The organism is Brevibacillus laterosporus, from assembly GCA_007833815.1.
Classification (GTDB): Bacteria; Bacillota; Bacilli; order Brevibacillales; family Brevibacillaceae; genus Brevibacillus_B; species Brevibacillus_B laterosporus_D.
Genome location: CP033464.1, coordinates 4,563,159 through 4,620,829, shown reverse-complemented (window position 1 = coordinate 4,620,829; position 57,671 = coordinate 4,563,159). Strand labels below are relative to the sequence as shown.

60 protein-coding genes, 2 tRNA genes and 2 pseudogenes (1 of these 64 only partly in view) are annotated in these 57,671 nt (G+C 38.0%); 42 read left to right on the top strand and 22 right to left on the bottom strand.

The genetic code is table 11. The annotated features are described in order from the left end of the window. The first annotated feature begins 5 nt into the window (after positions 1-5). Both EEL30_22750 and EEL30_22745 read left to right on the top strand, forming a co-directional pair. Positions 6-95: a putative holin-like toxin gene (locus EEL30_22750; GenBank protein ID QDX94855.1), complete on the top strand. Its 90-nt coding sequence runs from the start codon at positions 6-8 to the stop codon at positions 93-95. A gap of 368 nt (positions 96-463) precedes the next feature. Then, the gene (locus EEL30_22745; protein ID QDX94854.1) at positions 464-637 is read left to right on the top strand and encodes a putative holin-like toxin; all 174 of its coding nucleotides are present in this window, start codon (positions 464-466) and stop codon (positions 635-637) included. 1,443 nt (positions 638-2,080) lie between these two features. Here EEL30_22745 and EEL30_22740 read toward each other — a convergent pair. After that, entirely contained in the window at positions 2,081-2,290 is a 210-nt protein-coding gene (locus EEL30_22740) for a hypothetical protein (GenBank protein ID QDX94853.1), read from the bottom strand. Then, positions 2,247-2,573 (bottom strand): hypothetical protein, encoded by a 327-nt coding sequence (locus tag EEL30_22735; GenBank protein QDX94852.1) that lies wholly within the window; start codon positions 2,571-2,573, stop codon positions 2,247-2,249. The genes EEL30_22740 and EEL30_22735 overlap by 44 nt, the downstream gene beginning before the upstream one ends. Positions 2,574-3,195: 622 nt before the next feature. Here EEL30_22735 and EEL30_22730 point away from each other — a divergent pair. The 5 genes from EEL30_22730 (at position 3,196) to EEL30_22710 (ending at position 5,130) form a co-directional block, all read left to right on the top strand. Beyond that, positions 3,196-3,480: a hypothetical protein gene (locus EEL30_22730; GenBank protein QDX94851.1), complete on the top strand. Its 285-nt coding sequence runs from the start codon at positions 3,196-3,198 to the stop codon at positions 3,478-3,480. Next, entirely contained in the window at positions 3,446-3,679 is a 234-nt protein-coding gene (locus EEL30_22725) for a hypothetical protein (protein ID QDX94850.1), read from the top strand. The genes EEL30_22730 and EEL30_22725 overlap by 35 nt, the downstream gene beginning before the upstream one ends. Position 3,680: 1 nt before the next feature. Then, positions 3,681-4,367: a DNA-binding response regulator gene (locus EEL30_22720; GenBank protein ID QDX94849.1), complete on the top strand. Its 687-nt coding sequence runs from the start codon at positions 3,681-3,683 to the stop codon at positions 4,365-4,367. Between the two features lie 266 nt (positions 4,368-4,633). Continuing rightward, the gene (locus EEL30_22715; GenBank protein QDX94848.1) at positions 4,634-4,831 is read left to right on the top strand and encodes a helix-turn-helix domain-containing protein; all 198 of its coding nucleotides are present in this window, start codon (positions 4,634-4,636) and stop codon (positions 4,829-4,831) included. Positions 4,832-4,908: 77 nt separating this feature from the next. Further along, a complete protein-coding gene (locus EEL30_22710; protein ID QDX95863.1) occupies positions 4,909-5,130 on the top strand; it encodes a hypothetical protein in 222 nt (73 codons plus the stop codon). Between the two features lie 266 nt (positions 5,131-5,396). On the opposite strand, the gene EEL30_22705 is transcribed toward EEL30_22710, so the two are convergent. After that, the gene (locus tag EEL30_22705; protein ID QDX94847.1) at positions 5,397-6,521 is read right to left on the bottom strand and encodes a hypothetical protein; all 1,125 of its coding nucleotides are present in this window, start codon (positions 6,519-6,521) and stop codon (positions 5,397-5,399) included. A 758-nt stretch (positions 6,522-7,279) separates the two neighbouring features. Further along, on the bottom strand, positions 7,280-7,714 hold the full coding sequence (locus tag EEL30_22700; protein QDX94846.1) for a hypothetical protein: 435 nt from the start codon (positions 7,712-7,714) through the stop codon (positions 7,280-7,282). A gap of 170 nt (positions 7,715-7,884) precedes the next feature. On the opposite strand from EEL30_22700, the gene mgtE reads away from it, so the two are divergent. From mgtE to EEL30_22675, 5 genes and pseudogenes are all read left to right on the top strand, one after another. Further along, complete coding sequence (gene mgtE / locus EEL30_22695) at positions 7,885-9,216, top strand: magnesium transporter (protein ID QDX95862.1); 1,332 nt, start codon at positions 7,885-7,887, stop codon at positions 9,214-9,216. 536 nt (positions 9,217-9,752) lie between these two features. Then, complete coding sequence (locus EEL30_22690; GenBank protein ID QDX95861.1) at positions 9,753-10,130, top strand: hypothetical protein; 378 nt, start codon at positions 9,753-9,755, stop codon at positions 10,128-10,130. A gap of 324 nt (positions 10,131-10,454) precedes the next feature. Then, complete coding sequence (locus tag EEL30_22685) at positions 10,455-10,730, top strand: hypothetical protein (GenBank protein QDX94845.1); 276 nt, start codon at positions 10,455-10,457, stop codon at positions 10,728-10,730. 253 nt (positions 10,731-10,983) lie between these two features. Next, positions 10,984-11,510: pseudogene (locus EEL30_22680) on the top strand (M23 family metallopeptidase). A 493-nt stretch (positions 11,511-12,003) separates the two neighbouring features. Beyond that, positions 12,004-13,242 (top strand): hypothetical protein, encoded by a 1,239-nt coding sequence (locus EEL30_22675; GenBank protein ID QDX94844.1) that lies wholly within the window; start codon positions 12,004-12,006, stop codon positions 13,240-13,242. Between the two features lie 293 nt (positions 13,243-13,535). Here the strand turns inward: EEL30_22675 and EEL30_22670 are convergent, their stop codons facing one another. Further along, a complete protein-coding gene (locus EEL30_22670) occupies positions 13,536-16,295 on the bottom strand; it encodes an NTTRR-F1 domain (GenBank protein QDX94843.1) in 2,760 nt (919 codons plus the stop codon). A gap of 529 nt (positions 16,296-16,824) precedes the next feature. After that, the gene (locus tag EEL30_22665; GenBank protein QDX94842.1) at positions 16,825-17,277 is read right to left on the bottom strand and encodes a (2Fe-2S)-binding protein; all 453 of its coding nucleotides are present in this window, start codon (positions 17,275-17,277) and stop codon (positions 16,825-16,827) included. 39 nt (positions 17,278-17,316) lie between these two features. Between EEL30_22665 and EEL30_22660 the strand changes: the two genes are divergently transcribed. Continuing rightward, positions 17,317-17,544, top strand: a complete 228-nt coding sequence (locus tag EEL30_22660; GenBank protein ID QDX94841.1) for a hypothetical protein — start codon at positions 17,317-17,319, stop codon at positions 17,542-17,544. A gap of 65 nt (positions 17,545-17,609) precedes the next feature. On the opposite strand, the gene EEL30_22655 is transcribed toward EEL30_22660, so the two are convergent. After that, complete coding sequence (locus tag EEL30_22655) at positions 17,610-18,422, bottom strand: pentapeptide repeat-containing protein (protein ID QDX94840.1); 813 nt, start codon at positions 18,420-18,422, stop codon at positions 17,610-17,612. Between the two features lie 498 nt (positions 18,423-18,920). Here EEL30_22655 and EEL30_22650 point away from each other — a divergent pair, with 498 nt between their 5' ends. Together EEL30_22650 and EEL30_22645 are read left to right on the top strand one after the other, a co-directional pair. Beyond that, entirely contained in the window at positions 18,921-19,154 is a 234-nt protein-coding gene (locus tag EEL30_22650; protein QDX94839.1) for a hypothetical protein, read from the top strand. A 183-nt stretch (positions 19,155-19,337) separates the two neighbouring features. Continuing rightward, complete coding sequence (locus EEL30_22645) at positions 19,338-19,523, top strand: hypothetical protein (GenBank protein QDX94838.1); 186 nt, start codon at positions 19,338-19,340, stop codon at positions 19,521-19,523. Between the two features lie 270 nt (positions 19,524-19,793). On the opposite strand, the gene EEL30_22640 is transcribed toward EEL30_22645, so the two are convergent. Genes EEL30_22640 through EEL30_22630 form a run of 3 tightly spaced genes read right to left on the bottom strand, consistent with a single transcriptional unit; the run spans position 19,794 to position 21,686 of the window. Beyond that, positions 19,794-20,450 carry an ABC-2 transporter permease gene (locus EEL30_22640; protein ID QDX94837.1) on the bottom strand — a complete coding sequence of 219 codons (657 nt, stop codon included), beginning with the start codon at positions 20,448-20,450 and terminating at the stop codon, positions 19,794-19,796. Then, positions 20,440-21,306 carry an ABC transporter ATP-binding protein gene (locus EEL30_22635; protein QDX94836.1) on the bottom strand — a complete coding sequence of 289 codons (867 nt, stop codon included), beginning with the start codon at positions 21,304-21,306 and terminating at the stop codon, positions 20,440-20,442. Before EEL30_22635 ends, EEL30_22640 begins: the two co-directional genes overlap by 11 nt. Beyond that, the gene (locus tag EEL30_22630; GenBank protein QDX94835.1) at positions 21,303-21,686 is read right to left on the bottom strand and encodes a GntR family transcriptional regulator; all 384 of its coding nucleotides are present in this window, start codon (positions 21,684-21,686) and stop codon (positions 21,303-21,305) included. The genes EEL30_22635 and EEL30_22630 overlap by 4 nt, the downstream gene beginning before the upstream one ends. Positions 21,687-22,413: 727 nt before the next feature. On the opposite strand from EEL30_22630, the pseudogene EEL30_22625 reads away from it, so the two are divergent. Continuing rightward, positions 22,414-22,546, top strand: a pseudogene (locus EEL30_22625) (XkdX family protein). A 495-nt stretch (positions 22,547-23,041) separates the two neighbouring features. On the opposite strand, the gene EEL30_22620 reads toward EEL30_22625, so the two are convergent. Then, positions 23,042-23,548, bottom strand: a complete 507-nt coding sequence (locus tag EEL30_22620) for a DUF1801 domain-containing protein (GenBank protein QDX94834.1) — start codon at positions 23,546-23,548, stop codon at positions 23,042-23,044. Positions 23,549-24,114: 566 nt separating this feature from the next. On the opposite strand from EEL30_22620, the gene EEL30_22615 reads away from it, so the two are divergent. Together EEL30_22615 and EEL30_22610 are read left to right on the top strand one after the other, a co-directional pair. After that, entirely contained in the window at positions 24,115-24,438 is a 324-nt protein-coding gene (locus EEL30_22615; protein ID QDX94833.1) for a hypothetical protein, read from the top strand. 69 nt (positions 24,439-24,507) lie between these two features. Then, positions 24,508-24,687 carry a hypothetical protein gene (locus EEL30_22610; GenBank protein ID QDX94832.1) on the top strand — a complete coding sequence of 60 codons (180 nt, stop codon included), beginning with the start codon at positions 24,508-24,510 and terminating at the stop codon, positions 24,685-24,687. A gap of 11 nt (positions 24,688-24,698) precedes the next feature. Here EEL30_22610 and EEL30_22605 read toward each other — a convergent pair whose 3' ends face one another. Continuing rightward, positions 24,699-25,310 carry a class A beta-lactamase-related serine hydrolase gene (locus EEL30_22605; protein ID QDX94831.1) on the bottom strand — a complete coding sequence of 204 codons (612 nt, stop codon included), beginning with the start codon at positions 25,308-25,310 and terminating at the stop codon, positions 24,699-24,701. 62 nt (positions 25,311-25,372) lie between these two features. Between EEL30_22605 and EEL30_22600 the strand changes: the two genes are divergently transcribed. The 3 genes from EEL30_22600 to EEL30_22590 all read left to right on the top strand — a co-directional run bounded on the left by EEL30_22600 (position 25,373) and on the right by EEL30_22590 (position 30,230). Beyond that, positions 25,373-25,549 (top strand): hypothetical protein, encoded by a 177-nt coding sequence (locus EEL30_22600; GenBank protein QDX94830.1) that lies wholly within the window; start codon positions 25,373-25,375, stop codon positions 25,547-25,549. A gap of 335 nt (positions 25,550-25,884) precedes the next feature. Further along, the gene (locus EEL30_22595; protein ID QDX94829.1) at positions 25,885-27,303 is read left to right on the top strand and encodes a hypothetical protein; all 1,419 of its coding nucleotides are present in this window, start codon (positions 25,885-25,887) and stop codon (positions 27,301-27,303) included. A gap of 950 nt (positions 27,304-28,253) precedes the next feature. Continuing rightward, a complete protein-coding gene (locus tag EEL30_22590; GenBank protein ID QDX94828.1) occupies positions 28,254-30,230 on the top strand; it encodes a hypothetical protein in 1,977 nt (658 codons plus the stop codon). Positions 30,231-30,323: 93 nt separating this feature from the next. Here the strand turns inward: EEL30_22590 and EEL30_22585 are convergent, their stop codons facing one another. The 3 genes from EEL30_22585 to EEL30_22575 are packed head-to-tail and all read right to left on the bottom strand — an operon-like array spanning position 30,324 to position 31,241. After that, positions 30,324-30,734 (bottom strand): hypothetical protein, encoded by a 411-nt coding sequence (locus EEL30_22585; GenBank protein ID QDX94827.1) that lies wholly within the window; start codon positions 30,732-30,734, stop codon positions 30,324-30,326. Then, on the bottom strand, positions 30,695-31,036 hold the full coding sequence (locus tag EEL30_22580; protein ID QDX95860.1) for a transposase: 342 nt from the start codon (positions 31,034-31,036) through the stop codon (positions 30,695-30,697). The genes EEL30_22585 and EEL30_22580 overlap by 40 nt, the downstream gene beginning before the upstream one ends. After that, positions 30,990-31,241, bottom strand: coding sequence for a hypothetical protein (locus EEL30_22575; protein ID QDX94826.1), 252 nt, complete (start codon positions 31,239-31,241; stop codon positions 30,990-30,992). The genes EEL30_22580 and EEL30_22575 overlap by 47 nt, the downstream gene beginning before the upstream one ends. Positions 31,242-31,577: 336 nt before the next feature. On the opposite strand from EEL30_22575, the gene EEL30_22570 reads away from it, so the two are divergent. From EEL30_22570 to EEL30_22555, 4 genes are all read left to right on the top strand, one after another. Beyond that, positions 31,578-32,000, top strand: coding sequence for a hypothetical protein (locus EEL30_22570; protein ID QDX94825.1), 423 nt, complete (start codon positions 31,578-31,580; stop codon positions 31,998-32,000). Between the two features lie 19 nt (positions 32,001-32,019). Further along, on the top strand, positions 32,020-34,320 hold the full coding sequence (locus EEL30_22565) for a hypothetical protein (GenBank protein ID QDX94824.1): 2,301 nt from the start codon (positions 32,020-32,022) through the stop codon (positions 34,318-34,320). A gap of 270 nt (positions 34,321-34,590) precedes the next feature. After that, positions 34,591-36,060: a toxin gene (locus EEL30_22560; GenBank protein QDX94823.1), complete on the top strand. Its 1,470-nt coding sequence runs from the start codon at positions 34,591-34,593 to the stop codon at positions 36,058-36,060. A gap of 38 nt (positions 36,061-36,098) precedes the next feature. Beyond that, positions 36,099-37,940: a hypothetical protein gene (locus tag EEL30_22555; GenBank protein ID QDX94822.1), complete on the top strand. Its 1,842-nt coding sequence runs from the start codon at positions 36,099-36,101 to the stop codon at positions 37,938-37,940. Between the two features lie 249 nt (positions 37,941-38,189). On the opposite strand, the gene EEL30_22550 is transcribed toward EEL30_22555, so the two are convergent. Further along, the gene (locus EEL30_22550) at positions 38,190-39,623 is read right to left on the bottom strand and encodes a PLP-dependent aminotransferase family protein (protein QDX94821.1); all 1,434 of its coding nucleotides are present in this window, start codon (positions 39,621-39,623) and stop codon (positions 38,190-38,192) included. A 176-nt stretch (positions 39,624-39,799) separates the two neighbouring features. Between EEL30_22550 and EEL30_22545 the strand changes: the two genes are divergently transcribed. The 7 genes from EEL30_22545 to EEL30_22515 all read left to right on the top strand — a co-directional run bounded on the left by EEL30_22545 (position 39,800) and on the right by EEL30_22515 (position 45,911). After that, positions 39,800-40,834 (top strand): aldo/keto reductase, encoded by a 1,035-nt coding sequence (locus EEL30_22545; protein ID QDX94820.1) that lies wholly within the window; start codon positions 39,800-39,802, stop codon positions 40,832-40,834. Positions 40,835-41,231: 397 nt separating this feature from the next. Then, positions 41,232-42,080 (top strand): cytochrome aa3 quinol oxidase subunit II, encoded by an 849-nt coding sequence (gene qoxA, locus EEL30_22540; protein QDX94819.1) that lies wholly within the window; start codon positions 41,232-41,234, stop codon positions 42,078-42,080. A 111-nt stretch (positions 42,081-42,191) separates the two neighbouring features. Next, on the top strand, positions 42,192-44,135 hold the full coding sequence (gene qoxB / locus EEL30_22535; GenBank protein ID QDX94818.1) for a cytochrome aa3 quinol oxidase subunit I: 1,944 nt from the start codon (positions 42,192-42,194) through the stop codon (positions 44,133-44,135). 3 nt (positions 44,136-44,138) lie between these two features. Continuing rightward, entirely contained in the window at positions 44,139-44,735 is a 597-nt protein-coding gene (qoxC, locus tag EEL30_22530) for a cytochrome aa3 quinol oxidase subunit III (GenBank protein ID QDX94817.1), read from the top strand. A gap of 3 nt (positions 44,736-44,738) precedes the next feature. Then, complete coding sequence (gene qoxD / locus EEL30_22525) at positions 44,739-45,023, top strand: cytochrome aa3 quinol oxidase subunit IV (GenBank protein QDX94816.1); 285 nt, start codon at positions 44,739-44,741, stop codon at positions 45,021-45,023. Positions 45,024-45,278: 255 nt separating this feature from the next. Then, entirely contained in the window at positions 45,279-45,470 is a 192-nt protein-coding gene (locus tag EEL30_22520) for a hypothetical protein (GenBank protein ID QDX94815.1), read from the top strand. 21 nt (positions 45,471-45,491) lie between these two features. After that, positions 45,492-45,911, top strand: coding sequence for a hypothetical protein (locus tag EEL30_22515; protein QDX94814.1), 420 nt, complete (start codon positions 45,492-45,494; stop codon positions 45,909-45,911). A gap of 374 nt (positions 45,912-46,285) precedes the next feature. On the opposite strand, the gene EEL30_22510 is transcribed toward EEL30_22515, so the two are convergent. Then, on the bottom strand, positions 46,286-47,272 hold the full coding sequence (locus EEL30_22510; GenBank protein ID QDX94813.1) for an alcohol dehydrogenase: 987 nt from the start codon (positions 47,270-47,272) through the stop codon (positions 46,286-46,288). Between the two features lie 335 nt (positions 47,273-47,607). Here EEL30_22510 and EEL30_22505 point away from each other — a divergent pair, with 335 nt between their 5' ends. Beyond that, positions 47,608-48,462, top strand: a complete 855-nt coding sequence (locus EEL30_22505) for a DMT family transporter (protein QDX95859.1) — start codon at positions 47,608-47,610, stop codon at positions 48,460-48,462. A gap of 83 nt (positions 48,463-48,545) precedes the next feature. Then, positions 48,546-49,010 carry a hypothetical protein gene (locus EEL30_22500; GenBank protein ID QDX95858.1) on the top strand — a complete coding sequence of 155 codons (465 nt, stop codon included), beginning with the start codon at positions 48,546-48,548 and terminating at the stop codon, positions 49,008-49,010. A 136-nt stretch (positions 49,011-49,146) separates the two neighbouring features. Here the strand turns inward: EEL30_22500 and EEL30_22495 are convergent, their stop codons facing one another. After that, positions 49,147-49,560 (bottom strand): hypothetical protein, encoded by a 414-nt coding sequence (locus EEL30_22495; protein ID QDX94812.1) that lies wholly within the window; start codon positions 49,558-49,560, stop codon positions 49,147-49,149. A gap of 298 nt (positions 49,561-49,858) precedes the next feature. Between EEL30_22495 and EEL30_22490 the strand changes: the two genes are divergently transcribed. Then, entirely contained in the window at positions 49,859-50,347 is a 489-nt protein-coding gene (locus tag EEL30_22490; GenBank protein ID QDX94811.1) for a DUF456 domain-containing protein, read from the top strand. A gap of 168 nt (positions 50,348-50,515) precedes the next feature. Here the strand turns inward: EEL30_22490 and EEL30_22485 are convergent, their stop codons facing one another. After that, on the bottom strand, positions 50,516-51,085 hold the full coding sequence (locus EEL30_22485) for an isochorismatase family protein (GenBank protein QDX94810.1): 570 nt from the start codon (positions 51,083-51,085) through the stop codon (positions 50,516-50,518). A gap of 246 nt (positions 51,086-51,331) precedes the next feature. After that, positions 51,332-51,952 carry a transcriptional repressor LexA gene (lexA, locus tag EEL30_22480; protein QDX94809.1) on the bottom strand — a complete coding sequence of 207 codons (621 nt, stop codon included), beginning with the start codon at positions 51,950-51,952 and terminating at the stop codon, positions 51,332-51,334. Between the two features lie 161 nt (positions 51,953-52,113). Here lexA and EEL30_22475 point away from each other — a divergent pair, with 161 nt between their 5' ends. From EEL30_22475 to EEL30_22455, 5 genes are all read left to right on the top strand, one after another. Then, the gene (locus EEL30_22475) at positions 52,114-52,500 is read left to right on the top strand and encodes a LysM peptidoglycan-binding domain-containing protein (protein QDX94808.1); all 387 of its coding nucleotides are present in this window, start codon (positions 52,114-52,116) and stop codon (positions 52,498-52,500) included. A gap of 79 nt (positions 52,501-52,579) precedes the next feature. Further along, positions 52,580-52,774 (top strand): DUF896 domain-containing protein, encoded by a 195-nt coding sequence (locus EEL30_22470; protein QDX94807.1) that lies wholly within the window; start codon positions 52,580-52,582, stop codon positions 52,772-52,774. A gap of 179 nt (positions 52,775-52,953) precedes the next feature. Next, positions 52,954-53,358 (top strand): fluoride efflux transporter CrcB, encoded by a 405-nt coding sequence (gene crcB / locus EEL30_22465; GenBank protein QDX94806.1) that lies wholly within the window; start codon positions 52,954-52,956, stop codon positions 53,356-53,358. Beyond that, entirely contained in the window at positions 53,345-53,707 is a 363-nt protein-coding gene (locus EEL30_22460) for a chromosome condensation protein CrcB (protein ID QDX94805.1), read from the top strand. The genes crcB and EEL30_22460 overlap by 14 nt, the downstream gene beginning before the upstream one ends. Before the next feature lie 77 nt (positions 53,708-53,784). Then, entirely contained in the window at positions 53,785-56,028 is a 2,244-nt protein-coding gene (locus EEL30_22455) for an RNA helicase (GenBank protein ID QDX94804.1), read from the top strand. 150 nt (positions 56,029-56,178) lie between these two features. Here the strand turns inward: EEL30_22455 and EEL30_22450 are convergent, their stop codons facing one another. Both EEL30_22450 and EEL30_22445 read right to left on the bottom strand, forming a co-directional pair. Continuing rightward, complete coding sequence (locus EEL30_22450; GenBank protein ID QDX94803.1) at positions 56,179-56,565, bottom strand: OsmC family peroxiredoxin; 387 nt, start codon at positions 56,563-56,565, stop codon at positions 56,179-56,181. 124 nt (positions 56,566-56,689) lie between these two features. After that, entirely contained in the window at positions 56,690-56,992 is a 303-nt protein-coding gene (locus tag EEL30_22445) for an iron-sulfur cluster assembly accessory protein (protein QDX94802.1), read from the bottom strand. A 515-nt stretch (positions 56,993-57,507) separates the two neighbouring features. Between EEL30_22445 and EEL30_22440 the strand changes: the two genes are divergently transcribed. After that, positions 57,508-57,583: transfer RNA gene (locus tag EEL30_22440), tRNA-Thr, on the top strand. A gap of 5 nt (positions 57,584-57,588) precedes the next feature. Further along, positions 57,589-57,671 (top strand) — tRNA-Tyr (locus tag EEL30_22435); it runs 2 nt beyond the window's last position.

Genomic DNA, 57,671 nt, shown 5'->3' with positions numbered 1-57,671 from the left:
GGCCCATGTCAGTATACCAATCATTAATGGTGATGTTCGGATTCGGTACGTTTATCATCGCTTTGATTACACTGATTATTACGATTATAAGATAGCAAAAAATAAGACCGCCTAAACTCACAAAAGTAGGGACGATCTTACATAGGGGTTGAGCAATTCCATTGAGGAATCGTCTATTGTCAAGACTGTAGGTGCTGCAACACCTGCGGTCTTTTTTATTATAGGCAAGATACAAGCCCTGTAGTACAAAAATGTAAGTTCTATACGACAAAATGTCGTGTATACCATACATTTTACAATTAGTTAATTGAGAATACAACATAAATAATATCACAAAAACAGCATAGTCGATATTATGATATAATTTAAGTTAAATAGAAATTAGTTTATATTTACTAAAAAGCATACCTATCAAAGATCGAAAATTACAAATAATAGAAATAAGAAAACTATTCATGCTATAATGGCTAGGTACAATAGAATCGGCTCTCTCAATGGCGATCTTGGCTCACCCCCATGTCATAGTAGCAAGGGGGTGATGCTCATGTCCGTATACGAAGCGCTTATGGTAATGTTTGCCTTTGGAACATTTATCATAGTTTTAGTAGGGCTATTTTACAAAATGACAAAAAAGTAAGATCGCCATTGAGCCTTCCCAAGCTTGACGATCTTACTCCCTGATTTGAGCCAATCCCATTGAGGGATGGTCTATTGTATGGCCAAGGTATGTTAGCGCATAACTTGGTCTTTTTTAGTATAAGCAAGTTGATTTACAAATATTCAGTTGATACGTTTTTCGTATCAATACTCTTATTATAAACGTATTGGAAAAAACCGCAAGAGTTAAGTTAGGTGTGATTTTCCTCAACGTGTTATTCAAATTGATTTCCGATTATCTGCATATATGGTATATTTTTCTTTGTTGAAATTTACTATATGTTGTGGAGGTTGGTAATTTTGGTAGTACACAAGTTGGGCTTGATTTTTGCAGTTACAGCAATCTTTTTTTCTTTATATATGATGTCGGGTTGCGTAACCGAAGTTTGCAAACATTACAAAAAAATATTGTTTAAATATGAAAAAGGTTAATTCTTTAAGTTGTAGAAAAAATAAATTGGTAGATTTATGCTGTGATCTCATAGTATTATAAGTACAGTAGATTACTCTCTCAATGGTCATCAAAGGATCATCCCAATGTCATAGGACAGGGAGGGGTGAGAGCCATGTCAGTATACGAATCATTGATGGTGATGTTTACCTTTGGATTGCTGATAATTTCTCTAATCGGACTGATCATAAAGATGCAAGCAAAATAAGACCGCCATTGCCGTGGAAAGCTAAGCGACCTTACTTTGTGATTTGAAGTCAATCCCATTAAGAGATAATCTATTATATGAAACTGCGGGTGTTCTAAGCACCTGCGGTTTTTTGAGTTTTCAAGTTGATTCCCAAAAATATAGAGTGGTAAAAATTTAGATAGTATTGTATTTATTCAAAAGTTACTTTTAAAATAAATGCTACTTTTATTATAACTCTATCTGCGAATAAAACAAGTTATGTGTGATTTTTTTTGCGTAAAAATTAAATCTTTTCAAATGGGGTAGCCAGCCAAATTTGAAACCGTTCTAATCAACCAATAAATAATATAAAGCTACAGACTTTAACGCATCCAAACGAGTATGTCGGACACCCTTACAAACCAAAAGGAGGGTAGCAGCTATGGGAAAGTTAGATAAATCATTAGAAAAGCTTGTACAAACCGGAGTTATCCAAACACCTAAGTATTGGAAAACCAACGCTGTTCAGGGCGGTACCGTAAAAGGTGATTATGCTACCACGTTAATTATCATTATGGCTAATAAATTGGAGGTATAAGCGTATGAAAACAACAGGAAACAAAGCGGTATTAATTGCTGGTGTACTTGGTGCGATGAAGTTGCTTGCTGACTCATATGGATACAGCATAATTACCGACGATCAGATCAACGCAATAGTAAATGGCATTTTTGCTGTAGTAGCTATTTTTACGAATAATTTCAAATCAACTAATTAGATCAAAATGACAACAGTCTGGTAACTTTTAGATCAATGTCACCCATATCTTATAAACAAAAGTATCATCATTTGCTAAATCCTTTTTTGTGTATACTCTGAATTTACTAACTTCAGCTAATCGAAAACTAAGAACGTAGGCTATTTTATAATCAGGGGTGATATAATCCTCATAATTTCGCCCATAGATTTCATTAGCTATTGAATGTGCCCATTCCTCTGCCTCCCCCAATGGCATAAAACTTCCCTTGGTTTTCTATAAATGCCATAGCATCTCTAGCATGAGAAGAGCTAGGTAACGTTTCCCACTCATCTTTTGCTGGATCATACACTTCAAGATTAGCCAAGGAAACAGATCCAGGAGTTCCCCCGTAAACATAAATTTTATCATCGTATACTATACCACCAACGTTGTATCTAGCTGTTGGCATTGGTTCTTCTGCTGCAAACGAATGCGTCTGAAAACTAAACAAGGTCATAATCATCGCTAAAGCGAATAGTCCTATTTTCTTTAAGTTCATTTGTTTAACACTATTACTCTATCTGTATAGAAAGAGAAAGTGTCTCCCCCCTTTTGAGTGTATGTAAGAATAACGAATAAAGATTTGTAAGAATATTAGATATGTCGGCCGACACATTTGCATTATAATTGAAAAATATGTAATTGATTATGGTGTATTTTGTATATTTTTAAAAAAATATTTGCTTTTTTAATTATTATAGGAAAGAAATGTACTCCCTGTTCGTATTTGGTAAAAAATCTTTTGCTCTGTCGATCCAAAGGCTTGCGTTCCTACGTGGGCTACTTTGTAGATTCTCATCTATTTTTTCGTAAAAGAGTTACTAGTAAAGCTATAGTGAACGCTTGCGCGATTGCAAGTACTATAGACATATTCTCAAGAAAAGTTCCTTTAGTCTTTGCTTTTTTACAAACGATAAAAGCATTTCGGAAATTTGTTATACATTTCTTAGGATAGTGAAAACCTGAAATATATGCACGGGAATATTCTCGGGACTGGAGTCGGAAGAAGATAGTGAAATAACTACAATGTTATTTTAAGGTTCATTCAAGGTTCAGGGATTACAATAAATTTGTAAGGTAACTGCTTACAAAAAAAATTAACTATGGGGAGTTTGATTCTAATGAATAAAATAGCATCAAAATGGTTGATTGGGGCTTTAGCAGTAGCAGCCATTGCGATAACTGTGTCTTTTATGCTAATTCAGAAACTAGCCGTTGATAAACATGATAATAAACATGACGTTGTTTACCAGGAGCAAATAATGATAGACATGGGAGAAGATACACGATCACCAGAGGAAAAGGCAGAAGCGGAGCAAAGGTACAATGAATTAAAAGGACAAGGTTTAATTCAAGAAACTGTAAATCCTGATGGTACGACTTCAGCAACTTTCGGAGGCCAATGAACTAGCTAATGATTTCCAGAAGCTATTTAACCAGCGGGAAAAAGTGGAATTGGATGGAGCAACCAAGAAAGAGATAGATGAAATTCGTGAACAAGTGAAGAATGGTACATTAACTCAGGAACAATTCGAAATGCGAATGGAAGAGAAAGGCATTTACACTAATCCTTCAAACGTTATACAGTTGGAAGGGAGCATATGATATGCAAACAATAGTAATCGTAGAAGACGAAGGGCCGATTTCTCGGGTTCTACAAGTCTATTTGGAAAAAGCGGGATATCAGGTGGAGCTTGCCTTTGACGGTGAAGAAGCCATTACTACATTCGATCGTGTGACACCTTCTCTGGTCTTATTGGACGTCATGCTACCAGGGCAGAGTGGTTGGAAGGTATTGGAGTATATACGTACCAAAAGTAGTTGTCCCGTCATCATGTTAACAGCGTTAGGACAACTGGACCAGAAGATAACTGGGTTAAATCAGGGTGCTGATGATTACATTACCAAGCCTTTCATTGGTGAGGAAGTTGTGGCACGTGTCAATGCTGTCATGCGACGCTCTTTGCTGGTCATGGGTGACTATCAGGCACGGATTTTTGGTAGTTTAAAAGTAGATTACCAGGCTCATTCTGTTATGTTGCACGGCATTGAACTTACTTTCACACCACGTGATCTGTCCCTTTTTTTATTTCTCGCACAGCATCCCAATCAGACCTTTACAAGAGAACAGTTAATCGAACACGTCTGGGGTATGGATTATGAGGGCAGTGATCGTGCTGTGGATCTAGCGGTGAAACGGATCAGGAGAACCTTACAAAACTGGCCAACCGATGAAGGAGAGATTCGTACAATACGGAGATTGGGGTATCAGTTCTGTGTCAATGAAAAATAAAGAGCGGAAGACGCTATTAACCTATTGGACAACTAAAAAGGAGGAGTAGTAATGAGACGTCAGGACAATCATGTTAAAGGCACAGGTTCTTTAGGGCCAGGAGAAGGAAACCGAACTTTAGAACTTATGGGACCACCAGAAGGAAATTAATAGTTGCTAGGTTAGTAAGGCTCCCTGTATGGGGGCTTTTTTCGTCAAAACCTCCATTTCCTCGTCAAAGGATTCGACAAGACTGATACGGAATACGGAATATGAGGTGAGGATAGATGATGAAAAGCAGGTTGAAGGTGATCTTGGCCGAAAGGAACATGCAGCAGCAAGATTTACTTAGGCTAATGAAAAAACCAGTCTCTCATGGCGCCATGAGTAAAATAGTAAACGGAACAATCCCTAAGTTGGAAACTGCTGCTGATATAGCTCAAGCGTTAAATATACATATAGATGATATTTGGTTCCTTGAATGAAGATTTTTGATCTGGACAGGCAATATATTCCCAATGGGAACATACAATGTACCATCAAGGTTAAAGAGATGGTGCAGATGTGGATCGTCCACCAACGCATGGCGGAACTGTGGGTTATTAATAAGACCAGAGAGCTCACTGACTCGGAAATGACAGAAATGAGTGAATGCCTTAGTGCAAATGCTACAAGAGCTTGGGAGGTTGCGAAACTCAAAAACTTATCTGTAATTGCCAGCGTGACGAAAGACATAGAATGGCAGCATGAGCTGTGTGCTAGATTGGAAAAGATACAGGGTTGAAAAGGAAAAAAGCCCCTCTTAAATAGAGAAGGGCATGACTTACATTTGTAAAAAAATAGTACTCAAAAGGCTATTAACCCTTGCCCACAATTTGCCTGCTTGTTTCATCTTAACGACTTGCCATTTCACTTCTTCCGGATAATGTACTCTTGTGCCCATAAAGAAGCACCTCCTTCGAATCATATTAGAAATACGATTCAGGAGGTGCTTTTTTCCTTGTTTCAATTTACTGGGTCACTTCACTTGGTATCGAGGAGGGACTTTCCCTATTTCACTTCTACAGTAAAATCCTTCAGTGGTCGCCCTGACCAACCTTGTTTCAGAGAAACGATAAATCTGTAGCTTGCTTTCGGAGCACTTTTGCTGGCTTTGACTTTGATTTGGACAGTGGTCGTTTCTCCGGGCATGAGTTCCAAGTTTTTTTCAGGATCGGTAATAACCTTTACCATATTGGGACTGTTGTAGGCGAAGTGATAGTTGACATCAATGGTGTACTTAGCGGTGTGAACTCTGCTGTCGTTGGTCACCTGAATATTTTCAATTACAATTTCTTCACCCGGGGACAACAAGTATTCACCATTGGCGTTCATCCGTTTTTCCGTAGAAGTGTTGGCACTTTGTGGCGTTGGTGCTGGCGTTTGTATAACGTGAGGTTGTTCGGTTGATGGTGCAGTAACACTCTGATTCCGTGGGTATTGTTTTAATAAGTAAACAACAACCTCATTGGTTTCAGGATAATGGTCCACTTTTACCATTGTATAACGGGTAGGAGACTCATAGAAATTCACGTCGCCTGAATCTAATGTTTTCGTAAGGCTAGACAACCATTGTTTATTCAATAGCTCCTTCGTTCCCTCGTATGTCATGTAGCTAATGTATTGGTCCTCATCATCGAAGAAAATTGAAAAAGAACCGTATCTATAACATAAGCTCCTTGTCTCATCATCCACGTAGGACTCAGACTTAGGCTTCCCCAGCAACGTTTTCACTTCTTCTTTTGTTAAATCAAAAGAAAGTACCTTTTCCGTGCCATCCTGATTGTAAACAGCTACATATTCGCCAATCTGAAGAGAAGCATAGAAAGGCTCAAAGACTGCTACAGAAGGATTGTTTACCTTTTCAACAACAGGAGGTGGTGGTTGGGGTTCACTGCTTTCTGCTTCGCTAAGCTTAGGTACTACTTCTGAACCCGCGTTCTTCGCTATTTCTGGATGAGCCGTCGTTATTACAGCGGTGGCATTTTTGGAGTCAAATACAAATTGATTCAACCAAAAGATAGAGCCTGCACCTATTCCAAGAACGGTTCCGAACACTACAATGATTTTACCAAGCTCGCTTTTTGTGTCATTATTTTTTGCCAAGATGAGTCCTCCTACATCGTTACAGTCCATTGATCACTGCTCTGTGTACCAACGTACGTTATGTCGTCTATTACTTATTACCTAATATCGGAGATTCGCTAAACGTTCTTTAGACCGGTGTTTTCGTTTGTGAACTCTACTAGCTTCCTTCTGCCGTTCTATCCGGCATGTTGGGCAGTAGTACGCTCTAGGACCGCCAAGAAAAGTCACCTGACATTGTTTACATGTATGTTGAATCATTTTCTATTCACCAAATGACAGAGGGTTTTATACTTCCAATAAGGAAGACCTTTTTCGTCTTGTCCGTCTGGTTCTGGAACCGTACCACGTTTTCGACGATCCGTTAATGCCTGGCGTGAACAGCCTATTAGTTTAGCGAGTGCATTATACCCAATACGATCAGTGTCGATATCATCAGGCCCATATGCACGACCAACTAACCCTCCTTCGGTCATCCGTTGGAGGGCATGGGAGCGAAAGGAGGGTTTCAAGCGTGTCTAGTAAAATTAAAAACCTATTTGGATCAAGTCGGTTAGTGTTGCCAGAACAGCGAGAGGCATACCTGCAATACAGAGTGGATGAAAAGCTGGTGCCGATGCCGATACTCGAAAGCGATGAGCTCGCGTCGATGCCTATTGTGATGAATTAGGACTGAAACTCAAGGGGGTTGTTTGTGTGGTATATTTTTTTTGCCGATTTGATGTGGTTTTTAGTTGGAAAATCGTCAGCTTTTGAAAAATAAGTTTTAGACTGAAATACTTTGGCAATTCGAGCATCGCTTTAGCACATCAACATTTCCTTATATGTTGCTTTAACTCTATATGGAGACGTTTGATTTCGTTTACTTCAAGTCTCATCCTATTTATTTCTTTTTGGAGTTTATATCGAAAAATGTACGGAAATATTCTTCTGTTTTGATTCCATGCCATGTGAAGGAGTAAGCTCAGAACAATGATGCAAAACTGGACTAGAACAACCAAAGGAAAGAACAATCTAAGAGACATTGCTAATGTAGAATCTACGCCAATATGAATCTTTAATACGTTCCATATAACCCATAGTAAAAGTGATATTGAATAAAAAACAAGTGAAACCTCTGTATTCCCATATAATGCAAGCCAATATAGCATGTATTGGGACAGAGGTGTCTTATGAGAATGATGAGTTTCATATTTCTTACCTTTTTTCTGTTTCCACTCTGAGTCATGACAGCTATTTTGCATATTTTGCCCCTCCAATATGGTGTCTGATAAAAAGTATTCCCCACCAAACCCACAAAATATAAACGGACTGCTGGGAATGTCTTTAATTGGATGCTTATTGCTAAGCATTTTCGATTCCCGCATAGTTAGGAAATGACATGACAACAATATTTGCAAAGAGGGTGATTTGTATCGATCAGGAATTGAAAAATTTATTGGATGAACAAAACCTGGATTTATTATATGAATATATATCCCGATTCCAACCTTACGATTTAGCTGAAATGTTCATACAATTTGAGCATGAAGATCAATTGAAGTGGATTTCCATGCTCCCCATTCCGCTAGGCGCCGAGATCCTTGAATATGTAGAACCGGAATTGCAGTACCGCATTCTGGATCGAATCAACACTGACACTGCATCTTCATTGCTTAATGAAATGTCAAGCGATAAAGTAGTGGATTTGCTTTTGGCAATCCATCCTCACCAAGCGGAAAAATTAATGAAATTTTTGCCGCCCGATTACAGGGAGAAAATCAGTACATTGATGACCTTTTCTCCTGATTCGGCAGGAAGTCTGGCCACAGTAGAATACATTGCCGCGCGGAATTCCTGGACCGTTGACCAAGCCTTGCAGCATGTCCGGAAAGTCGGGCATGAGGCAGAAATTGTTTCTTATATTTATGTTCTGGATACTCATGGCAAGTTAGCCGGTATCGTATCACTTAAAGATATCATTCTGGCAAAACCGGACACACAGCTAGAGGAAATTATGAAAGAGGATGTCGTCACGGTTCCTGCAGAGATGGACCAACAAGAGGTTGCCTATATTTTATCAAATTACGATTTGTATGCTATTCCTGTGGTCACTTCTGACAATCGAATGATTGGGATTATAACCGTAGATGATTTGATTGATGTCATCCACGAGGAAGCAACGGAAGATTTCCAAAAACTAGGGGGGAGTCAACCGTTAGAAGAGCCTTATTTTAAAAATTCCATTTGGGGTTTGTTTCGCAAACGAATCGGGTGGCTGCTGATATTATTTGTTGCCGAGGCTTATACAGGGAATGTTTTGCGGCACTTTGAAGATACCCTTTCCGAAGTCGTCACTCTGGCTTTCTTTATTCCATTATTGATCGGAACGGGGGGGAACTCGGGAACGCAAACCGTCACTACATTGGTTCGCGCATTGGCAATGGGTGAAGTGAAGTTCAAAGACATTTTCAAAGTAATGAGAAAGGAAGTATCTACAGGAGTTTTTCTCGGACTTTGCATGGGAATTGTGGCACTGATCCGGGCAGAGTTTTTGGGGGTAGGCTTCGATGTTGGAACCGTTGTTGCGGTCACCGCCATCTTTATTGTCGTTTGGGCTTCCTTAGTCGCGGCGGTTTTGCCACTGATTTTGCACAAATTGAAAATAGACCCTGCTGTGGTATCAGGCCCATTTATTGCAACATTGGTAGACGGCACCGGATTGATCATTTATTTTACCATGGCAAAGCTGATGTTGAATTTATAATGTTTGAAGCTAATGACTGTTTTTCTGTAAGGGTAGCGACAGGGTTGATGTTGGCGCTACCCCTAAATAAAATCATTGGTGTCAGAGCATAGCAATACTAGACTATGACCACACCAAACGGGTGCGTTTTTCTTTTCCCCCTTAATATGTGAGCCATGTCATAACCGAAAGACTGCTAGCGAAGATAGAGGCGCTTGGAGATGATCTATCAATTCATTCGAGACATGATGCATATGAAATTATCACGTATTTACCAGGTGTTTTTATTTTGGTGCATTGCAATCTCTTGATTAATATATCTATGGAGTATTAATCAGTAGCTAGGAAGACGCTCATTCTAATTGTCTTACATTCACAAGTAGGAAAAGCAAATTGTTTTAACAAAGAGCCTTTGCTTTACATACAGTAAGTAAGGACAATTGACTATTCCAATTAAAAATGGAGGAAAATGAATGAGTAACTCACACGTGCCAGACTATTCTTATACTAACCAACCGTATTGGGTTGTACCTACGGCTACGGACGATCAACAAACGATGCCTCATCCTATTCTTATGGAGGCTAGACAACTCGCTCCTAATCAACTATTACTTACGTATGACCAGCCGACTGATTTAGCATCAGCAACAACAATATCTAATTATTGGATAAGAAGTAATATGACTAATCCCACTGATATTGCCAGTCTCGGAATGGGAGAGGCACTTACGAAAGCAAATGCGATACGCCCTGAAATGGGAATGATAACACCGGTTGATCATTCGAGAATGAGATTTACTATGACATTTAGGGTTAGTGCTTTCTCAGGTGTCTTTTATATAGTACTCCCTTGTTTTGTTAACTTAGAGGGAAGAACAGGTTATATGGGAGAAAACTGGGGGCCTTTCAGTAGAAATGTGTTTATCGGAATGTAAATTGCCAGGAAGTCTAGGGCTAAGACCATCTGCTCAATTTTATCGTCTGTGATAAACACTGAGCGGTATGAAAGACTAACAGGTAACAATAGTGTAATACACATAACCAGTCGAACATTTTATTTTTGTGTTGGACTGGTTTTTTGGGGGGCAGAGAATCAGTCTGAAACTATTTTTCTAACATCAAAAGGACAAACGTTCACAGAGTCACAGAAAGCGGGCAAGGTGAGCTTTTAGAAAGAGAAGAAGATAAGAGGCGCTTGGAGATAATCTATCAATTCATTAGAGACATCATAGATTCTATATATGGTAGAGGGTGTAAATATGAACTATAAAGTAACTCCTCGAAGCATTGGGCTAGATACTGGAAAAGCAGAACTCGCTGCAGAAGAGATGAATCAGTATTTAGCAAACCTACAAGTCATGTTCATTGAGATTCATAATCTTCATTGGAATGTGGTGGGTATAAGTTTTTTCAATATCCATGAAAAAACTCAAATGCTCTATGAAAAAGTTGGAGAGGGTATTGACCTGATAGCAACAAACACAGACGTTCACAGAGTCATAGAAAGCGGGCAAGGTGAACTTTTAAAAGGATAAAAAGGTAAGGTCAAAAACCTCCGCAATGCCAGCGCTAGACCGCGTGGAAGTCTGCTGTAAAAAAAGTTCCCTAAATGAATTTTCAAATGAAAGAGTACAAAGAAAATGGCACATTTTTCAAAAGTTAGTTTTTATTTGTTGTCTGAAACCTTACATAATGACTATTTTGTATATCGAAAAACTTGTAACTATTTCCCATATGTTTCGTCATAATTTACATAGTCATACATATATAATTCGCTGGGAGGATTCTATGAAAAAAAGTATTTTAGTAAGCTTGTTGGCCTTAGCCGTAAGTGTAACACCAACAGCGTTTGCCTCGGAGACCAGTAACCCAGCACAATCTAGTAAAACGAAAACAGAAGAAACACAATTGTTGCTGCAATTCCCTCTAGCAACTGATCAATATCGAGTTTTTGCCGATTTTAGTGAGAAAATCGATCCCGAAACCAAGGTAAAAACTTTACATAACGGTATTGATTACGTTGCTCCAAAAGGAACATCTATCGTTGCCGCAAATGATGGTGTTGTTATGTTCGGGGGTAGTCTAAAAGGATTTGGAGAAACGATAATCATCGATCATAATTCAGAGTTCATGACCATTTATGGGAGCATTAAACCAGGATCTTTTCTTGTCAAAACAGGAGATTCTGTAAAAAAGGACAAAAAATTGCTGAAGCGGGTTCGTCTGAATCAACCGGAAATCAACTGTATTTTACCGTTTATAAACAAGGGAAACCTGTAAATCCAAACGATTTTTTAAAGCAGTCAAGCAAGTAAATACACACAGTCACCTATCGTTTAGATTAGTTGGCTGTTTTCTCTTCCTCAAAACCGCATGACTGGCAAGGCATATCAATCACATAGCAATCATCTTCATCCATCGCGAATTCTGAACCACATTGAGGACACTTACCTTCTTCGATGCAAAATCCGCAAGATTCTTTTCCATACCCGAAATGCTCGTAGTAACCGTAAACGTAGCCCCATCCTTTGCATTCTTTGCAATGATTCGGATGTTGGCGGTCATAATCAGCTCGTTTTTCATTCGCAACTAACAGACAGGCAGGATGATGTAAGTATTGTTCCGTGAAAATAAAATTGTAGACTGTAAAATAAAGTAATAGACTGAAAAAGAGTTTGAGCTAACGGGCAGTTTTCGCTCCAAGTAACGTTAACACTTCTTCCCCAGACATTTCAAATATGACAGTCAGCTAATTCCAATCGTATTTATTGGTAAAAACAAATTATAGTAAAGCGAGAGAACCTTACTATGAAATCTACTAAACATTTCAAGATCATACTTTCCTTGTGTCTCACTTTTTTACTCGTTCCTCATGTCGTACAAGCAGAACAACAGATCACCACGATGAGTGCAGATATCCCGACAGAGAAGGAGATTCAGGTGCCACCTGGTTTGACAGAACCATTCTTTGTTCCATTTATGAGACCGCTTCTGGATGCGGACCCACTGTTTAAGGGGCGTCAACCGTTCCCATTTTTCGCGCTTGTATCCCCCACTGGAAAAATAATAGCAAGTCAGGAATTCACGGATTGGCCTGGTTACATCAGTCCGCTCAGAAATGGATATGGCTTCTTTAAAACAGGAGCTATGTTCAAGTACAGCGAGTATATTATTTACGACAAGCAAGGAAACATCCAGGAAATGGCTTCGTACGACAATTCGTTCTCGCAAATTGATGGCGAATGGTTTTTATCTTCTGACAATGGACAGTCTTACTTTTACAATGTCCGTACCAAAACCACCAAACAGCTTACCGGTGAGGAACAATGGTGGAGTATATCCGATCAATATACAGGTAAAATAGCGTACGATATTCATCACTACCCTTTTGTGCAATATCAAAAAAGTAATGGAATAATTACATCCCACAAATTCGGTTTAAAAGATATGAATGGAAAAGTATTCTGCAAACCATTTTTCGATGAATATATGGGATACAGCGAAGGATTACACCGTGTAAAAATAAACGGCATGACTCACTTCATCACTCACGAAGGAAAAGTCGTATTGAAGCCTTCACGGAATTACAAGGTGGAATCAAACTTTCATTCGGGCGTAATCATCGTATCAGGAAAAAAGGATAAGGAAGAATTTTATTTGCTGATGGACAAAAAAGGGGCCTTCGTATCAAAAAAGTACGCTTTTATTAAGGAGACGAATGACGGACAGTTTATTGCTGTTTCGAAAACAAATGACGGATTTTTCTTTCAGAAAATAAATGCCATGGACAAAGCTACTACAACACTGAGTTATAAGCTGGATAAACCAGAAGAACTGAAGCAGCTGAATCAGACCGGCAAGCTGTATCACACAGATACACATATCATTACGGACATAGCGAATCAACAGCCATTCCCATTTTCGCACAAACTGCTCACGCCTCCGAGAAATGAGACGGTTGCAATTGAATACACAATAGCAGGTATTAAACGAATGGGTGTGTTTACACATGGAGGAAAACAAATATATGCGAGACAGGTGAAGTAGTCGATCGATGCGATACGTATTCGCTATGAACGAGAATAAATTGTATTTAAAAAACCCTTCAGTTACGTGAAGTACATCCCTTAAAGTAGACATTGGAAAAACCCTCGAGGTTATCCGATGAACTTTGATAATGTCCCCTTTGAGTGGACAGGTGAAAAGCGACGAAGATTCATCTCATGATAAAATCAGGGGTATTCTCAGATCAATCATAAAGATGTCAGTAATTGCTTGTGGAATGACTGTATACAATTGAAGCGGCCACTCACAGAGTGACCGCTAGGAAACTTATACGACTATAATAAAGCTCCAGTAAAAGTGATTCCCCCAATAACTGTTGCCGTGCCACCACCAACAATTAGGGCGGTTAATGAGTACGTAACATTACCAGTTCCAGGAGTTAAATCAACGTGATTTATACTCGTGGTACCAAACGAGTTTGCTCCAGATCTTTGATCTATGGTACTAAAAATAACCGTAGAGCCGCGTAGAACTTGGAATTGAACTGATGGATTACTTGTTTCGCTTTGCCAACCAATTACTCCAGTTAACCAGACACGGTTTGAAACGGAACTTCCCGTAATTGTGATTGTGTGTAATGTGATTGGGATAGTAGTTAATGCAATTGCAGAACTACCACTAGTATTGGGGGTATTTTCGGAAACCTGGAAATTTAAAAAGCCTCCAGAAGTTCCGGTTGCCCCAGTAGCGCCAGTGATACCAGTAGCTCCCGTAGTCCCGGTAGCGCCAGCGATGCCAGTAGCTCCCGTAGCCCCGGTAGCGCCAGCGATGCCAGTAGCTCCCGTAGCCCCAGTAGCGCCAGCGATGCCAGTAGCTCCCGTAGCCCCAGTAGCGCCAGCGATGCCAGTAGCTCCCGTAGCCCCGGTAGCGCCAGTGATACCAGTAGAACCCGTAGCCCCAGTAACGCCAGCAATGCCAGTAGAACCCGTAGCCCCAGTAGCGCCAGCGATGCCAGTAGCTCCCGTAGCCCCAGTAGCGCCAGTGATACCAGTAGCTCCCGTAGCGCCAGTAGCGCCAGTGATACCAGTAGCTCCCGTAGCCCCGGTAGCGCCAGCGATGCCAGTAGCTCCCGTAGCGCCAGTGATACCAGTAGCTCCCGTAGCCCCAGTAACGCCAGTGATACCAGTAGCTCCCGTAGCCCCAGTAACGCCAGTGATACCAGTAGCTCCCGTAGCCCCAGTAACGCCAGTGATACCAGTAGCTCCCGTAGCCCCAGTAGCGCCAGCGATGCCAGTAGCTCCCGTAGCCCCGGTAGCGCCAGTCGGACCTACATCACCAGTAGCCCCGGTCGGACCAACATCACCGATAGCGCCAGTGTCACCAGAAGCGCCAGTCGGGCCAACATCACCGGTAGCGCCAGTGTCACCAGTAGCGCCGGTCGGACCAACGTCGCCAGTAGCGCCAGTCGGACCAACGTCGCCAGAAGCGCCGGTCGGACCAACGTCTCCTGTAGCCCCAGTCGGACCAACGTCTCCTGTAGCCCCAGTCGGACCAACATCACCTGTAGCGCCAGTCGGACCAGTGTCACCAGTAGAGCCGGTCGGACCAACGTCTCCTGTAGCGCCAGTCGGACCAGTGTCGCCAGTAGCGCCGGTCGGACCAACGTCACCAGTAGCGCCAGTCGGACCAACATCACCAGTAGAGCCGGTTGGTCCAACATCACCAGAAGCGCCAGTCGGACCAGTGTCGCCAGTAGCGCCGGTCGGACCAACGTCACCAGTAGCGCCAGTCGGACCAACGTCGCCAGTAGCGCCAGTCGGACCAGTGTCGCCAGAAGCGCCGGTCGGACCAACATCACCGGTAGCGCCAGTCGGACCAGTGTCGCCAGTAGCGCCGGTCGGACCAACGTCACCAGTAGCGCCGGTCGGACCAACGTCACCAGTAGCGCCAGTCGGACCAGTGTCACCGGTAGCGCCAGTCGGACCAGTGTCACCGGTAGAGCCGGTCGGACCAACATCACCGGTAGCGCCAGTCGGACCAGTGCCGCCAGTAGAGCCGATCGGACCAGTGTCGCCAGTAGCGCCGGTCGGACCAACGTCACCAGAAGCGCCGGTCGGACCAACGTCACCAGTAGCGCCAGTCGGACCAACATCACCAGTAGCGCCAGTCGGACCAGTGTCACCAGTAGCCCCGGTCGGACCAACATCACCAGTAGAGCCGGTTGGTCCAACATCACCAGAAGCGCCAGTCGGACCAGTGTCACCAGTAGCCCCGGTCGGACCAACATCACCAGTAGAGCCGGTTGGTCCAACATCACCAGAAGCGCCAGTCGGACCAACATCACCAGTAGAGCCAGTCGGACCAGTGTCACCAGTAGAGCCGGTCGGACCAACGTCGCCAGTCGGACCAGTGTCGCCAGTAGCGCCGGTCGGACCAACGTCACCAGTAGCGCCAGTCGGACCAACATTACCAGTAGAGCCGGTCGGACCAACGTCGCCAGTCGGACCAGTGTCGCCAGTAGCGCCGGTCGGACCAACATCACCGGCAGCGCCAGTCGGACCAACGTCGCCAGTAGCGCCAGTCGGACCAGTGTCACCGGTAGCGCCAGTCGGGCCTACTCCTGCACCAGTATGCAATAATACGATGTCATCAACAACTATATCTGCTGTTGATAGAGTAGGAATCTTTTCGATAATAAGCAAAGCTTGAGTCGCTGTTGCCGGCACAGCAGAAGTTGTTTCGTAGATTGTAGTCCAGTTATTAGTTGCATTATCGGGAAGGTGACCTATTGGAATTGTAATATTCAGTCCGAGATTAATAGGGGCAGCTAATACATCTAAATAGAAAAGGACAATATTTACTTGTGGGCTAGTCAAGTTTCCAATTTTTGCGATGGATAGAAAAAATTCAAAACTATCTCCAGGTGTTACGGGTACTGCTTGAAACAATAAACCATTAGATGTATTTCCAAATAATAGTGCACTAAAAAAACCGGAGTGACTCTGTAGATTAGTAATGGCTACATTTGAAAAGCTCCATGGGATCAGGGTTCCCGTTTCAAAATCTCCATTTACAATTTTATTGGTAAAGGGCAAAATAAACCACCACTTTCATAATGAGGTTTAGATGCTAGTACATTATATGTTGACTCATCTATCTTTGAAAGGGCACGTGTCATAGGAAAAAAAACAATTTTTGAAAGGAATAGATCGTTATTGAGTAAAAGAACAAAATATGAATATAAAATGACTTCGAAAAGTAGCCCAATCTAATAAAAATATGATGAGAATATAGATGAAATTCAAATTGTATTTCTTATATAGAGATATTTAAACAATATAAATAACAGACCGCTCCAACAAAAGGAGATCGAGGAGTAATTGAATCTGCATGGGTATGGGTAGATAAGTTTGATTCAACGTTTAAGCAAATCAAGTTGAAGAATGACGAAGAGTATTTCTGGATACCGGGGAATATACGAAAAAGTTACAAGATGAAGGCTTTTCAAGACAAGAAGCCCTACAACTGACTATAAATTATCAAACAAACTTGATGATGCTTGGTAAGAAGTAAATAAAAAAGGCTCTTTTCGTAATTATTGTTGCAAATTGAGGTGACAAGAGACTAACTCTTGTCGAGACTCCGAATGAATGTAGTAACATTGCCTAAACAACAGGCTCCTTGTGGATTATTAACCTCACACCCACAGCGATTGGCTTGAACTTGTTCACGAATATGGTCCATCGGATGTTGATTTTCATGAACCGCTTGTATTAAGCGTTCTCTCGTCCATCCAAAACAGTAGCATACAGACACATCCAACGCATCGTCTTTCTGAAACACCGATACGTTGAGCATATTTTTGCCAAAGGTCTGCAAATCGCTAAAATAGACAACTTCACAAGATGGATTAGAGCAAAATGCGTAAGATAATTCAGGATGTATGGTTTCTAACGCTGTCGGTTTAAGCAATGCTTTGAGTGTAATCAATTGAACACTTTTGCCCTTTTGATGACAAACAGGGCATTGGTTAGGCGTTGTTGGCTTTTCTGTGGATGTTTGACAACAGCTATCCATTTCTAATCACTCCTTATGCAGTTTTGAAGGTACGATCAGGTGAAAAATTGGCTTTCTTACACGCATCCAACACTATTGTTTTATCCACCATTCACAAACAAATGTTCTGGGTATCTTGTAGCAGATACCTCGATTAGCAACAATCTTTTAGAAAAGAGCCATAAAAAAAGCCCCCTCATCGGAAGCGTGAATTTAACTTGGATAAGCAATATTATACCACGCAAAGCCGTTGAGGGGGAGTTGGAACGTGAAGAAAATGAAACCTGATCAAACTGATTTAATCGAAAATGAGGTGATAAGCGCCCCTTTAGTTGAAAATCTTTTTACCCTCGTTATCTTAGCCAATGATCAGGGGTATTTATATAATAAGGTAGTTTAGTATATTGATTCCCTTTAGCTGAATTAGCTTGAGATTGTGTCAAGAATATACAATCAGTCAGATCCGCATTGCTTAAATCTGTATCCCTTAAGTCCGCACCGATAAAATCTACTTTTCTTAAATCAGCATTACTTAAGTTAGCTGCAATCAAAAGTACTCCTCTTAAATTTGCCCCTTTTAGATCAGTACCTTTTAAATTTGCTCCTAAATAGTCTAGCCCTTTATTAATCTTTCTTTTTTTATTCGTTTGAACAAAGTCTTTCCGAACTAAATCGCTTGTCCTGACTAATAAATCGTTAACAGTATTTCGATGAGTAGGTATGTCTACACTTAAAATTTCTTCAGGTGTCCTGTTTGTCATTTGTACAGTTTCATCATAAGCGTTTTTTAATTCTTTTTGAAATGGCTTCGTTTCTGTTAGCCCTAAGGCTTGGCTGAGATAACAGAGCATTTCATGTAACTGTTGAACATTAGGGAATACTGCAAACATCTCACTTGATTTTTGCATGTTATTTCGCCAATCATTTCCTTTATAAATACTCTGCGAAACATGTTGTCCAGCTCCAAAACATTCATAAGAGACACATCCACGAAAGCCCTTATCTCTTAATTGGTCATGTATACTGCAGCGATTATCAGTACATAAATTACGGCAAGGTTCCCCACCGTCTTTATTGAATGAAAAATCTGCTGATTTGGCATAAGGTAAAGCAACACAACACAAGCCAAAACAATTTTCGCAATCAGACATTAAATAGTCATCCATTTAAAGAACACTTCCTCTTATTTTATTACCCTTAATTTTATACCATTCAAGTATAGACGTTATGCTTTGTGATGTTTATTCCGAAATATTCTTTCCGTTAATTTCCTGTTGTTAAGTCGAAGTCACTGCGTAGCCTGAGTAAGCTCTGACCTTTTGTTAAACTAACCTCCCGTTAGTGACACAACGAACTAAATACTGTGTCATAATAAACTATACTGTAATACTAAATTGCTATTATGCAGAAATACCACATTAAGTTACTTATCTGCTGCTAGTTTTTAAAGGACGCTAACCAGCGTCTTTTTCTTTTGCCCAGCGTTGGGATTCCGGGGTTCGGTAGGAAACTACCACAGCTCGATGGACTTCGGGACCCGAACGGTGGGTAAAAGTGGGGTGTGATGTATGGAATAAAACAAAGGATTAAACGTAGGTTATTTTGAAGAGGAAAAAGCGCGCAATATGGCTTTGGTGTCCAAGTAGCTTCCTTCTACAGAAGAAGTGAATCCAGATGAAGAAAAGGACAAAGAAACAATCACGGATGTGGCGTTAGAAGATCGGTTAAAACTTAAAGAGATTGAAGTTGAAGCGGAGGAGACAGTCCTTCGTTTTTTTAATGCCGTAAATAAGCGGTTTGCTAACTATGAGGCTGATGATGACGGCTTGATGGGGGAGTTCCTGATTGTAAAATCGGACAATTCACTCACTAGCAAGAGAGGAATGATTATTCTATAGCCTAGATCCCAGTTTCTCCTTTTGTATCGTTTTCGGATAACATCAAATTCATTTAACTGGATTTGTTATTTAGAACGGGACTTCACATCGTTATACAAAGTCCAACAATTAATTCATATTATTACCTATATATTTTGTTCTCATAAAATAAGAACTAATGTTTCTTTTAAGAGGAGAATTATCATGGCTAGTAAAATTCTTGATCCGTTAGTAACGAAATTTATTTTACCTGAACACGCTCAGATGTTATTTCAGCTTTACGAGGATAAGAAACTGATTGAAAAGCCAATCATTGAAGAGAATGAGTTAGCCGAGTTATGTTATCGGATATCTGACTTCACGTCATTACGACTACGCTCTTACAATTAACTGGTGGAAAGCAACAAAGGGAGATAGGGGAGTAAGTGAAACAGCGTGGGGTTGGATTGAAAAGTTCGATTCACCGTTCACACAAGTTAAACTGAAAAATGATGAGGACTTATCTATTGAAATTGGCAGTAGCCCTCTGACGGAACACAAGCCGTTGGAGAGCTTTTGATATTTTCATATTTTGTGGTACTGCCAAGGGTCCTACCAACAAAACGCGGATATTATACACTAACCCCTGATAGAGCAGGCTATATGCTGCAATCTTGTATTTTATAGATTTTTTTTCGAATAAATATGTAAAGAAATGTACATTGATAGTAATCCAATTAATAACGCAATACCTAAAGGAAGCCAATCTATAATTATTCCAGGAATTAATTCAATAAAAGAAAAATCCAAGGATAGGTTTGACGATTGCATCCATTTTAAAACAGTAGGAAGTACAAAAGGCGTTAAAAAAATTGTGAAGAATGAAATATATCTTGTTTTCTCATAACCTAGATGAATTTGAATAGGTATTAATATTCCAAAGAAAATAGAAACGACCAATAATGCTATGCCGATATTCAAAGGAGTTAACCGTTCTAAGCCAACGGATGATCCAATTACAGTTGCTAGGTTATATAACAAAAAACAGCCCATAAAGATCAAAAGAACAAATAGGTATTTTCCTTTAATGATACCATTTCTTGTATAAGGGGTTGTACATAGTAGTGCAGCACCTTTATATTTCTCTTCTGACATTGAAACCATATTAAATAAAATAAATTCTGCGAATAGCACAGTAATAAGAAAGCTTACAAAACTACCGCCACTAAATTCTAACTTTGAATAGAGATAGATTGGTCCTATAACTGCAAAAAGTAGCATGGGTATAATATATTTTTTGGCAAGAATTAAATCCTTTTTTACAAGATTAATAACCATTTCCATTCCCTCCTATATAGGCTAACATTATATTTTCAATCGATGGTCTCTCTATAATGACATCATTCATTTGTTCTAGGATCACTTCCTGTTTATCTGTAATACCCTCAAACCCATATGCTGTTTGATGCAACCTTAAGAATAATTTTTCAGTATGTTGATTAATGAATTGATTGTCGCCTTTTATTAAAGCATGACGGTCTAATAATTCATCTTTACTTTCATTTAATATAATTCGACCATTATCAATGAGGATAAGTACATCTGCAATTTTATCTAAATCAGAAGTTATATGAGTTGAAAAAAATACACTTTTTCCTTCCTCATTCATAAATTCTGACAGTATCTCCATTAACTCACTTCGAACAAGTGGATCTAGACCACTTGTTGGTTCGTCCATTATTAATAAATCAGCATGATGAGAAAGAGCTAACGTAATGGCAAACTTCATGCGCATACCTTTTGATAAATGGGAAATTTTTTGATCCAATCTTAAATCAAATCGATTGATATTCTTTGAAAATACGGATTCATCCCAGTTACTATAAGCAGGGGCGATTATACTTTTCATCTCCAGTAATGTCATTTCTTCATAGAAATATCCTTCATCCAATACGACACCTATCTGATTTTTTATTTCTTGTTCATGTTTTTCTAACTCTTTTCCCTTGAAACGTATATTTCCAGAATCCTTTCTATAGAGCCCGAGTATCGTTTTTATAGTACTCGTTTTCCCTGACCCGTTAATACCAATAAAACCAGTAATACAATCTTCCTTTAAAGAAAAATTGATATTATCTAAACTGAAGTTACCTAATTCTTTATATAAATTATTCACTTCTAAAACATTCTTCATTGTTCATCATCCTCTTCAAACAGTATATCCATCATTAAATATAGTTCTTCTTTCTGAATACCTAGGTTTTTAGCCATATGCCATACTTCTGATAAGTTTTTTTCTACTAAGTGCTTTTTAGCCTCCATTAATATATCTACATTTTCTGATGCTACGAAGGATCCTCTACCTGCTTTTGTTACAATAAAACCCTCTTTTTCTAACTCCTCATACACCCTTTTTGTTGTAAGTACGCTAACCTTAAGATCATTTGCTAATGAACGAATAGAAGGTAGCTGTTCTCCTTCCTTTAATTCTTCACGAAAAATTGCTGATTTAATTTGGTCCTTTATTTGCTGATATAATGGTTGGCCAGAATTATTTTTAATAATAATTTTCATGATTGTACCCCTCGTTATTCTAACTGTATATTATAATAATACACAGTATGCACACAATCAATACACTCTAGAATGCATTTACGATTAAATTCTATAAATGGTAAAAAGACATCTTTAAGGTAAGTGGCAGAATGGTGGAACAAAATGGTAGGAAATAAGCGAGATAAGATTGAATATATTACTTTAAATGATCTGGAATACTTAAGGTCAAACCATGAAGTCGTGCAGAATGCAATTGGAAATTTCTTGCAGAGTCGATCGCATTCACCCTCCTTATAGTATCTACCGACATTAAGCGCAAGCCCTATCTTACGAAATGACAAGTCTATCCTCTTTTATCATGGTCCCAGAAAAAGTTGTATGATTACAAGGACTTCTGTCTAACACTTTATTTTCGTGTTTCGACTGGCTTTTTCTGTAAGAGGATTGATTAATCTAATACTATTTTTAAAAGGTAAACGCATTTTCAGATTTAAAAACGGCATTTAGCCAAATAGACCCACACAAATGGGGCGTTAGCTTACAGTTTACTTTTGTCAAAGGTTCGGCAACTGAACCTGTTATTGTACGAGGATTTGGAGGTGCATTCGATTGATTCTCAAAAAGCCTAAAGCGTTATCCATGATCGAGCAGGAGAAAAAAGAAGCGCAAATGCCATTAGAACGCTTGGTGAAGAGTTAGCCCTTTTGAGACTCGACATCATCCAATTGAAAGGAGGCAGCCAATAGTGCGATTTTGGTCACTCGCGTATAGATGCAATTGGTTTACTGCTGAAAAACCGCGTAGAGCAGTAAGGACAGACGATACTGATTTGGAGATTACATGAAGAATACAAACAAATCACAGGAATAGATTTTTAGAGCCTTTTCCATTCGGAGAGGCGTTTTTTCATGGGGAGTCGTATATGCGGCTCTCTTTATTTTTGCTCCATAGATAGGGGAAAGAAGTCGTGAGTTTAAAAGAGTTCGGGGCTTCCAGCGTCTTTGCTGTTTTAGGAACGACGGCTAGTACATTTTTAAGTCTGTATTAGAAATATATCCATAAATAAAAAATGCATTGTTTTCTTCTTTATAAGGGATTCTAAGCTTTTGTAAAATTAGACGGAAACTCTCAGTTATGTCAATCAATTCAGGAGGGATAAGTTTTCCCACTTAGTGTTATTCATAATTGAACATAATCGCTTCTGGGTAACAACTTCATGTACTCTTTTCTTAAAATCTTGTTCTGAGACCATAAAAAACCCTCCTGTTATATTCGCCATTTCTGATTCACCGATTTTATTCTCTCCTCTTCGGCAATGTAACTGCCTGTACAATGCCTAATTGTCCAAGATAGGCATTTAATAATAAATTTACTTAACAGTGATCATTATATTGTTCTAAATTAGCTTGTACAGATTCGCTCAGAATCTTTTTGATCGCTGTAATAGGGAGTTGATCAAATGAATTAAAACGAATACACCCCTTACCTACTTTGAGAGAATGTAACAGTTTTATGTTTCTTTGCAATACAGGTGTGTTTAAGATATACAGGCTAATATACTGTTTTTGTGATGCGAATGCAAAAAGTTGCCCATTTAGTTCATAATAGGGCATCTTGTATTTTACCAGTTCTTTTGCATTAGGCGCTTCCTGAACTAACAGAGTACGAAGTTTGTTTAAATCATCTCGTCGGTCTTTGGGAGCATTTGCAATGTATGCATCTACTGTTTCAATATTCTGGGACACTTTATAATCAACTCCATTCGTGAGCCATCTTAGTGTGAAGAAAGCATTAAAGAGATATGTTCGTCTTTTTATAGACAACTCCTTTTCTAATCTATGGTAGCAACCTTCTTTTGTCCTATTAGGGGGTACCGCTATGGTGCTATCCCTTCATGAGCAATTGTGTAGATACCCCTGCATGATATTGAATGGTTATATCCTATTCCTCTTCCTTTTTATTTCCCCATACCTTAAACAAAGCGTATATACATGAGGCTAGTATAAGTAAGCAGATTATCATATCTAACATAGTTAATCCTTAGTATGGTGTAATTTTATTTTTTAGGGTAATGATAACGTTTTTTCATGTTGGAAATGGCATCCACCAATGTGCCAAATAACACCACAGATTTGTATTCTTTTTCAATGTACTTGGCATAAATCTCATTCTTTTTAACTTCAGCCTGAGAAGTGCTAGCTTGCATGGAATCAGCGGCTAGCCCCTTCCCCATGCTCAGAGGTTGAAATAGAAAGCAAACCATTAGGAACTAGACATTTTTGACGAAAGAATTAGAGGTATGGCGATGTTTTAGTTGGTTTATTTGTAATAGGTGGAACAGAAGCAGTCTCTTTGACACCTGCCCAGCTTATTTGCCATTACTTATTTTTTCATCTACAATATCTATGTAAAAAAATGTGTAAATTTTTATTGGAGGAATGACTTTATGGCACTTCACAACTGGGCGTATATATATTTATCTCCAAAATTTAGTCCAGAAAAAAACACAACGACCACCCAAAATGAAGAGTGTAAATTTACTGCTATTGGGATTGATTTTGAAGAAAAAGAACGTGTAATACAAATTGCACAGCAACTTGTGAAAAATGGAGTTCAAATGATTGAATTATGTGGAGGATTTGGACCTATATGGATTGCTAAAGTAAGCGAAGCTATAAATAATGCTGTTCCTGTAGGAAGTGTTGCATATGGACCTGAAGCGCGAAAACCAATGCTAGATTTGCTCGCGCCGGATAATTCAGATAAATAGTGAATAATGAAAAAGAGCATTTTTTCTGCTCTTTTTTTATGTGTAACAGCGTTGGGATTCCTAGGTTAAATGTTAGAGCGTATATATATTGTTTTAGAAGGGCATAAAAACTTCGAATTTCTGAAATTAACGTGGTTTCAGCCGGAGATAGTGTTGAACGAAAAGAAACAAGGTATGTTTGTGAATCACTTTGAAAAAATTATTTATGAAAAAAGAGCGCCCATGTGGTGCTCTTTTTTCAGGGGATAGATTGAAGTTCTTTATTTATTTTGTGAATCTATGACAGAAAAATTTGTCTGTTCCATTTGAAGTGGTTGTAAAATATGTTCTGCAACGTATTGTTCCCATGTCTGATGGGTAATACTCTCCACAGTAGAGCTAATCGTTGCATACATTAAATTGTTATATAAATAACTAGCACGAAACAGTGATTCACGTGGTAAATATTTGATTTTTTCAACGACCTCTTTTCGACTTAACGAATGAATGTACCATAGCAAGTCGTGCCGACCAATACCAGAACGATGAGAAGCTAAATCACGAGTAGTAATTTGCGCATTAGCAACTATAACGGATAAAGAGAAATAAGGAATATAAGATTGAACTGGAGTATCCCAATCGAACTTTTTTTGCTGTTCTAAAAGGCTTAAAGAAAATGTACCAAATGCTTTTGTGGTAGAACCGATTGCAAACCGTGTTTGGGGAGTAACAGGTTCTTTCTTTTCTAAATTACGATACCCAAAACCTTTTGAAACAATGATATTTCCATCTTTTACAATCGCTATGGCAGCTCCTGGAACATGTAAATCCGCCATCATTTTCTCGAGCTTTGTTTGTAAGGTACTGACCAGAGCAGTTTCAATTGTAGTCATTCTTCTAACCTCCAGATAAAGGAAGTCATTCCAGACGGGGAAATTGGCTAGATAATGCCTGTATCGAGTCATTCTTTTCTCATCTGAAGACAGAAATGATGTATCGATGCTCTCCAAAATCACTTGAGGAATTAAATCAAACGGTTGAAACATATATAGCCTTTTATAATCAGAGTCGTTTTCAGAAAAAACTTGGCGACCGCTCACCGATTGAGTATCGGGAAACGATCGCCGTGTAACAATGGGTTTTTAGGCAGTCTACTTGACAGGATTATGACCATTAATCGGGAGGGTTTTCATTTTTTCTTGACAATCATCTCTGCAACCATTTTGCTTATTTTCATGAAATTTCGCAACCAAGCATTAGCTATTTAAACAATTTATTAATCACTTTAAATATATCAGCTCTGTCGATCCGAAGGCTTGCGTTCCTACGTGGGCTACTTTGTAGGTGAGATGGGGACTATTTTACGCTTATTTTTCATCAATAGATGAAAATTTGTATGCTTTTTTAAGAAGAGTCTTAGGTACACTTAAGTTGTAAAAAATCAACCAGAAAAGAGGAGAAACAACAATGGAAAATAACAATTTGATACAATCTTTCGTCATTACTTCTGATCCTCAATATCCTTGGACTCCTTGTTCAGATAGTTCAAGCTCACCTACATGTCCAGAAGATGCAGATACTAAAAGAAGACGTTCTGAAGAATTGATAAGAGAACAATACCAAAATATTAATTCATATACTGATACTGTATCAAATGCATCTGTGCTTATAAATGGGGATATTACTGCCTATGGACATAATTCGCCATGGAGCCCAGAACAACAATGGGATAAAATGAGAGATTTACTTAGGATATTAAAAAAACCTTATTATTTTGGTTTAGGTAATCATGACATTGAAAATAATAAAGGTCAATGTGCTTTTGATAGTTGTTTTAGGGCATCTATGCAAAGGTATATAAATCATGTTAAAAGTCATAATTTACCGTCATCTCAATTTGATTTTAAGAGTGATTTCATTAGTGGTATGGGTTCTTCTACTACAATAGAATCAGGAAGTTTTGGTTATGCTGTAGATTTTGGACATATATATTCTATACAGTTAAATAATTTCCCTACAATGAAATCAGAATCTTTAGTTATTGGTTATACTGTAAGAATGTTTGAAAATTTGAATTGGTTGGAAGAACAACTTCGCATTGCTAGGGCAGCTGGGAAAATCATTATTGTAAATGTTCATAAGCCAGATAGTTGGGCTGGAGGACCTAATCAAAGATTTAAAAATTTATTAAAAGATTACGGTGTTGCGGCAGTTTTTTGTGGTCATTATCATTTTAACTGTGGGGATTATACTAATAACAGTTCTTATAGTCAATATTTTGGTGACATTCCTGTTTTTTTATCAGGTAGTGCATCACAAAGAACATATTTAATTTTAGAACATCATTTTGAAACAGAATTCAACTCAAAATTAAATATATATTCAGTAAGAAGCAATAACTGGAGGGAGAGAACACTAGAAAAAAGCATTGTAATACCTGTTTCTGTTCCTGGTGTTTTTAAAATTGTAACTACTTTAAATAATTCAGGGGCTTTACATAAAATGCCTGATAATAATGTTGTATTATGGGAGAAAAATTATCCAGGTGCAAGTGTTCATCAAAAATGGGAAATTGTATATGATCTAAGTAAAAAAGCCTATCAAATAAAATATAACCAAGAATCAAATCTAGTTTTAGCTTGGAATGTTCCAGATGCTCACAATGTTTTTGCTACACCTAATCAACAAAAAGAAGAACATTATTGGATACTAGAATATTTAGAAGAAGAAGATTCCTATATAATAAAAAATAAACGAGATCCTAAATACGTATTGGATGTAGATGGTGGTTATGCTGGTAATGGTACAAATATTAAAGTAGAACTACAACATGATTTGAATAGCCCATATATTAAGGCTCAAAAATTCAAATTAGAAAGAGCATAATTTTTTGTCCTGATGTAAAAATCCAAATGATTACATCCCACAGGCTATCGTCTTTATGGCGGTAGCTTTTCATTTGTGCAATGCGCTTCTATTTGGTGGAGATTATCTTGAGGCTGGAAATTAGCCTTTATTGAGGCAACGGCTGCTATCGGGAAACCTAACAGTACCTCTTACATTTACATACAATGTATTGCTTGTGGGACTGTTAAACAATCTCAATTATTTAACCAACAATATCAGCTCTGCTGAACCGAAGGTTGTGTTCTTATGTGGGCTATTTTGTAGGCGAGATGGGGCCTTAAATCATTTATACACGCAAAATCCCTCTAGGAAGTCTAAAGCGTAAAATAGTTCCTATCTTTCTCAAGGTGGGGACTATTTTACGCTTATTTTTCATCAATAGAGGAAAATTTGTATGCTTTTTTCGGAAAGATTCAGAGATATACTTTGTTTGTAGAGGAGGGGGGATATATTATGAAAAAACGATAGACGACTCATCTTGAATTGGGTAGTCAATTTAGAAGTGAATAAATATTTTAGGATGTGAATCAATTTCTCTCTATATGACTTATTTTGAACCTCTCATGGCTAAAGCCACGAGATTCCTGCGCTGTCACTTACAACGAAGTGAGAATTAGCAGGCTAACCCCGTAGTTCCTACGGTTATAGCAAAACTTGTACGTTGGACCCTGCTCTTTCACATACTGCTTGGTTTTCGCTTTTCAGTGAGAGAGGGCGAATGTGGCTTGAACATTTTACGTGGTGAAGCCTTTCTCACCACAACCCCATATGGTCAGTTTTCAATGAGCAATCTGTAGAGGAATATTATACCATGTTTTGTCTTGCCATCCCAAAAGGGATTTCAACAAAAGCACTATTTCATCTCACGACTAAAGTAACGAGTGTTCAGAGAGCAAGAAATAAATGATGTAAATATTGGAGGTAAAAACATGAATAAAAACGACAAAAATAAGTATGAGATAGTAGATGATTCACAAAATTCATCCCATATTTCAAATAGGTACCCGCTAGCAAATAATCCAAATCAAAAATTACAAAATACAAATTATAAAGATTGGCTAGCTACGTCTAATAATACGAGTCTTGTAGATTTTGTTCCGTATGAAGTTACTTGGTTAGGTGCGACTATAGCTGCAATCACTATAGTTGCTGCGGTTGCAAGTATGTTTACACTCGGCCCCGGCCTTCTTATAGTCGGTGGTATATCTGCTGGAGCTTATGTACTAGCTTCTATAGTCCCTCTTTTATGGCCTGCAGATCAAGATAATACATTCGATCTAGTTATGGAAGCAACAGAAAAATTGATTGATAAAAAAATATCTGAGTTGGTACGAACATTGACAGAAGTAAAAATTAAAGAATTACAGGCTCAATATGATGATTATAAATTGAGTTTTAATCACTGGGTAAGATATCCCCACGATCCAAAAGCAATAGCTGATGTAAAGGCTAGCTTGGGGAATTTTAATTATGCGTGTGTAGGAGCTATGGAGGCCCTTTCTATGAAAGGGTATGAAGTAGCACAGCTGGGGGCTTATGCACAAGCAGCCAATCTGCATTTACTACTTCTACGAGATGGGATTTTATATGCAGATTATTGGAATTTAGCTAAAGATGCCCCACCTGGAGAGCTTAATTACGAAAGATTTATAAAATACAGAAAGGACTATATTGATTATTGTTCACATTGGTATAACGAAGGTTTAATAGATGCAGATGAAAACAATAATGGACTTGTATACCAAAGAACTATGACAATTTTAGTATTAGATGTAATTGCAATGTTTCCAATGTATGATGCACGTCTATATAATAAGCCTGTTAAAATGGAATTTTTGACAAGAACAATTTATACAGATCAAATAAATGGAAATCATGGAAAATCTATATATGACAGAAATCTATTTCGTAGGTTACAAGAAGTAGAATTATACACAAATAAAATAGGTGGGACATCATTACTGGTGGGGCATTGTAACAAATATAAAAGAATGGATGATGAGATTATTACAGGTGATTTACAGGGGTATGTATCGGCTGATAAAAAACCTTTAGATTTTGACTACAGGAATGTTTATCAGGTTAAAACAACAAGTTACGCGGGTAGAAATATTAGAGAAATGATTTTTAAGGGAACAGGAAATAATGAGTGGAAATATAATATTGGTCAAGGCGATTCAATACAGTATAGCACCATACCACAGGGGATGGAATCAAGTATAAGTTATAATAACTATAGTCATTATTTATCAGACTGTATTTTCAGTTCGGTCGTCTTAGACAATGAAAAATATATATTTGGCTGGAACCATACAAATGTTGACCCTACAGGCAATTATGTAACAGATGCAGAAGAAGATGAACAAGAAAATTACAATTATCAAATCTCACAAGTTCCAGCTGTGAAAGCTAGTGAACTTATAAATAATAATAGTCCTGCAGGTGGTATATCCGTTGAGGAAGGTCCATACTTTACAGGAGGAAATGTACTTTTATCATCAGTAAAGTTATTTCCGAATCAACCTGGTATTGGACAGACTGATATGAAGATTAAGTTGCCAATAATACAAAAAAGTTTCAAGCAACCAAGCAGAAAATATCGTATTCGGATGTATTATGCTGCTAATCATGATCATAGTATTGTGTTTAAACAACCTGGAAATAACAATCAGGGTTCCAAAATATCTTTTAAATCAACATGTAACCTGGAACAGGATCATTACAAAGCGAAATTTGAACATTTTAAGTATGTAGAAGCAGACGTACCAACAATATTTGGAAGTGATGGAACAGTAACACTGTGTACTTTAGAATTATCATATGCTGATAGTGTTGTACGTGCGGCAAATGGGTGGCCACTTTGGTTAATGATAGACAAAATCGAATTTATTCCGGTTGAGTCGTAAGCGGAAAATAGTTCCTAGGGTCTGTCAAAAGTTTTGTGTAAACCCTGTGAAGCCAGGTAATAGTATCCTTTATTCCCCTACATGAAAAAACACCTATGCTACCTGTTTCCTATACTCGTATGGGGACAGGTAGTTTAATTTCTCCTGAATTCGTTCTTCATTGTAAAAACAGATGTAATTCTCTACTTTTTGTATTACCATTAGGTTTGTTAGGATCTCTCTTTTTAGAGAGGCGAATTCTTCCGACTTTAGCGAGGAGTGGAAGGATTCAATGACAGCATTATCATGGCAATTCCCCTTTCGGGACATGCTCGTGATAATGCTTTTTTCTTTTGCTTTGCTTTGAAACGCGTATGACGTATACATTGAGCCTTGGTCACTGTGGAGAAGGGCACCTGCTGCCTCCCTAGTATGTATTGCCTCCTCCAGAATTTCTAGTACGAGAGAAACATCTTGTCGGTCACTTATTCGGTAAGCGATGATTTCGTTGTTATACAGGTCCATAATTGTCGATATGTAATATCCGTAACCCACTTTTCATTTGGTTTCGAAGCCGTAAAATCCCTGTTACGTTCATTCGCTACAACAATTCTGCTCTCCCCGTTGATATACGTCTTACGTTTTGGCTTGGTGCGACATTGTAGATTTTTCTTCTGCATAATCCTTTGGACAGTCTTACGATTCACCTGTTTGTTATGCTTACGACACAGTAGAGCTCGTATCTTTCTGTGACCAAAACGATATTTCCGACACAACTGTTCAATTAAAGTTGGAAATTTCCCCCGAAAACTCTCTACAACCTCCATTATAATTGATTTTTCCACCTCCTTTCTCCTTTGTCGTTCGTTCCAGATACTTTTTTAGGACTTCAATTTGCATCTCTAATTGTCGGATTTTTAGATCCTTCTGAGTCATCTCGTCGAGATGACTTGAACCGCTTTTCCCATACTTATACTGCTTGCCTACAGGTTGGGAAAATCGATGTGTTTCCCCGTTTCGATACCACTTCATCTAGGTTTTAATTTGCTTTTTATCTTTGATTCCTAACTGCTCCAATAAAAATATGATTCAGGAGGTGCTTTTTCCTTGTCTCAATTTACTGGGTCACTTCAGTCCATTATATAGTGGGGACTATTTTACACTTAATTTTCATCAATAGATGAAAATTTGTATGCTTTTTCTATGAAGATTGAGAGATATACTTTGTTTGTAGACGAGGGGGGATATATTATGAAAAAACGATAGACGTATTATGCTATATTGTGTAGTCAATTTAGAAGTGAATAAATATTTTAGGATGTATAAACGATCAATCAAATAATCTTGGATCCTAGAGGAGTGAAAAAAATGTCTCCTGTTTTTCCCTATTATTTTGACGATGGGCAAACTACATTCCATGGTACATTTTCAATTAGCAAACTAAAAAAAGCGTACCATGATAACTATGATTACTTTCAGCTTCATTTTTTAGAAGGTACATTTTTCATCAAAGATGTGTATCAAACTAAGATATATGAAGAGAACTTCAAGGGAATAAAAGCTGTTATAGCTTTAAAGAAAGAATATTTACAAGAAGAACCTTCCACTTATGAAAAAGAAATTTGTTTCACTAGTCAAAATCGAGCAAGAAGAAATCAGTATGGGTTAATGGTAGTAAATGTTGATATGGAAGAGAAGCTTCCTACTAAAAAAATGTTACATTGGTTGTTACATGATCAAATAGAAAATCTGTTTATTGGAAATGAAAAGTATTTGGTAACAATTACATGATGAAAGAGGAGGATATAGTATGAAGAAAAGAAATGTAGATAGTCTTAGAATTTATGATTGGACTAAAACGATTGAGGATGTAAAAAATCGAGATAGTAAAATGTTGAGAAATGTACCAAGTTCGTTCTATCAAGAAATGAAAGATTCTTCTATGAGTGCAAAAGTACAAGGAAATTGGGGCAATTGGGAGCTAACGGATGAAGGATCGGGACAATATCCCATTTTTAAATGTTATATAGAAAATGGAACCTTCGAAGTAGATACAAACAACGAAAAAGCTACGCATCATTTACAAAATTCCTGGATTAAAATTTGTCTAAAGATTGAAGATAGTCAAACAGAAATGTATGTCATTTCGGAAAAAGAAGATACTTTATACAGCATCAATCATGCTTTCCATTTTAATAGCGGGCATGGAATGGTATCTATTCTACTAGAAAAGTTGCTTGTAACTTGGTTTAAAGAACATAGACACCTATTACATCAACAAATTAATACCTATAACATTCAATACAGTACTTCAAATGACTTATCATTGATGGGATGGGATACCAGTTATGTGACTTCGTTCTCGAATGTAAATAAAAATATTCAACAAAAAAAATTATATCCAGAAAAATTCTATTATGAATTCACGGATACTTCATTAGGATTCCCGCTTGAATTCAGCTTGAACGGAACATTTGATTCGTGGGAAATCACAACAGGGGCAGATGGCCAAAATGTAAATTTCATTTGTAAAATTAATGAAAACAGTTTCCTTCATTATATAACTGCTGATAAAATGTACAGACTTGCTTCTAGAGAAGATCCTAATCCTGTTCTTGAACCTTATATGAAAATTCAGTTAAAATTAAAATACTTGAATTCAACAGAAAAAACTATTACAGATTCTACTGGTAAAGGAAATGGGTATCAAGTTGATTTAAAAGTGAAAACTGATCAGGATACAAGCGGGGATCAACCAGTAATCCTAGTGAAAACCCACTTTTCAAATGAGATACCTGAATTGATAGCAATGTTCGTAGAGATAATGTTTAAAAATTGGTTTAATGAAAACATCGATAAATTCGAAAATATCTTTTCACATCTCCTTTTGGAGGAAACTGCCAAAGATGAAAATTTCCAATGGCTAAAGCCAACTGATAAGTATTATGGTGTAGCAGAGGGAAAGGATGAAAATGGGCAACCAAGTTTAGATACAAGTGTATTCGCCGTTATGACAATGGTAGAAAATCGTAAGAATAATTACCCACAACATACAGTAGATGCCCGTTTATTACACGCAGTTAAGAATGCAAAGGATACAAATGACTCAGCCTTTGGCATCGATATGCCATTATTCGTAGATAAATGGCTGGGACGAGGTCTCAATATTATGCAGGTTGGTACACCAGACCAATTCGAGAAAACGGACAACGGTTTGTTTATTCAAAACAAAGAGAGAATTCAGTTCGGCACGGTATACGATCATAATGAAAATGAGGTACCTTCTTATGTTGATCCTAAAAAATTTAGACTAGGCATTACAAATAATCAAATGGTCTTAGATATAGAGGACCTTACATGGGAGCAAGCTAGGGGAATAATTGGACATGCCAACTATACACAACACTATGGTCTTAGTCTTAAAAGTGGTGTTGACGAGTTAGGTAAAGAATACAAAAATGTATTAGTTCCAAGTGAAGAGGGTGAGGCTACACTTACACTCACTTATACTCTTGAAGATTGGTATCAAAGGGAACAATTAATTATAGAAATTGCTACAGGACTAGCCTTGTCAATCGCAGCAGGAGCATTTTTTTCAGCTACCAGCGCCGTATTTAGACAAGCAAGTGCCTATATCAGTCAACAATTCTCCAAAATCGGGACCACTATGATGAGGGCAGTCATTTCTCTAAAAGAGCTATTAAAAAGAGCAGGAACCAATGCTTCTCAAGCAGCCAGAAGGGAAATGATAGAATTAACCACTTTCAATATTACCCGAGCCCCTTCCTATGTTGGGCTTAACTCGCCAGGAGTAATGTACCAAGTGCTACAACAGCCTCGTACACTCTGGTCTAGAATCTGGGAAATATCATCAAAATCAGCCCTAGTATTTACTCAAATGGCGGTAATTGGAGCTGCAGGAATGCTACCAACTGCGATAGCTAAATATCTTGATTATTTAGCAGAAGAACATTATTCCGAACTTCCAACCATCGATGCGTTTCTTGCTAATTGCGTAGGAGCTGTAAAATGGCCGGATAATAGCGAACTTCAAGTGGAAACGGCCCGGCTCCAAGGGATTTATTTAATGGGTGGGAAATTAATTAAGTAATAGGGATATTTGGATAGGAGTGACTTAAAGTTTACACTTGACTAGACTTCTACTGGATGAAAAAGGTTGAATATTAGTAACAGAACATACTGAATTTTCTTATAATTGATGCGAGCATGTCATATTACATTTATTCTTCTAAAAAAATGAAGCATTAGAATAGATGTTGGCATTGCTCGCTTATCTATTACATTACTAGGTTAACACACGAAACCCCATACACATTATTACAATCCGACCTAGATAAATACAGAAGGGATATGATGATGCATGACAATTACTCATTCGACTAGTACTTTGAATTGGGATACGGTATTTGCCATTCCTATTGCGGAAGTGAATCGTATGATAAGGGAACAAAAAAGCAGTCCGAAAAATTTTGAATTAACTGATTCAAATGGAAATGATTTCAAAGGGGAATTTAAGGACTGGCAAATTATCACGGGTGGGGATGGAAATAGTATTCGAATGAACATACCTGTTCGAGATTTCCAAACCATCTTACAGGATTTTTTCATAGGAAAATTTGGATTTCAATCTGCAGATTTACATGTTCAAGTCAAGCTTACCTATCTTCCGCACGAAACAGTCACAAAAAATGAAGGAAATGAACAATTATATGGTTTGAAAATGAAAACAAAGAGTTCGGGTCCAATTGATCCTGTCGTGATAGGTATCTCATTAAAAAATGTGACAGGTATATTCTATCCAGGGTCATTGAATCATAATGTATTCATTGATCTTGAGGAGATTCTAAAAGAAATATTCATGAGTCAAATTATTACATGGTTAACGTTACATCTCGAACAATTTACCCATACTTTTAATGTAGTCAACTTAAATCTGTATATTAGTGGTGATGAAGCATGGGCATGGTGTAGGCCTTCCTACGTTGATTATGCCTATACAGATATTGAGGGAGACGTAGAAAAAAGTTTATTAGGAGTCTTATGTATGACAGGAGGAAGGAGGGGAGGAATTCAACAACAACAAAAATTAGATGCCTATGTCATTCCCAAATCCTCAAATGCTGGATTTTTAATTGCAGAAGAACGATTTTTACGAGACGTATTATTGCCAACGTTACCAATGAAGTTTACAAATTCAACAATTGATGACTATGAAGTGATTAATGCAAGTGGTGAAGCAGGACAGTATCAACATATTCTCCAACTGAAAGACGGAAGAAAGATACAATTAGAGAGGGTACAAGCGAATGGATCAATGTATACTCCTTACCTGGAAGAATTGAAGCTAAGTTTGATCGGGGATGAAATGAAACTGGAAACATATACAGAGACTCATATATTTGACGGTATAAAAGCATATTGTCGTACCACTCATCATTATCGGATTGTATTAGCTACTAACAAAAAGGGGGAGCAAACCATCACGTATGAACAAGTAAAAGAACCGACACTGTTACAAGGAACGATAAATGGAGGTTCTGCGTTACCATGGATAATGCTTGTTGCGGGAATCATTGCGTCTGTCCTTTTAGCTGTGTTTACAGGAGGAGCAACATTGCTTATAGCTGGAATTGTTGTATCACTAATATTTGGAACCATTGCTTTGTTACCTACAATTTTTGAAACGTTAAATGTTGAAACGTCTCCAAGCATAGACCTTTTGTTAGAAAATACAACTTCTCAAATTATTTGGAATGCTAGTGAAACCTTTGAATTAGATTATGCTGGCTTAGCAGGACCACTTCAACTAGGTGGAAGGTTTGTGATATAGAGAGTCCACGATAGTTTATAAGTAAATAAGTAGAGAGGATGGTTATTTTGGATACGCATGGTTGGGATGTTGTGTATGTAGGTACTAGGGATTTAATAAATAAGCAATTAAGAAAATATATGAATGATAATAAAATCACGTTTACGTATGAAGACGAAAATACATCTGTTACATTGACCTTTGATAATTGGGAGATTGTTCCTGGGGGAGCAAGTAAATTATTGAGAGTGAAAACCCTAGTAAAAGAGGGAGAGCTAATCTTTATGGGGAACTCTACAAAGTTAGACGGTATATGTCCTCTATTAGAACTTCAGCTGGGATTTTTTCAGCAATCTAATACTCAGAAGTTAGCTTTTAACTTTCTAGTAAAAGGAGAAAGAGAAGGAGACCAACGAGAAGGCGCTGTTACTGTACTCAATCCAGATATAAATCAAGTATTTTCTCAGGGAAGTATGGTTTATACATTTTTAAACTTAACGTTAGCAGATATGTTTATAAATAACAAAGACAGAGTATCCCATATATTCGCAGAATTAAATGGATCAAATGGTATTTCATGGATGCAACCTAAAGATTATAAATATTCGTATTACTCCCCAACTAATAATCAAGAGAAAGGTTTTTTAGTGATATTTTCTGTGGTAACAAATCGAGACATATCTAATCTAGCTGAATTGATTGATGGCGCGATACTAGATAATAATCATGAGACATTCTTGGTTCTATCTGAAAAATTGTTTTTAGAACATATGATTATGCCTGAGCTGCCCAATTCATTTGGTCATGGAGCAACCATCAATCACTTTCGATTTGAAAGTACATCACCTACAAGTGGAGTCATTAAGAATAATAGGAATATAAGCTGTGACACAATAAAATCGGGGTTAATATATTATTATCCAGTAATGACGAGCTTACATTTAAAAATTGAAAGTAACAAACTTCACATGAAGGCATCAGGAAATTGTAAGATTGAAGGTCTATCAGATTCCTATATAAATTTTAATTACGAAGCAAAAAGTACTTTTTATTATAGTCGAAATAACAAGAAAATTGAATTCAGAATGGAGAATACTCCAAAGGTAGATACTGATTTAGATATTCCAGTGTGGATGTGGATTAACCCTATAGCAATGGGAATTATTTATGGTGTTGCATCTGCACTTGCTAGTTCTATTGCTAACAATCTCAGAATCAACACAAATACTTATATTGGTAACTTATCAAGTAATGTGGTGAGATGGAGTGGTATGGATGAGGAAGAGATTACAGATTGTGTGCTTGATGTAGCTTTTTGTATAAAAGGGACAACCGAAGAACTTCAAAAAGCGCATGTATTTGAAAAATGGACGGAGGGTAATGGATGGGTAAGGGGTGCAACGTTTTCGCGTTTTCCAGAGACAAAAGTGAGATATCAATGGAAGATTAATGACTATTTTCGAGAGATAATACAATCTCCTCCAACGGGAAGTGATGGAAAGCGAACTGTACCTTGCCTAGAGACTCCAGGCAATAATTTAGAATTGTACGCTGTAGACGAAAAAAACGATAATCTGAAAGTAAAAGTTGCAGAGTATAAATCACTGCTTACAGGTCATGAATTTGGTAGTTGGAATATCGTTAATTTTAATCATACTCAATATGTAGATGGTCTGTATTTTAATAAAGTTCCAAGTAGAAAAGTCCGCTATCAATTGAGTATTGATAGAGTAGAGACAGCTATTAAGGATGCTTATCCATTAGATTTTCAAGGACGACGATATGTAAATTTCTTAGATTTCAATGCTGGCAGGGGCATTCCAATCGGAAGTAGAGTACAGGTACTTGCTGTCGATGATCAATACGATAATCTGAGATTTCAAGTTGCATTACGTAACTGAAATACCATTCAATGTATAAGCTGCTGAAAATAGCTTGAAAAGCACCTCTTGAATCGTATTCAAAGATATGATTCTTAGGAGGTGTTTCTATATGGGGACAAGAGTTTCTTATCCAGAAGAAGGTAAGCGTAAAATAGAAAGGATAGATACTATTTTACGCTTACGCTTGTTTGTAACTGTCTACTTGACAAGGGTAAGACCAAATCTTGATGGTGAATGAGACAGACCCTACCATATTAATTACTTGCCTTACTCGAAACTATGTAAAGCGTCTGAAAAGCGTGAAATTGCCTCATAAATATGTTCTTCCTTAACTCGGCCGAATGTAAATCGAGCATATCCTTTCTGTGTCCCGAAGACACTTCCGGGAACATAAACAACTCCTCTTTTGATTGCCTCTTTTAACAATTGTTGTTCACTAACGTCTGCCTTCACCTTACACCACATATGAATACCACCCTCGGGTACTAGAAACTCTACCTGTTCACCTAGCTGGTCATATAATGAAAAAACCATTTTGTCTCTATTAATTGCGAGTGAGTTACGAAGCTTGTCCAAATGAATCGGGAAGTCCTCAGACGATAAAAACTGGGTTGCGATCCATTCAGGTATAATGCTATGTCCAAAATCGATTTGTTGTTTTGCATCCGCTAAACGTTCAATTACTGTCTGGGGGCCAGATATCCATCCGATCCGTAAACCAGACGCGACAATTTTGCTTAAGGAACTAACATAGAGAACGGTACCATTTTGATCCAAAGATTTTAAGGTTGGAACTTGTGTTTTATCAAAAGCAGTTAAACTGTATGGATCATCCTCAATGATAGGTATTCCGAAGTGGGAGGAAATTTCTAGAACTCTTTTTCTACGTTCTAAGTTGAGAAATGACCCATTAGGATTTTGAAAATTGGGATTAAGAAATACCATTTTAATGCGATGCTGCTTATAGAATTCCACGATATCATCCGGATTAATCCCATGATTATCAACAGGTAACAAGAAGGGTCTTAGTCCGGCTGATTTAAATAAAGGTAAAGAATAGCTATATGAGGGGTCTTCAATCGCAACGGCATCCCCTGATTGAAGTAAGCACTGGACAATCAAGTAAAGAGCCTGCTGTGCCCCAGAAGTAATCAATACAGATGAAGGCGTCGCAGTAATATTTCTAGATTCCTTTAGATGTAAGGAGATGGTTTCACGCAGTTTCAGGTTACCTTGAGGGTGATCATAGCCAACGTGATAGGTAAAAGCCTCATTCGACATGATGTTGCGAAAGTATTGGGAAGCAGATAAATCGGGTGAAAGTTCCCCGCTTGCTAGATCTATGAGATCAAGAGAGAATGCCTCTTTGCGTATGGAACGCGTCATAGTGGTGTTAGGAAGGAATGATCCTGTTTCGATCAATTTCTCCCAGTTGGGAATGCGGTTGCGAGATGTACCCCATATGTTTCTGCTTACGATTGTCCCCTTCCCCTGCAAGCTTTCCACAATACCAGCAGCACGTAATTCTTCATAGGCAGATACGACTGTCGAACGGTTTACATCTAATTCTTTTGAAAGCAAGCGTTCGGAAGGAAGCACTGTTCCAGCAGGATATTCTCCATTGGAGATACGTTGTTCAAGATATTGGGCAATTTGCTTATATAAAGGGATTCTACTTTCACGATTGGGTTGCCAATCCATACAAGATTTCACTTCCTTACTATTCACTTTAAAGCTTAGTGGATGGTCATAATTTTATGGAACTGGAGGGTTCATTTCAACTTATAAAATATATAATTTTAATAGTACTTAATGTTACTAAAACATATAGTGACCTATTATTGCAATTAAGGGGTTCAGTGAAAGGAGAGAAGAGTATGAAGTATCGAAAGTTTCCAGGCACAGATTCTCTGGTATCTGAAATTGGCTTTGGCGTTTGGACAGTAGCAACCCACTGGTGGGGGATAACGGATCGAAGTTTAGGCAAAAAGCTTTTGCAGTCTGCATACGAGGATTTCGGAATTACCTTTTTTGACACGGCAGACGTGTATGGTGATGGCTATGGGGAGAAAATCATTGCAGAAACATTAGGTAGTGTTCGAGACAAGATTTTCATAGCAACAAAATTTGGATATGACATCTACCAACATCCCGGTGAGCGAAAAGGACATACAGAGCTTCCTCAAAACTGGTCGAAGAAGCATATTGTGACAGCCTGTGAACAAAGCTTGAAACGTCTTGGAACAGATTATATCGATTATTATCAGCTTCACAATCCACGAATGGATGCAATTCAAAATGATGAGATATTGGAATCTCTTGAGCAGTTAAAATCTCAAGGAAAGATTCGCCATTATGGAGTAGCGATGGGGCCTGATCTCGGGTGGAGAAATGAATCCTTAGAAGCATGGAACAAGGGATATGAGGCTGTACAAGTAATCAATAATATACTGGAACAGGAACCAGCTAGGGACCTATTACAGGTTGCAGAAGAACAGGCAAAAACATTAATTATAAGAATCCCTCATGCCTCTGGATTACTGGACGGCACTTATGATCCTGACAAGCATTTTGGTAAGTCAGACCATAGAGCGCATCGTCCAGTCGATTGGATGAGAGCAGGTAATGAGGTGGTAAATGAAATGAAGAATAAAGGGCTATTCGACGGTTCAAATCGAACATTGGCTCAACTAGCGATTCAGTTTTCCCTTTACCATCCCTCTGTTCTCTCCGTAATACCTAATATTACGAGTGAAGAAAATTTGGAAGAATTTGCACTAACTTCTGAGACTGTTCCGCTTTCTAAGGAAGAGCATGAGCAAATGGAGTTACTGTGGGTAAACGGGTACAATGAGCGTTTAAAACAACCGTTATCCGATTCAAGTAGCAAACCTACTCCTGTACATCAGTAATTGCGTAATCAATCTCATTCATAGGATTCCTCGGATTCCTTGGTAATTCTTAACATAGTAAGCCCCAAAATTGGACGTAAGTGATGCTTTGTCCATCTTTGGGGCTTTATTTATGTTGTCTACCTTACTTGATGTGGTGTTCATTCTTTGTGGCTAATTCTTGTCGTAATTGTTTCGATATGTTGAACATGGATGGGTGAAACGATGGCAGACTGGATGGCGACATTCTTTCAATAATTCAGTAGGATAGGGTCGTGTATCTGTGGTTTTCTTCTAAACTTACTGTTTGAATGGATTTGGTTACTAGCGCGCGTAAATAATCGGTATCCGTTATACACAACTCGACCAAATGATCGTGTCTACTAATCTGAAAATACATCAAGAAAGGGGTACCTCCATGAAATTTAAATGGGCTTTCATTACTTTCATTTTTGCCACTATTACAATACTTACAGGTTGTAGTAACAAGTTAATGGTCTTAGATCCTAAAGGACCTCAGGCCCAAACGCAAGCGGATGTCATTATGATATCGATTTGGACGATGGCATTCATTGTTATTGTCGTTGTCGCTCTTTTTGTATATATGATAGTAAAATACAATGCGTCTAAACAAAGGGAAAATTATGAACCTCCTTACATTGAAGGCAATATGATTGTTGAATTGGTTTGTGTAGGGATACCAGTTTTAATCGTAGTTGTACTTTCAATTATTTCGGTCAAAAGCAACTATATAGTTGAATCAACCCCGAAAGGATACGAAGATAAAAAACCTTTAATTATTTATGCTTCATCCTCAAACTGGAAATGGCATTTTAGTTATCCGGAGGAAGATATCGAAACAGTTAACTACCTACGTATACCAACAGACCGAGCAATTGAATTTAAACTTTATTCATACGGACCTATTACTAGTTTTTGGATTCCGCAATTAGGGGGACAAAAATACGCAATGGCTGACATGGTTACCACATTACACTTAGCAGCTGATGTTTCAGGTGAATACATGGGACGAAATGCAAACTTTAGTGGAAAAGGATTTGCTGAAAATACTTTCAACGTCCAGGCTATGCCTGAAGCAAAATATGATAAATGGGTAAAGGAAGTTAAAGAAACTGCTGAACCTCTTACCGAAGAAAAATTCGATGAATTATTAGTACCAGGTCACGTTGGGCAATCCACGTTCAATGGAACCCATTTAGAATTTAGGCCAGCTCCAGAAGGTGAGCATGGTGGACATCATCATTGATCTAGAAATTCTAATGAATGCTCAGAATACAATCAATACTATTACTATTTTTATAAATTAACAGCTAGTTTACATGACAAAAATTCACTTCCCGAAAGGAGTCACAATAGCATGGATTACTTTAATAGATTTGCCGTACCCCATCCAAGTCCTGCGATTTACGCATCGATGGTTGCCATTGTTCTTACTGTTGTCGCGATAATGGCTGGCTTAACCTATTTCAAAAAATGGGGTTATTTATGGCGCGAATGGTTAACTACAGTAGACCATAAACGTATCGGCATTATGTATCTACTATCTGCTTTGCTGATGCTATTCCGTGGTGGTGCTGACGCTATTATGATGCGTGCTCAAACAGCCGTGCCTGAAAATACCTTGCTAGATGCTCAGCACTATAATGAAATTTTCACAACACATGGGACTGTCATGCTCATCTTTATGGCAATGCCGTTCATTTATGCCCTAATGAACTTCGTTGTTCCATTACAAATTGGAGCTCGTGATGTGGCGTTCCCACGTTTAAATGCACTAGGCTTCTGGCTATTTTTCATGGGTGCGATGTTATTCAACATCTCTTTCGTAGTTGGTGGTTCTCCTGATGCAGGTTGGTCTGCTTATTTTCCATTGGCAGGTAATGAATTTAGTCCATCTGTAGGAACGAACTATTATGCGTTAGCACTTCAGATTTCTGGGCTTGGTACATTAATATCTGGTATTAACTTTATTACTACCATTCTAAAAATGAGAGCACCTGGTATAACATTAATGAAAATGCCGATGTTCACATGGTCTGCCTTTGTCACTAATGTTATCGTGGTTTTCGCTTTCCCTGTATTAACAGTGGCGCTTATTATGATGACAATGGACCGACTATTTGGAACACACTTCTTTGCGTCGACTAATGGCGGCATGGACATGCTTTGGGCGAACTTGTTCTGGGTTTGGGGCCATCCTGAGGTTTACATTTTAGTCCTGCCGGCATTTGGTGTATATAGTGAGATTATTTCAACCTTTGCACGCCGTAACTTATATGGTTATAAATCAATGGTGGCGTCAATGGTTATAATATCTCTTCTTTCATTCTTAGTATGGACACACCATTTCTTTACAATGGGACAGGGAGCACTTACTAACAGTATATTCTCTATAACAACAATGGCGATTGCTGTTCCAACTGGGATTAAGATATTTAACTGGTTGTTCACGCTTTGGAAAGGAAAAATTGTTTTTACAGTTCCGATGCTCTATTCATTAGGATTTATTCCTATTTTCTTAATTGGTGGGGTAACTGGAGTTATGCTTGGAATGTCAGCAGCTGACTACCAATACCATAATACGATGTTCTTAGTAGCACACTTCCACTACGTAATTATTCCTGGTGTTGTATTCGCTATGATTGCTGGTCTCACTTACTGGTGGCCAAAAATGTTTGGTTTCATGCTGAATGAAAGAATCGGGAAATGGGCGTTTTGGTTTATTGCAATCAGCTTTAACGTCACATTTTTCCCAATGTTCCTCTCGGGTTTAGATGGTCAAGCGCGTCGTATGTACACTTACTCTGAATCAACTGGCTTTGGACCGTTGAACTTCATTTCTTTCATTGGAGCAATCGGAATGTTAATTGGTTTTGTTCTACTTGTTTACAATATTTACTGGAGTGTTCGTTATGCGTCAAGAAATATTAGTACGGATCCGTGGGACGCACGTTCTCTTGAATGGGCTACACATAGTCCAGTACCAGCATATAACTTTGCTGTTACACCACAAGCTAATTCAATTGAAGCATTCTGGGATTCTAAGAAAAAAGGTCATAAATTATTCAAAGGTGAAATGAAAAAAATTCATATGCCAAATAACAGCGGTGCTCCGTTCCTCATGAGTTGTATTTTCTTCCTGTGGGGCTTTGCATTTGTTTTCGGGATGTGGATTGTTGCCATACTTGCAACAATCAGTATCTTTGCTTGTTTGACTTACCGTTCATTTGAGAAAGATGACGGCTATTACATCTCTGTTAAAGAAATTGAAGAGACAGAAAAAAGATTGCGAGGTGCTTAATCTATGAAAATAAATCACTCGCTACCACTCGAATATAGTACAGAACAAAATTCGTTAAATATCCTAGGCTTCTGGATTTTCCTTGGAGCCGAAATTGTTCTTTTTGGAACGCTTTTCGCATCATATTTCACATTAGTAGATCGGATTGGTAACGGTCCAGCTGGGAGAGAGATTTTCGAGATCACTCCAGTACTAATTGAAACAATCTTGCTTTTAGTAAGTAGTTTTATCATCGGTCTTGGAATTCACGCCATGCGTATCGGTAACAAGAAAGCAATGATGACATTCTTTACTATCACATTGCTTCTTGGTCTAGGATTCTTAGGAGTTGAAATTTATGAATTCGTTCACTATGTTCACATTGGAGCAGGATTACAAACAAGTGCGTTTACAGCTATCCTACTAACAACATTAGGAACACATGGTGCGCACGTTTCATTTGGAATATTCTGGGGATTATATATCATCATGCAAGTTAAAAAGCGAGGTTTGACTCCTCAAACAGCCAATAAATCATTCATTTTCTCTCTGTACTGGCATTTCTTAGACGTAGTTTGGATCTTCATCTTCAGCTTCGTCTACCTGAAAGGAATGATGTAAAAGATGAAAGAGCTATTCCCGCAAAAACAAGTAATGGGCTTTGCAATGTCCATGATTCTTACTGCAATTGCGCTTACTGTCTATTTCTTTGACATTTCATTTGCAATAGGTATGACGGTTCTTCTTGTAACAGCATTCATACAAGCTGGTGTTCAGCTAGTTGTGTTTATGCATGCTGGTGAAACTGGTGATCAAAAATCAATTTATACGAACCTATTTTACGCATTAGTTATAGCTCTTGTTACAGTGTTTGGAACCTTGCTATGTATGATCTGGGGTTACCAATAATGCATTTTATCAAAAAGGAGTGTCTATAAGGAGAACTTTACAAAATGATTGTCACTTTCGAAAAAGGCACTATTGGGGTTTTCAAAAGAGTCATAGTAATCACAACATGCAGCCAAAGCTCCCCAGGGGTCGGCTGCATTTTTGTTATCAGGGGTCTAGTCAACCAATACATAAATACGTATTAAAGTCGTCATAACCCTTACGCCTCTAGGGTTGAGGGTTTTTTGTTTTTGTGGATGATATTTGAATTTTTACATGGCAGAGACTATTCTAGACAATGCCTATAAATTGCTATTTGAATATATATTTAGGAATTTTGTAAAAAAAAGAAAAAAGTTCTTGATAATAATTCTCAATGTAACTATAATGATTACAACAGGAGGTGAACAAATTAGAAGAAAGTGGGTAAAAGGAATTTTAATAATATTCATAGTTTTTACATTTTAACAATAATCTATGGGAGGAATTATGATGTTTAAAAAAATTATTTTAGCTGGCGTATTAGGAGTAGCGGGATTGACTGGAGCAAGTCTGACAGGATTAGAAGCAACAAAAGTGAGTGCTGCTGCGAGTACGCAAGCACAAGATGTTGTAAAATATTACTCTTTAAGTTCCAATGAAGTTACTCAAAAAGAATCCTTTTACTTAAAAAAAGGGGAGGAGCTTAGCGTTACAGTAAATAATTCGGGGTATCCTATTACTTACACAGTCTATGATGCAGACAATAAAGTGATAGGTACATATGATACGTACTCAAATTATGGGCGTATCTTTAAAGCAGCAAAAGATGGGAACATCTCTGTTCAATTTAAATCAGGAGTAAATTCTTCTTTTACAAAAAAAATGAGCTTTACAGCTAAATTTTCATTTTATAAGTTTGCAGAATAAGTTCTACATTTTGTAGAGAACAACAGTATTCGGAAGCTAGTAGGCGAGGAAGAATGTTTTTGAAACCAAAACCGATAACTCATTTTTGCCTTAGTTCAATAGAACAGAAGTGTTTAGGTTTTGGAGACGGGGTTATCTTACCTTTATAGTGACGAGTACTACCACCGATGCTTGTAAACAGGTCCTTCTCAAACTGAAGGACCTGTTTATTTAGCAACCGAGTACATTTCTTCTTATTTTCAACAGGATTGCTTCAAATCCCATGCTTTATCTCTTGCATTTATCCCAGCCAGCCATTATTTCGTAGATAGTAAAACCTCTGGCACGATTTTTATTCACTGAGTTAAGAGGAGTTTGTAAATTAAGTGCTGTGATTAATTGCATAAAAAAATTTTACCTCGATTCCTAGAGGATTCAGCAATGCGAACAGCTTCCTGTACCTCCAGTAGGTGGTAATGAGAGTATGGCAGCATTAGTCCCAATTTTTTTTCGCTTATTAATGTTATCAAAAGAGTAAAGGTTTCTTGCCAAGTTTGTACAGATACCTGCTGATTCCAATGCCTTAGATGGAACAGCTTAATATTCACTTTTGCCATACGCGAAATATCTGCCCAATTAACAGGTATCCCTGATAAAAGACCAAGCGTTAATAAAATACCGTTAGGTCGGACGCAAAAAGCTAACTCTGATCCAGCTGATCCCCCTATGGAATCAATAGCAGCATTTGCTCCAAGCCCATTGGTCAATTCCATAACAGTATGATGTAATGAAGTCTCTGAGGTATTTATTACATGGGACGCACCAAGCTGGAGCAGTTCTTCTGTATAGGTATTGTTCCTAGTGACAGCAATTAATCGAAAACCGAGAATAGTAGATAACTGGCAAAAGATACGTCCAATAGAAGAGCCGCAAGCGTTGACGAGTAATATATCATCTTCTCTTAATTTTAATACTTCTGTACAAGTAATCCATGCTGTTATAGGGTTTATATATAACTGTGCGGCTGTATAATCTTCAATAGAATTAGGTATGGGAATTGCCAATTCCGCTGATGTTTTCACAAATTCCTGCCAGGTACCTTCTCCTCGTAAAGGAAGAACACGTCTACCAAGTAGCTCTTGAGAAACGGAAGGACCAACTTCTTCTACAATACCTACCCCTTCATATCCTGGAATCGAAGGTAAAGAAATACGATGAGAGTATGCGCCTCTAATGGGTATTAAGTCAGAAGGATTTATAGGACGAACGCTCATACGAACAAGAATTTCTCCACTCATAGGACGTTGGATTTTTTTACTTTCAACTTGTAAAACATCCTGCGGTCTTCCAAATTCATGGTATGTAATACATGTGGCTAACAAGATAATAACTCTCCTTTCATTGAAATCTCCCTCTTATTTTATATTATCATCTTCAACAACGATGCTGGCAGTAAAGCTGAATACTTGCAATGACATAAAAATTGTGAATAATATTATTATAACGTGAAGATTTCTCATAAAACGAGTTGACGTAGTTTTATGGTCTCATTTGTAGGTAGTGTCTAAAGAGATGATTCCATTCGTTAGTAGAATGAAAAACGGTTTCAGCTTATAAAGGAAGCCGTTTTATTTTTAGACCAACCTATAGTAGTTAGAATAATAACTTCTAAAAAGGAAATGAGGAGTAAATAGTGAATGTAAGAGCTTTATTACATATGTTTATCGCTATGACGATTTTTGGATCAGTTGGATTTTTTTCTGTTTTAACTGGTCTTCCGGCATTGGAATTAGTTTTTATTAGATGTATTTGCGCAACCATTTTTCTAGGGCTGACATGGGTTATTACAGGAACATATAAAAAAGAAAAATGGAGCAAAGGAGAGTTGATTAGAATCAGTTTCTGTGGTTTAGCAAATCTTTTAAATTGGATTTTCTTATTTAAATCCTTTGAACTAATATCTATTACAGTAGCGATATCACTCTATCATCTTGCTCCGATGATTGTCTTACTTGTAGGCAGCTTTATCTTTAGAGAAAAATTAACAATACTATCAATCCTGGCTATATCTGTATGTTTTGTAGGAACCATATTCATTATTGGAGTTGGTGGTGAGGTATCACATGCTCCATTCCAAATGACCGGATTTTTGTACGCTATTTTAGCAGCGCTCTTTTATGCGTTGACGATGATTCTAGGGAAAAGCATTCAAAAAACAAGTGTATATGCTACCACGTTCATACAAACGGCTTTTGGCGCAATTTGCTTACTTCCATTTATTCAATATCATGTATTTGGGGATTTAACTACTCTAAATTGGGCCTATGCAATAATAACTGGTATTATCCACACTGGTGTTGTTTATCTTCTGTTTTTCGATAGTGTTCGAAAGCTATCCACTAGAACGATTTCAGGAATGGTATTTTTAGATCCAGCAGTTGCTATTTTATTAGATGTGCTCATAATCGGATTTCGACCAAGTACCATTCAAACAGTAGGCATCTTATTTATTTTCATTGGAATGCTCTATACATTAAAAAAACCAAAACATGAAAATAAAATAAGTGTATAATCATCGGGAGTTCCCCTCTATAATTGATTAAAAATGGGAGCTTAGCTAAAATGATGGAAATCATTTTAGGAGGAGAGGGTCACATGAATGCTTATGAGTTGAAGATAAAAGAATATTTACATTCCACTAATGCCGATGCCGAACACTTTATTTTAAATCAATCTTGTCATACGGTCCAAGATGCAGCCAAAGCCGTTAACGTTTCTATAAACGATGTCGTAAAAAATATTTGTATGATTGACCAAAATGGAAATGTAATTGTTGCCATTGTAAGAGGAGAAGATAGAGCCAGTACATCGAGAGTAAGTAAGGCACTCCATATTGAAAGACCTCGTTTGGCAGATGAAAAAGAAGTGTTAGAAGGCACTGGATACCCCGCAGGTGGAGTCCCCTCTTTTGGTTTTGATGCAACCTTTTTAATTGATCCTAGAGTAATGGAATTGAATTACGTTTTTACGGGTGGAGGTTCGCCTCATTCCTTAGTTAAAATGAAGGTAGAAGACTTATTGAAGTTAAATAGAGGAAAGAATGTTCGAGTAAGAAAATAATAGGTACCAAATGTTGTGAGCGCATAAGCCTTAAGCAAATAAAAATAGAGTAAAAAAAGCACCACTCGGATGCTTTTTTTACTGGATGTCCATCATAATCCTATAGAAGAAGTACTTTCGTATATCTACAAAAAGATCAATTAATAATCACAGTTCCTGATATGGGTACGGGCTTAATTCCAGAGTTTTGTAAAATTACAATCCAATGAGAACTACGAGGGACAGTTACAGTAGAGCTTTTCGGATAGACTTTTTCAGCTCCATATCTATTTGCATTGAGTAGATACCATCCCAGTGTATCTACAGGTTTGTCGAATGTAACTGTTACTGTGCCACCTTTAGATAGAAAAAAAGGTCCCGTGACCCCAGCCTCTCCATATCCTCTGTCCCATTCCTTCACGGTTAACGAAAATGGAATAGAAGACTGAAGGTAAGCATTATCACTTGTACTTACTGTGGTAGTGTTATCCTTTTCTGGAGCGGCAAAACTAGTTGATGAGATTGAGAAAACAAAAGGTACAGCTAATAAAGAATAAAATATTTTTTTCATCATATAACCTTCTTTCCTTAATCAGATATATAGATCGTTGATTGGAACGAATTAAGTCCCTTAATGTAAAATTCTATAAATGTTATATTTTACCTTTTTGTTTCTTAGACCTCTTTTCTTACCTATATTAGGCTATGTAAACTTCTCGATCTAATAGAGAGAATTCATGTATATTCTGGAAAGAAGACACGTATAGCAAACAAGAGAAGAAAAATACATGAGCAAAAATGAAACGCAGGGGAGTATTGATACGTACATATAGAAAACGGGTAGGAAGCAACAAAGAGGGGGTTTTAACATGGATGTCTTATTGTGGTTGATCGTCATTCTCTTATTCGGTCTTAGCATCGCTGGCATCTTTTTTCCTGTGTTACCTGATACCATTTTGTTATGGGGCGGTTTCTTGTTATATCAGTTTGCTATAGCAGGACCGGGGGCAGGATTACCAGTTTCCTTTTGGTGGGGAATGGGAATTTTAAGTGTCTTGTTATTCGGTGCCGATTTATTGACCAACATGTACTTTGTTAAAAAGTATGGGGGATCAAAGGCATCAGCAATTGGCTCTATAGTGGGTATTATCATCGGTGTATTTTTGTTTCCACCATTTGGTATGATTATTGTACCATTTATATTTGTATTGTTAATTGAAATGCTGATGCAAAAACAACCGGCCGAACGTGCTTTTAAGATAGCAGTAGGGAGCCTAATTGGTTTCTTTAGTAGTGCTGTCGTGAAAATCTTTATTCAATTGATTATGATCATCTGGTTCTTTATTGTGGCCCTGTAGAACTTTGTTTGAATAGAATAGATCAAAATAGATCAGATCACAAAGCTTGTTACATATAACAAAACCGAGACTGTCGATCACATTTTCTCTACGAATAGTGGAGTTATGTTGACAATCTCGGTTTGTTTTATTTGTAAAAATTTCGATCATTAAAAAATAAGCTTACTTCTATCGGTAACTATTATGAGGAGGAGTAAACAAATCTTCATGTGCATTTCTAACAAGAGAAAAATGGTCTACATTGTAATGCCCATGCAAAATTTCATTATGGTGATTAATCATTTGTTCGGCAGTTAAAATGGTCGAATCCGTTGTAGAATGTCCGTCTCCAACAAGAGTCACATCAAAGCCAGATATGGTAGCTGTTCTTACGGCTGTGTCTATGCAGTGTTCTGTTTTGCAACCCATCATAATAAGATGCTTAATTTGATGTTCTTGTAAGAAAGATAATAAAGGTGTTCCATAAAACACATTAGTTGCTGTTTTATCGAATATTTTCGAGGTAAAGGGGACATGAATGTTCTGATGAATACCAAAACCTCGCCCATTTCCATTAGCAACATCTTTATCTCGAATGAAAATGATGAAAGAATCTGTATCTACTGCTTGTTGTATGACTGCATTAATAGAAAGTAATAAATTTTCCCTTTGATAAACGGGTTTATTGGTTTCGTTTCCATCAAGTAGTTCTTGTTGAGCGTCAATGATGAGTAAGGCTTGTTTGAAGTCTTGATCCAAATAAAACACTCCTTTATTGGTAAGAACGTTATCTAGTAATCTTACATCTAAGAATAAACAAATAGAAGAAGAAAAACGACGAACATCTAACAGAAACGTATTGCAGAAAAGAGTAGTGAGTTACAAAAAAATAAGCTACATAAATAAAGGATCACAAACAAAAAACTCTTGGTGAGTATTATCTTCACCAAGAGTTTTTTGAGTTCAATCAAATTAGAAGCATCTTTGGGGATTAAAGTAAATGTTCTAGTGGAAAAGGCGATAAACACCAATCACTTTGCCTAGAATACTAACATTATCTAAAATGATCGGTTCTAATTGAGAATTTTCTGGTTGTAGACGGAAGTGGGTCTTTTCCTTAAAGAAACGTTTAACAGTTGCTTCATCTTCTTCTGTCATAGCCACTACGATATCTCCGTTATTGGCTACATTTTGCTGGCGGACAATTACGTAGTCGCCATCTAAAATTCCTGCTTCAATCATACTCTCTCCCATTACGCGCAACATGAATACATTGTCAGATGTAACGATGTTTTCTGGCAACGGAAAATATTCTTCCACTTGTTCAATTGCTGTAATAGGTTGACCTGCTGTTACCTTTCCGACAACTGGGACGCGAACAATGGAACTTTCATAATCATCCTGTAAACGACTTTCATCCAATAATTCAATGGCACGTGGTTTAGTAGGATCGCGGCGGATTAGGCCTTTCTTTTCAAGTCGTGCGAGATGACCGTGAACAGTGGAGCTGGAAGCTAGTCCCACCGCTTCACCGATTTCTCGGACAGACGGGGGATATCCTTTATCTTTTACTTCCTTACGAATAAAATCAATGATCGCTTGTTGGCGATTGGAGAGTTTGGACATTTCGAACACCTCATTCTCTCGATCCAGATATTTTCTACATTATACCATGAGAATTTGCGTTCGACAAACATTAGTTCGATTTTTACCGCTTGACAGGAATATTTGTTCGCATTATGATTAAGATAATAAAATGAGAACAAACGTTTGTGAGGGTGATGATAATGACAGTACAATCTAGCAATTGTCAGAATCTATACAAGGATAAAACAAAAACAACGACGAATAAGGCTACTTGGGTACACCATAAAAGAGGGATAACACGAGGGCAAGCTTTATTATCCATATTGCTTATTGTCGTTTTATCCTTTGTAGTGAGCAGTATGATTTTTGGAAAGGAAAAAGTAGCAATTGCAGCTCCTCATGCTCAGCAAGATTCTCTGGTGATTACAATTCAGTCGGGAGATACGCTATGGAGTATAGCAGAAGCTTATAAAGAAAAATCTGGTTTAACAGCTAGAGAATTGATTGAAGAAATCATGAAACAAAATCATTTAGATAACCCGATGATTTATGCAGGAAATGATCTCATTATTCCAACATATCGCTGAGTCCATAACCATAATTTATCTCTCTTCTCCTTTTGTCTTGTGTTATAATAAAAGGAAGTTAGTTGAGGAGGTATCACCATTGGTTACTGATGCAGAAGTAAAACGTATTAATGAATTAGCCAAGAAATCGAAGGGTGTTGGCTTAACTCCAGAAGAAAAAGCGGAGCAACAAGTTCTTCGTCAAAAATACATTGATGCTATGAAGGCTTCCATGAAGGCAAATCTAGATTCTATCCGTTATGTAGAGGATGAGGAACCTAAGCATAAGCACTAACATACGTGATTTCTTCTAATGTTTCCTAGGAAGAGCGACTACACAGATTTATCCACAAGTTAACAGAGGCGATGGAGTTCGCCCTAAGCGCCGATAGGCTAATGACTCCTACCAGTTATATTGCTGGTAGGAGTTTGTTTGTGTATGTAAAGAGAAATGTATGAGAAAGGGGAAAACACATGCCATTTCTGATTGTTGGATTGGCTGGAATGATGGGGGCTGTTTTGCGCTACTTACTGGGAACATGGACATTGGGCTGGTGGGGGCTATCTTTTCCGTTAGGTACCCTATTGATTAATTTCATGGGCTGTATTGGATTGGGAGTTCTGAATCAGTATATCCTGACTCGAAATCAGCTCCCTACATGGTTTACCTTAGGAGTAGGGACTGGGTTTATTGGTTCTTTTACTACCTTTTCTACTTTTAGTGTGGAGACGGTCGCGCTATGGCAGCAGCACCAATATTTGCTCGCTATTTGTTATGTGTTAGCCAGTTTATGGGGTGGGCTACTAATGATAAAGCTTGGTTCTGTGATAGGGACTCGTATAGCAGGGAAAGGGAGCGATGCTGATGCTGTTGAATAGTATAGGAGTAGCATTGGGTGGGTGCCTTGGGGCGATGGCGCGTTTTGGAATGAGTCATTTAATAAATGGTCGTTTTCAAGGGATGTTTCCGCTGGCAACCTGTTGCATCAATATTCTTGGATCTTTTTTATTGGGAGTTATTACAGGTGCTTCTTTTGCTCCATTTTTTTTAGTAGTGGCGGGAACAGGTTTTATGGGAGCCTTCACTACCTTTTCTACATGCAAATGGGAAAGCTATACGTTATTCACAAAAAAGCGTAACCAGTTAGGAGTAGTATACCTATTTGTCAGTTATTCTTTGGGAATTTCATCTGCCGCATTAGGAATGTTTGTTGGGGTACATCTATGACGCTCAACATTTCCCTTGGATTTACCAATTAGTTTTGATAAGATAAATATTCGTTTGATGAAAAGGAGGTTGGACATGTGACCATTCATCATCCTGCATATGAGGAAGAACAAGGCCGACTAGATAAAACGGTACATACCATTGAAAAAGAGATCGGACAACTCCGGGAAGATTTGCGAGAGGCGACTGACGATTATGTCAAACAAGTAGTGAATTCTTCGAAAGCAAGGGACCTCTTTCATCTAGAAAGCACTGTGAAAAAGCCTTATTTTGGTCGGGTAGATTTCATGAAAGAGGAAACATATGAATTGGATTCCGTATACATTGGAAAACGTGGGGTCGTAGAACGCGACACGATGGACAGTGTTGTAGTAGATTGGCGTGCACCCATTGCTAGTCTTTACTACAGTGGTGAGAGCAAGGAGGCTTTTTACCGAACACTACAGGGGATTGTACGGGGAGAAGTAAAGCTAAAACGTAATTTTGCAATAGAAGACGCTCAAATTACAGGAATATATGACGGTGCCTTAAAAGAGACCATTCACCGCGAAATTGGAACTCCAGAAGACTTTCTGGAAGAAGGATATATTGACGAATTTTTAGCTTCTAGTCTGAATCAAAATAACGATAGTCGATTAAAAGATATCGTTGCCACAATTCAAACCGAACAGAATGATATCATTCGTGCAGAAAAAGATAGGGCCATTGTTGTACAAGGGGTAGCGGGAAGCGGAAAGACTACGATTGCCTTACATCGACTCTCATATTTGATCTATAACTATCAGCATTTGATTGCTTCTAGGAAATTTATGGTATTTGCACCAAATAAGCTGTTCTTAACGTATATTGCCGATGTATTGCCCGAATTAGGCGTGGAAGATGTACAACAAGCAACCTTCACGGAGTGGGCAGCTAAACAGGTAAAGGTACTCTTGCCAAAAGGATGGCGTATACTTGACCCAAGCAAGCCCTTATTACTCTTCTTTGAAGATGATGCTAACAAACAAACAGAACAACGCAAAACTTGGCATCGGATGTCATTTAAAGGTTCACTTCACTGTCGTAATATGCTAGATCAGTATATGGATTATTTGTTAAATGAACTGATTGCATATAAGGATTTGCGATTTATTTATAATAAGACAAAGCATGTTTTTGAAATGAAAAAAGAAGAAATCCGCCAGTTGTTTATAGATGAGTTTGCTCATTTACCATATCGCCGTCGATTAGAAGCGTTAACTAAGTATGTAAAACAACACATGACTCAACAATTATTTACCCATTTACGTGAAGCAAAAATTGATTTAGATAAGCCAAGTTTACTGCGTTTTGAGAAAAAGATCGATGAATTGCTTGTCTTGTATTTGGGGAAGTGGCCAAATATAGATCCTTTTACTGTGTACACGCAGCTATTTGGAGATTGGGAACTATTGCGCAACCTTACAAGTGAACAAATTTCGGATGAAGTGTTGCAAGATGTTGTGGATACATCAAAATCATTTTTGGACGAAGAACGTATAGAAGCAGAAGACCTTGCGCCTATTTTATATATGCGTCATCTACTAGAAGGAAGCGGTAAGGAAGCGCCTTTCGATCATACGGTTATTGATGAAGCGCAAGATTTGAGTTATTTAGAGATTTTTGTACTATCTTTGCACACCAAAAATGAGTCAATGACTATTGTAGGGGATTTGGCTCAAGGTATTCATGCCTACCGAGGGTTGGATAGCTGGCAACCAGTTATTAGGAATATCTTTAAAAAGAAAACGGACTTTTTTACATTAGAGCAAAGCTATCGTTCGACCATTGAAATTATGAATTGGTCCAACGTTGTCCTGGAAGGAACTCATTTACCTGAGATTACTGAGGCAAAACCAGTCTTGCGTCATGGTGACGAGCCTTTGTTTTTGCGGGCAAATAAACGGAGTAATATGCTAGATGATATAAAGACACGCATTGAAAAGTCTCTGGACTTTGGTCATCAAACGGTGGCCATTGTGACCAAAACAATTCAAGAGAGCAAAAAAGTTGCCAAGGCGCTAAAGGAAAAAGGGCTTGAACTTCATCTTTTAGGCGTGAAAGATAAGGAATTTCCTGGTGGTGTAACAGTTCTTCCTGCTTATTTGACTAAAGGATTGCAATTTGACGTAGTAATTGTGCTAGACGTAGATAATGAACATTACAGAGATAATGTTATGGATGCCAAGCTACTGTATGTAACCATGTCACGTCCTGTGCATCAACTTTTGTTGTATATTCAAGGGGAAGCTAAGGTGTCCTCATGGTTACGTGCAAAAGATCATGTTATACAAGCGATTTGATAAAAATAGTACAGGATTAATACAGTCGTTTATAAAAATGTTGTAAACATACATGAAAAAACCATGAGCGCTATCCAGTTTGGAACAGTTGTTTGAGTCAATCAGTTTCTGGATAAAAGCGATCATGGTTTTTGTTTTGGTCATATCTGCCTATGTCCTCGTAATTACCACTTGTTCTATTACTTCGATATTTGGATGAAGCGACTGCATAATGGTGCAGTTAGATGGTACCAAGCGCAACGCCTTTTCTAGCTTTTCCAATACAAGATCAGAGCCTGTAATGGTGTATAATAGGCTCACCTTAGTCAAGGGATTAGCACCATCTTCGCTTTGAACCGCATCTATTTGAAGAGTAAGCGAATCATATTGGATACGTTGTTTTTCTAATATTCGGGTAAAGACAATTTGGCTACATCCTGCAATTGCAGAAACTAGCAAATCGATAGGTTTAAAGCCTTCATGACGGTTACTAGAGATGGTTAGAGTTCCAAAGGGGAATGTTGTTTGCAATGTTTGATTGATTTGGTTAAATTGCACGATGATTCCTCCTATTCTGGGTAATAGAAAACCACGAAGAGTGATGTTCTTCGTGGTTTCTTTTAAATGCAAAGCCTTATGTAGAGTGTTACATGTACAATCAAGGTAAGCTAAGCAATAGAGATTAGTGATCCCCTGTGTTGCCTTTGCTTGGATTGGTCACCACAAAACCTTCTTCTGGAACATACAGATAATCTACTACGACTCCATCCAGTAGTTCTTCGGACGTTTGCAAGAGGACATCAATTTCTTTATCAGTAGAAACAACGGTATCCTGCTCTGAAGGTTTGTCCAATGTCATGCCATAATGAGCGTGTGTACCATGTTTGTGCGTGATATATACACGAAGTTTTAAGTCTTTATCTGTTTCTTGAGCCATAATTTCATTAATTTTTTTTGCGGCATTACGAGTAATTTTTGCTTTCATCATCGAAGACTCCTTACCTTGTTAGGATGAGTTCATCATAACAAACTTCCCTTCCTTGTGGCAAACCTCTTACGCACTTATAAGTAAACATAATAATAAAAAAGGAAGAAAAGCGAAAATAGATAGGAGAAAGAAGCTTAGGGTCGTCTTACAAGGTAGATGTGGATAGTGGGTTGCCAAGAAACGAAACTGGCAACCCAAACTAGCTATCCCTAATAAAATGCTCCAGGCCAATCGTACCATCCAAGCGAAGATAAATATGCATCAGTAAATGCATCTTCTTCACGAGAAGGATAAGACAATTCATGCTCATCAACAAAAAATAATTCACTAGGTTCTACATGTCGATGTGGATCATAATTCATGGAGAAAAGCCCCCTTTACAACAAATAGTTTGTCCCGTTTTGAGAAGAAATACGACTTTGAAATTTTTTGCAAAAGGGTATTGAATATCAAAAAGGTTCATGATATACTCATTCTTGTTGTCAAGCAAATGAGTAGTTGCTACTAGACATGCCGGTGTAGCTCAATTGGTAGAGCACCTGACTTGTAATCAGGGGGTTGTGGGTTCAAGTCCTATCGCCGGCACCATTTATGGGGAGATAGTGAAGTGGCTAAACACGGCAGACTGTAAATCTGCTCCCTCCGGGTTCGGCGGTTCGAATCCGTCTCTCCCCAC

Coding starts and splice junctions, on each gene's coding strand:
- EEL30_22750 (QDX94855.1), top strand. CDS start 6: ATGTCAGTATACCAATCATTAATGGTGATGTTCGGATTCGGTACGTTT.
- EEL30_22745 (QDX94854.1), top strand. CDS start 464: ATGGCTAGGTACAATAGAATCGGCTCTCTCAATGGCGATCTTGGCTCA.
- EEL30_22740 (QDX94853.1), bottom strand. CDS start 2,290: ATGCCATTGGGGGAGGCAGAGGAATGGGCACATTCAATAGCTAATGAA.
- EEL30_22735 (QDX94852.1), bottom strand. CDS start 2,573: ATGAACTTAAAGAAAATAGGACTATTCGCTTTAGCGATGATTATGACC.
- EEL30_22730 (QDX94851.1), top strand. CDS start 3,196: ATGAATAAAATAGCATCAAAATGGTTGATTGGGGCTTTAGCAGTAGCA.
- EEL30_22725 (QDX94850.1), top strand. CDS start 3,446: ATGGTACGACTTCAGCAACTTTCGGAGGCCAATGAACTAGCTAATGAT.
- EEL30_22720 (QDX94849.1), top strand. CDS start 3,681: ATGCAAACAATAGTAATCGTAGAAGACGAAGGGCCGATTTCTCGGGTT.
- EEL30_22715 (QDX94848.1), top strand. CDS start 4,634: ATGATGAAAAGCAGGTTGAAGGTGATCTTGGCCGAAAGGAACATGCAG.
- EEL30_22710 (QDX95863.1), top strand. CDS start 4,909: ATGTGGATCGTCCACCAACGCATGGCGGAACTGTGGGTTATTAATAAG.
- EEL30_22705 (QDX94847.1), bottom strand. CDS start 6,521: ATGGACTGTAACGATGTAGGAGGACTCATCTTGGCAAAAAATAATGAC.
- EEL30_22700 (QDX94846.1), bottom strand. CDS start 7,714: ATGCAAAATAGCTGTCATGACTCAGAGTGGAAACAGAAAAAAGGTAAG.
- EEL30_22690 (QDX95861.1), top strand. CDS start 9,753: ATGCCTCATCCTATTCTTATGGAGGCTAGACAACTCGCTCCTAATCAA.
- EEL30_22685 (QDX94845.1), top strand. CDS start 10,455: ATGAACTATAAAGTAACTCCTCGAAGCATTGGGCTAGATACTGGAAAA.
- EEL30_22675 (QDX94844.1), top strand. CDS start 12,004: ATGAAATCTACTAAACATTTCAAGATCATACTTTCCTTGTGTCTCACT.
- EEL30_22665 (QDX94842.1), bottom strand. CDS start 17,277: ATGGATAGCTGTTGTCAAACATCCACAGAAAAGCCAACAACGCCTAAC.
- EEL30_22655 (QDX94840.1), bottom strand. CDS start 18,422: ATGGATGACTATTTAATGTCTGATTGCGAAAATTGTTTTGGCTTGTGT.
- EEL30_22645 (QDX94838.1), top strand. CDS start 19,338: ATGGCTAGTAAAATTCTTGATCCGTTAGTAACGAAATTTATTTTACCT.
- EEL30_22640 (QDX94837.1), bottom strand. CDS start 20,450: ATGGTTATTAATCTTGTAAAAAAGGATTTAATTCTTGCCAAAAAATAT.
- EEL30_22635 (QDX94836.1), bottom strand. CDS start 21,306: ATGAAGAATGTTTTAGAAGTGAATAATTTATATAAAGAATTAGGTAAC.
- EEL30_22630 (QDX94835.1), bottom strand. CDS start 21,686: ATGAAAATTATTATTAAAAATAATTCTGGCCAACCATTATATCAGCAA.
- EEL30_22615 (QDX94833.1), top strand. CDS start 24,115: ATGGCACTTCACAACTGGGCGTATATATATTTATCTCCAAAATTTAGT.
- EEL30_22610 (QDX94832.1), top strand. CDS start 24,508: ATGTTAGAGCGTATATATATTGTTTTAGAAGGGCATAAAAACTTCGAA.
- EEL30_22605 (QDX94831.1), bottom strand. CDS start 25,310: ATGACTACAATTGAAACTGCTCTGGTCAGTACCTTACAAACAAAGCTC.
- EEL30_22595 (QDX94829.1), top strand. CDS start 25,885: ATGGAAAATAACAATTTGATACAATCTTTCGTCATTACTTCTGATCCT.
- EEL30_22590 (QDX94828.1), top strand. CDS start 28,254: ATGAATAAAAACGACAAAAATAAGTATGAGATAGTAGATGATTCACAA.
- EEL30_22585 (QDX94827.1), bottom strand. CDS start 30,734: ATGGACCTGTATAACAACGAAATCATCGCTTACCGAATAAGTGACCGA.
- EEL30_22580 (QDX95860.1), bottom strand. CDS start 31,036: ATGGAGGTTGTAGAGAGTTTTCGGGGGAAATTTCCAACTTTAATTGAA.
- EEL30_22575 (QDX94826.1), bottom strand. CDS start 31,241: ATGAAGTGGTATCGAAACGGGGAAACACATCGATTTTCCCAACCTGTA.
- EEL30_22570 (QDX94825.1), top strand. CDS start 31,578: ATGTCTCCTGTTTTTCCCTATTATTTTGACGATGGGCAAACTACATTC.
- EEL30_22565 (QDX94824.1), top strand. CDS start 32,020: ATGAAGAAAAGAAATGTAGATAGTCTTAGAATTTATGATTGGACTAAA.
- EEL30_22560 (QDX94823.1), top strand. CDS start 34,591: ATGACAATTACTCATTCGACTAGTACTTTGAATTGGGATACGGTATTT.
- EEL30_22555 (QDX94822.1), top strand. CDS start 36,099: ATGGTTATTTTGGATACGCATGGTTGGGATGTTGTGTATGTAGGTACT.
- EEL30_22550 (QDX94821.1), bottom strand. CDS start 39,623: ATGGATTGGCAACCCAATCGTGAAAGTAGAATCCCTTTATATAAGCAA.
- EEL30_22545 (QDX94820.1), top strand. CDS start 39,800: ATGAAGTATCGAAAGTTTCCAGGCACAGATTCTCTGGTATCTGAAATT.
- qoxA (QDX94819.1), top strand. CDS start 41,232: ATGAAATTTAAATGGGCTTTCATTACTTTCATTTTTGCCACTATTACA.
- qoxB (QDX94818.1), top strand. CDS start 42,192: ATGGATTACTTTAATAGATTTGCCGTACCCCATCCAAGTCCTGCGATT.
- qoxC (QDX94817.1), top strand. CDS start 44,139: ATGAAAATAAATCACTCGCTACCACTCGAATATAGTACAGAACAAAAT.
- qoxD (QDX94816.1), top strand. CDS start 44,739: ATGAAAGAGCTATTCCCGCAAAAACAAGTAATGGGCTTTGCAATGTCC.
- EEL30_22520 (QDX94815.1), top strand. CDS start 45,279: ATGGCAGAGACTATTCTAGACAATGCCTATAAATTGCTATTTGAATAT.
- EEL30_22515 (QDX94814.1), top strand. CDS start 45,492: ATGATGTTTAAAAAAATTATTTTAGCTGGCGTATTAGGAGTAGCGGGA.
- EEL30_22505 (QDX95859.1), top strand. CDS start 47,608: ATGTTTATCGCTATGACGATTTTTGGATCAGTTGGATTTTTTTCTGTT.
- EEL30_22500 (QDX95858.1), top strand. CDS start 48,546: ATGAATGCTTATGAGTTGAAGATAAAAGAATATTTACATTCCACTAAT.
- EEL30_22495 (QDX94812.1), bottom strand. CDS start 49,560: ATGAAAAAAATATTTTATTCTTTATTAGCTGTACCTTTTGTTTTCTCA.
- EEL30_22490 (QDX94811.1), top strand. CDS start 49,859: ATGGATGTCTTATTGTGGTTGATCGTCATTCTCTTATTCGGTCTTAGC.
- lexA (QDX94809.1), bottom strand. CDS start 51,952: ATGTCCAAACTCTCCAATCGCCAACAAGCGATCATTGATTTTATTCGT.
- EEL30_22475 (QDX94808.1), top strand. CDS start 52,114: ATGACAGTACAATCTAGCAATTGTCAGAATCTATACAAGGATAAAACA.
- crcB (QDX94806.1), top strand. CDS start 52,954: ATGCCATTTCTGATTGTTGGATTGGCTGGAATGATGGGGGCTGTTTTG.
- EEL30_22460 (QDX94805.1), top strand. CDS start 53,345: ATGCTGTTGAATAGTATAGGAGTAGCATTGGGTGGGTGCCTTGGGGCG.
- EEL30_22445 (QDX94802.1), bottom strand. CDS start 56,992: ATGAAAGCAAAAATTACTCGTAATGCCGCAAAAAAAATTAATGAAATT.